Raw genomic sequence first — 57,671 nt, forward strand, 5'->3', positions numbered from 1 at the left:
TGCCGTGTAGCGCGACTTCATCTAAACCGCTGCCGTGCACTACCATAGCGCGTTTTGTGCCAAGCGCCTTTAATACTTTCGCTATCGGTAAGACTAACTCAGGGCTATACACGCCAAGTAACATAAACTCAGGTCGTGCGGGGTTAATTAGCGGCCCTAACACATTGAATAAAGTGCGCGTTTTCAATGCTTGTCTTACGGGCACCGCATGTTTTACCCCGCCATGGTAGTGGGGCGCAAACAAAAAGCACAGATTCAATGCGTTAAGGCAACGACTGGCGGTCTCTGGCGACATAGTTAGGTCTATGCCAAATTGCGCCAAAAGATCCGATGAACCCGATTTACTCGACACGCTACGATTGCCGTGTTTGGCGACCTTAGCGCCTGCCGCTGCGGCCACAAAGGCTGCGGTGGTGGAAATATTAATTGTATTAAAGCCATCGCCACCCGTGCCAACAATATCAACTATGCCATTATGAAGCGGATTGTTGTTTCGCTCAGGGCAAGGAAAAGGTTTGGCGGCGGCGCGCATGGCATCGGCGGCGCCGCTGATCTCATCTATGGTCTCGCCGCGCATTTTCAGCGCAACTAACATTCCTGCCATTGCGGCTTCACTCATTTCTCCGCGAATTAATGCGCCAAAGAGTTCGGCGGTTTGTTCGCGGCTTAAACTCTTACCTTGGTATAAAACGTCGAGTAAAGGCTGAATAGGGTTGGTACTCATGCGGTTACTCCTGTTGTTATGTCTTGGGTAAGAAAGGCTAAGGTTTGAATGAGCAGTGTGCTGCCTAAGGTGGTGAGAATCGATTCAGGGTGGAACTGAAAGCCAACGGCTCTGTGCTCAGGGTGCAGAATTGCCATCGGCATAGCGTCAGTCGTTGCAATCACCTGCAAGCACTCAGGTACGTGAGTGGCAACGAGACTGTGATAACGGGCAACGGGCAGGGGAGAGGGCAAACCGGCAAATACGCCAGTGCCATCATGGAAAGTCGGGCTTGCCTTGCCGTGCACCACAAAAGGCGCGCGCGCCACTGTGCCGCCGTAATATTCCACCATAGCTTGATGCCCAAGGCAGATACCCAGCATAGGCACTTTACCGGCGACTTTGGCGATAAGCGCCATCATAGAGCCTGCATCATGGGGCGCACCAGGACCAGGTGATAACACTAGGGCTGCTGGTTCTTGTTCGTTAAGCAGTTTTTCGGCGATAAAATCGGCGGCAACATCGTTGCGGTAAATCACCACTTCACAGCCTAGGCTGCGAAATTGATCCACTAAGTTGTAGGTAAAGGAGTCAAAGTTATCGAGTAGATAGAGTTTCATGTTTGGCTCCTATTTAGATGGTACTGAAGTGGATTGTACAAAAGCCGATTGAGCTGACGCGTCATTCGCTGGCGATTCATTGACTCGCAGTCCAGCGCCCATTTTGATGGCCGAAATCACGGCTTGAGCTTTTTGACGGGTTTCATCTGCCTCGCTTTGGGGATCTGAATCAAACACGACGCCCGCGCCCGCTTGAATAAAGGCGGTGCCATTTTTAACAAAGGCGGAGCGGATCACGATGCAAGTGTCCATATCCCCAAGGGCATTAAGGTAACCGACAGCGCCGCCGTAGCTGCCGCGGCGGGCTTTTTCTGCTTGGCGAACCAGTTGTGATGCGCTTACTTTGGGGGCGCCAACTAAAGTACCCATATTCATACAAGCCTGATAAGCATGCAGCGCATCTAAATCTTGGCGCAGTTGACCCGTTACGCGACTGACGAGGTGCATCACGTGAGAATAACGGTCCACTTTCAATAATTCAGCGACTTTACGGCTGCCGCTTTGGCTGATGCGCGCGATATCGTTGCGAGCTAAATCGACCAACATTAAGTGTTCTGACAGTTCTTTTTTATCTAAACGCAGTTCAAGTTCAATGCGGCTGTCTAAGTCAAAATCAATCTCGCCCGTGGCGGTTTTGCCGCGTTTACGGGTGCCGGCAATCGGGTAGACTTCGACTTGATTACTGCTGGCTTCGTACTTAAGCGCACTTTCTGGTGAGGCACCGAAAAGGGTGAAATCTGGGCCCCTGAAATAAAACATGTAAGGGCTTGGGTTCGTTAGACGCAGGGCACGATAAGCTCCTAAGGTATTCGGGCAAGGCAAACTAAAGCTACGCGATGGCACCACTTGGAAAATATCGCCCGCAATAATGTGTTCTTTCAAATCGATAACGGTTTGTTTAAACACCTCATCGGAAATATTGACTTGCTCAGTTGCGTCGATGGCGACCAGTGTCGGCACATCGGCAGGTGAATTACCGAGGGTTTTACATTGTGTGCTTAACTGCTGAACTCGCTCGCTCAGCGTTGCGGTGATGGCGGCATACTGGGCTGAATCACGACTGAAATTATGGGTAATGATGTCGGCTTGTTTTAGTTTATGGTCAATAAGGATTAAGGTTTCAGCGAGGTAAAATAAGTAGTCTGGGCAATCATTATCGTGGTTCGGCACGGCTGGCAGCGGTTCGACGGTATCAATCAAGTCGTAGGCCAGCACGCCACCTAAAAATAGATCCTCAAAGGCGGGTTTACTTTGGCTGTCAGTATGAGTGCCACAATCAATCTGCTGGATAAACATCCGTAGGCCATCGAGTGGCGAGGTAGATTTTAGGCGTGCATCTTCATCCTGCAGCTGAGTGTCTTTTTGCAGCGTCACCACTAAGGTCAAGTTATCACGGACTAGATTGGCACTCATATCAGCACGATCGCCGCTCGCGCTGAAGAAGGTTTCGATTGGGGCAAGTAAGCTCGCGCCATTGTCGGTCAGTGCGGTAAAGGTCAGTTGATAACCGTCGCAGCGGATCATCATGGCGGCATGGGTCATCACCATGCTTTTTAAGTGATCTTTACTGTCGATTTCGGCCGATTCCAACAACATAGTATGGGGCGCATCTTGGGTAATGTGCTGATACAAGCGCAGTGGATCACTGTGGTAGGTTAATGCCGCCTTGAGTGTGCTTGAGCGTGCGAATGTCTGTTTGGGCATGTTCATACTCCAGCTACCTTATAAAATGTCTTTAACATCATGAGTTATCTCGCTTTCTTAATCTTGTTACCCGAGTCTGCCGACATTTTTCGCACCTAACAAAAAAGCCCGCATTTCTGCGGGCTTCTTGTTGATTCTGGTCACTTTCAAATGAGCACAGAGCTTCACACCACCCGCTAAGTTGGGAAGTGCCACCACCAAATGATGTTTAATGAAGCGTTAATATGTGTCATTCAAAAGGGTCTCGCTAATTCAGTAATTGGTGTATAGAAAACCTTAGCTGGGGTCGAATGTCAATTGAATATTTTTCATTTTCTGCGATTTATTCACTTTAATGACGCAGAAAATTTAAGTCACACAGCCACAAAATGCGAGATAGCAGCGCATTTATTAACAAATTCACGTACAATAGCCCCATGAATACTCAAAGCATATTGGCTGATCTGCACAGCCACACGACCGCATCCGACGGTCAGTTAACTCCGTCTGAATTGGTGGCTAGAGCCCTTGAAAAGGGCGTGCAGTTATTTGCGATTACTGACCACGACACGGTAGCAGGTTTACCCGAAGCCCGTGCCTTTAATCTATCGCAAGCAGAACCATTGAAATTGATCTCTGGCGTAGAAATCTCTACTCGCTGGAACAGTTATGATATCCACATAGTTGCGCTTAACTTCGATGCGGATAATCCTGCGTTATTAGCATTTTTAGAAAACCAGCGTGAGTTACGTGAATTACGCGCCCAAGAAATTGGCCATAGATTAGCCAAGGCCGGTATTGAAGGCGCTTACGAAGGTGCCAAGGCGTTGGCGGGTGAAGCGGCATTGAGCCGTGGACATTACGCCCGTTGGATGGCTGAAAATGGTCATGCTGTGGATATGCCGAGCGTATTTAAACGCTACCTTGCCCGCGGTAAAACCGGTTATGTCCCCAATAATTGGGGTGATATGGCCAGCGCCATCGATATCATTCATAACGCGGGTGGATTAGCTGTGTTGGCGCATCCCAGTGGTTATAAGTTATCGGCAAAATGGCTTAAGCGCTTAGTGCGCGAATATAAAGAAGCGGGTGGAGATGCCATGGAAGTGGTACTTGGCCAGCAAACATTAGACGACAGGGCCAACCTTGTGGCCTTGAGCTTACAAAATCAATTGCTTGCATCGATAGGGAGTGATTTTCACTTTCCAAGTAATTGGATCGAATTAGGAAAAAATCTGTATCAGCCCCAAGGTATTGATTGGGTCTGGCAATCGGAATCTTGGGTGAAACGACCATGAGTCAGTTTTTTTATGTACATGAAGTAAATCCGCAAACACGCCTTATCAGTCAAGCTGTTGCCGCCTTAAAAGCGGGCGGTGTGATTGTTTATCCTACCGATTCGGGTTATGCATTAGGCTGCTTGATTGGTGAGAAAGATGCGATGACGCGGATGGCGAGAATTCGTCAAATCGAGAACGATCATAACTTTTCATTGATGTGCCGCGATTTATCTGAGCTTGCGACCTACGCCAAAGTGGATAATCAGGCGTATCGCATCCTAAAAAGTTGCACGCCTGGGCCTTATACGTTCATTTTTAAAGCGACCAAAGAAGTGCCGCGTCGTCTGCAAAATGATAAGAAAAAGACCATAGGTATTCGTGTGCCCGACAATGTGATCGCACTGGCGTTGCTTGAAGCCTTAGATGCGCCGCTGATGTCGACCAGTTTGGTGATGCCAAATGCAGAATTTGCCGAGTCTGATCCTGAACAAATTCGCGACTTGCTCGAGCATCAAGTGGATGTGATTATCCACGGTGGTTATTTAGGCGAAAAGCCGACGACAGTGATTGATATGTCTGAAGATGGCGCCGAAATTTTGCGTGAAGGCGCGGGTGATATCACGCCGTTCCTCTAAATCTGCCGTATTAGATTTATCACTAATGGATACGAGTGAGCGATGCGGCGAGCGGCAGTGAACATTTGGCAGTTTTATCGCCGCAGATTTACAGGTATAATCGCGCGTTTGGCGTTAGCCTAAGTTGGGTAGCGCAGCGTTAACGGAGCAAGATAGCGGATGCAGGGCACGCAACAGAGTTTACCCTTAGCCGTTATTCGTGGTCAGGCAATGACCGAAATGCCGCTGGATTTGTTTATTCCGCCGGAGGCATTAGAAGTATTCCTTGAGTCCTTTGAAGGCCCATTGGATTTACTTTTATATTTGATCCGTAAGCAAAAATTAGACGTTGTCGATTTACCCATTCAGCAAATCACCGCGCAGTATTTAGAATATATTACGTTGCTGACTCAGGCTCGAATTGAACTTGCCGCCGATTACTTAGTGATGGCGGCAACGCTTGCCGAGATTAAATCCCGTTTGCTGCTGCCGCGTATGGTGGCTGAAGATGAGGTTGAGGAAGATCCTCGGGCGCAATTGATCCGTCAGTTGAAAGCCTATGAAGTGATTAAAGAAGCGTCGCAAAAACTCGATGATTTGCCGCGGCTCGAGCGGGATGTGTTTCAAGCCAAAGCAGTGGCAGCACCTGACATTAAGCCGTTAATGATCCCGCCAGAAGTCTCGTTGTTTGAAATTGCCCGCGCCTTTGGCGATGTGCTCAAACGTATCGATGCCAATGAAGATCATCACGTTAAGCGTGAACAGTTATCGACGCGTGAGCGCATGAGCCAGATTTTAGCCATGCTGAACTCGGAAGATTTTACGGCATTTGAACGTTTATTTACCGTAGCTGAAGGCCGTGCAGGCGTGGTCGTGACCTTCTTAGCACTGATGGAATTAGTCAAAGAATTATTGGTTGAATTGTACCAAACAGAACCGTTTTCAACTATTTACGTTAAGGCCTATTAATTGATGCAGATAAATCCGACTCAATTAAAACAGCTTATTGAAGCGAGTTTGTTTGTATTGGGGAAACCCTTGTCGGCGAAAATGTTGAAAGACACGGTATTGGTGGATTTCACGGTTTCCAGAGACAAAATAAAAGCTGCATTGGATGAGCTGCAGCAGGATTATCAAGACAGAGGTGTGCAACTTGTGAAAGTCGCTGGGGGTTATCGCTTCCAGACCTTAGAAGTCTTGAGTCCTTTTTTGCAGCCCCTGTGGCAAGAAAAGGCGCCTAAATATTCGCGTGCGACATTAGAAACCTTGGCGGTGATTGCTTATCGTCAACCTGTGACTCGCGGCGATATTGAACAGGTGCGCGGTGTGGCCATTAGTAGTCACATCATAAAAAGTTTGTCAGATAGACATTGGATTAAAGTAGTTGGCCATAAAGAAGTACCGGGGCGACCCGCGTTGTATGCCACTACCTTAGAATTTTTAGCATATTTTGGCTTAGACACCTTAGCGGATTTACCGCCGCTGTCGGATACTGAGTCATTGCAGGCGGTTTTTTCAAGTGTGAAATTAACGCCGGAACAGTCAGAAGAGCAAAATACTAATGAGTGAAAAATTGCAGAAAGTCTTGGCCCGTGCAGGCCATGGCTCCCGTCGTGAGATGGAGGCATGGATTGCTGCAGGCCGAGTTAGTATTGATGGTGAAATTGCTAGCCTTGGGGATCGGATTGAAGCCGATGCCAAAGTGCGTATCGATGGCAGAGCGATTTCGTTAAAGTCTGCCGAAGACGTGATCTGTCGAGTATTGGCATACCATAAACCCGAAGGCGAAATTTGTAGTCGTAAAGATCCTGAAGGCCGTCCAACGGTATTCGATCGCTTACCTAAAGTGCGTGATTCACGCTGGGTTGCGGTAGGTCGTTTAGACATCAACACCTCAGGTTTATTGTTGTTTACTTCAGATGGTGAATTAGCGAACCGCTTAATGCATCCATCGAACGAAGTCGACCGCGAATACGCAGTGCGTACCTTCGGTGAAATCCCTGAAGCGACCGTGCAACGTTTGCGTACCGGCGTAATGTTAGAGGACGGCCCTGCGCAGTTTGATAGCATCAAGCCAGCCGGCGGCGAAGGCATGAACCAGTGGTGGCATGTGTGTTTACGCGAAGGTCGTAACCGCGAAGTGCGTCGTCTGTGGGAATCCCAAGAAGTGCAAGTGAGCCGTTTGATCCGTATCCGTTACGGTATGGTTGAATTGCCAAAATCACTGCCACGGGGTGGCTGGGTTGAATTGCCAATGGAGCAAGTTAACTACTTGCGTAAACTAGCAGGTTTAGAACCTGAAACCCGCACTATGCTTGCTGCCGATAAACACAGCGTAGCCCGTGCACAGGTGAAGAGTGCCAAAATTCGCCGCGCCGTACGTAAGCATAAAGTGACAGGTTCGGGAAAACCTAAGCCATCGCGTCAGCGCAGCTAAGTTGTTTTATCCCTATGAAAAAGGCCGCTTAGCGGCCTTTTTGCTTTCTGTTATTTGCAGCTATGTTATAACAAGAGTCAGCTGGATTGAGGAGTGAATGGATGAAGCTAATTTCAGTGCGACGGATTTGGGAGCAAGCTGCCCATAATGCGTTTACCGATTTAATCGCGTTTCAGGAAGCACTTTTTTGTGTTTTCCGTGAAGGGACGGCCCATGTGTCACCCGATGGCGCTTTGCGTATTCTACGTTCAGTTGATGGCGGCGAAACGTGGCAGAGCGTGACACTTATTCGTTCGGATGAGGCTGATTTACGCGATGGCAAACTGATTGAATATCAAGGGGAATTGCTTTTACTCGGTGGCGGGACCTTACATGATAAGTCGGGTCTTCAATCACATCTTTGGCGCTCAGCCGATGGGCGATCGTGGTCGGATGCGCTAAAGGTAGCAGATAAGGGCTATTGGTTATGGCGCTTAACCGAACATCAAAATACGCTCTATGGTGTGGGCTATCGCCCAGGACCTGATGGTGACACTCGGTTGTATAAGAGTGATGATGGCGTGCAGTTCAAGACTTGGCTAAAGCTGTTTAATAATCAAGGTTATGTCAACGAAACTGCCATTATTTTTGATCAAGACAGCGGCTTTTGTCTCTTGAGGCGCGATCCCGTTTGGGGCCCTGAATTTGTTGGTTTACTCGGTCACAGTCGCGCGCCATTCACCGATTGGCAATGGCAAGAACTCGATAAGCGCATTGGTGGGCCAGTGATGTTGATGTATCAATCCCGCCTGTTGGCAGTGGTGCGCTTATACGATGAACAAGTTCGAACGGCTTTAGTTGAAATTCATCCAGATACTGGCGTGATTCAAGAACTATTGACACTGCCATCGAAGGGCGATACCAGTTATGCGGGCGTTGTTATTGACGGAAATGAGTTGTGGGTAAGTTATTACTCAAGCCATGAGTTAGCTGACTCACAGCTGGATACGCAAAATTCGCTTGATGAATCAAGCAGAGCCGCTAAAGCTAAAACAATGATTTATTTTGCAAAAATTCTGTTGAGTTAACATTAGCTGTGCGGCGTATTTATGCTGCTTATTGCCATGGATTAATACAGAGTTCCATCTTGCTAATATCTAAAATAATAAAGGGCCATCAATAGGCCCTTTATTATTGCTGAATCATACTGCCAAAACCCGACAAGCGATGCGATTACTGAGCGTTGAACTGCTGACCATTCACTGCGCTAGCATCTTGACCCATCAAATATAAATAGGTCGGCATGATCTCTTCTGCGGTTTTGAGATCCAATGGATTCTCAGCAGGGTAGGCTTTAGCACGCATCTCAGTGCGGGTAGCACCTGGATTGATACTGTTGACGCGAACCGAGGTGCCATCGCACTCATGGGCGAGGACTTGCATCATGCCTTCGGTGGCAAACTTAGAGAAGGCATAAGGTCCCCAGTAGGCGCGGCCTTGACGACCCACACTGCTCGACGTGAAGATAATCGATGCACTGGGCGCTTGGCGCATCACAGGTAGTAATGCTTTAGTTAGCATAACTTGGGCCGTGACGTTCACTTTGAGTACGTCTTCGAGTGATGGAATATCTATGTGTTCAAACGGGCCTAGGGCACCGAGCAGGCTCGCGTTATGTAATAAGCCGTCTAAATGATCGAATTGCTCGGCTATGGTATCGGCCATATCGCGATAATTTTGCTCCGTCGCGCCCTTAAGATCTAATGGCACTATGGCAGGTTTTGGATAACCGGCTTGTTCGATGACATCGTAAACCGCTTCTAGTTTTTTCACTGTTTTACCGAGTAAAATCACAGTGGCGCCGTGCTTTGCAAACTCAATGGCAGCGGTGCGACCTATGCCTGCGCCAGCGCCTGTCACTAAAATTGTTTTGCCTTTGAGTAAATCTTTTGCTGCTTGATATTCCAACATGAGTCTCTTTTTCCTCTTGGCGAGAATGCCCGCCACTTCTAGAGTCGCCGAAGTGATAAACGCATGTTTCAAACAAATGAATGAAACTTTGTTATAAATAGCTAAAATGTTTGTGACAAACTTGTGGCTAACTCAATATTTTTACGTTAACTTGAAATGAGTTAGGGGCTAACATAAGCCCTATTGGTCACAGATTTAAAAGCTATTGTGACTAATTTCTTGGGGAAAACAAAACTATTACAACAAGATTTGGGGAAAAAAGATGAAAAGACTCATTTTGGGTGTTGCGATTGCATCTGCACTGGGCCTCACAGGATGTGGTGAGGACAGTTTTAACGAACTCAAGGATAAGACTGACCCGCTCGTCCCTGAATCGCACATGGTGTTCGACCCTGCGAATTCAAAAGTACCATTACCGAATGATTTGCTATTCAGTGGTACCAAGGATGGCACATTATCGATTCCGGGTGAAAGCTCAGGCAATTATGTTGATCCACAAATCGCGCTTGGGGCGTTAGATGGCTGGTCGACAACATCACCGATTTCCATTGATATTGATTTAGCGAAAAAACACGACGGCACACCGCTGACCTTAATGGCGGCATCGGTTGCACAACCTGGCGCAGTAAGAATGTTTGAGGCCACAGTCGGTGGTCCATTGTCTTCTGATGCTGAGTGTACTGCTAAACCGTCAGTTTCAGCGTGTAAAGTCGGAGCAGAACTTCAGTTTGGCGTTGACTTTGTATCCACCGCATCAGGCAATAAAGTGGTGATCGTGCCGCTTAAGCCACTCAAAGCTGGGCAGTCGTATATTTATGCGACAACCAATCTTATTCAAGATTCTGAAGGTCGTGGTATTGCGCCTTCAACTACCTATGGTTTGTTGAAGCTAGACATCACGACATTACCTTTAGAAACACCCGATCAATTGATGCTGCAAACCTTAGTGAACAGCTATGAAAAAGGCATTGCTGCGGCCCATAATGTCGATCCTTCGACCATAAGCTACTCTGGGCTGTTTACGACTCAGTCTGTCGCTAACGTGTATGAAACGACTAAACTGCTGATGGCGAAGGGCGCGCCTTATGCCCCCAGCTTTGCTCAGATGCCAACGCCTGCCGGTTATACCGTTGCACAAGCTGCGGGCTTAACACCGGCTGCTGGAGCTGCCTACGTGGTATCAAGTTTAGCCGATGTGTATACCGCCAAAATTAAACTGCCGATTTACGGTGACTGCTCTTCGGTCAGTTGTTTATCAGCTGAAGGTAAACCATTAATTAATGGTCATTGGAAAGCACAAGGCGATAGCCCAGTCTCCGTATTGTTAGCTTTGCAAGCGGGCACACTCAGCCAAAATAATTTTGGTATGCAAGCCGTGGCCAATGGTATTGCGAACCCTGCCGATGCGTTAGCCAATCCGTCGCTAATGGCGGGTAAAACTTGGTTGTTAGACGATGGTACAGCGGTAGATAAAACTAAGCATCTGACTAAGTTCAATCCAATTCCAGCGATTAAAGGATATGAAACCGTACCTGTACTGATTTCTATGCCTAATGCGGCAAGATTAGCGGACTTTTATCAGCAACAAGGTATTCCCTTTACTCCGCCGACAGCGGGTTGGCCAACCACAATCGCACTGCACGGTTTAGGTGGCGGCAAAGAAATGTCACTGGCCTATGCGGGTTCGTATGCGGCCATGGGCGTTGCAACTATTGCTATCGATATGCCACTGCATGGGGCGCGTTCGTTCGATGCTAACGGCGATGGGGTTTATGAAGTCTCTGCGACCGATCCTTCTTTTGGGGCTGTAGTCGGTACACCAGATGCCTTTAAAAATGGTAATCCATTGGTATTCGTGAATATCTCTAGCACTCTGTCGGTGCGTGATAATTTCCGTCAAGCGACAATGGACCATTTAGGGGTTCGTCTTGCTCTAACAGGATTAGCACAGGGCTTAGCACAAGCAGGTCAGCCACAAGTATTTGACGTGTCTAAAATCAGTGCTCAAGGTCTGAGTTTAGGCGCCATTGTCGGCACCGATTTTGCGACCTATGCCAGCACCGGCATGAAGAATCCTGCAACGGGTGATGCCTTGCCAAATGCGTATGGCATCAATGCCGTATCCTTAGCCGCGCCAGCGGGGGGATTAGCGGGAACATTTGCGGGTTCAGCAACATTCGGTCCAGTGCTGTTTAGTAATATCAAGGCATCTGCGACTTTCCAAGCGCTGGTCGATAAGGCTAATACTGCAGGGTATGAGGTGGGGAGTCCTGAATATGCGGCACTGGTGCAGGCGGTATATGCCCAGTTTATTCCAACGTTTGCCTTTGCGGTTCAAACGGCTGTGGATTCTGCGGATCCAATTAACCATGCCGCTACGTTAAAAGCGACGGGTCTACCTGTTCATTTAATTGAAATAGCAGGAGATGGCAACGGTAACTTACCTGATCAAGTGTTACCGAACCGTGTAGATAACTTCCCGTTATCGGGCACTGAGCCGCTGATCTCTGCTATTGGCCTACCTTGTGTCGATAGTACGAGTAAAGGTCATGGCGTTGTGCGTTTCTCTAAAGGTCACCATAGTTCGATTGTGAGCCCAAGTGAAACGGACGCTACAGATGGTATGGCTGCCGCTGCTACCGTTGAAATGCAGACTCAAGTAGCAACCTATGCTGCGACTGCAGGTAAAGGTGATGCGACGATTTTAGTGACAAACAGCGATGTCATTGCGACTTGTCCTAACTAATCTGCGCTTAATCGGAAAAACCCAGCGAATGCTGGGTTTTTTTATGGGCCTTTAGGCTGTTAGAATAGCGCGCAATTGACTGATTAATGTAACGCCCTAACGGAGAGCACTTTGGAATTTTTATACGAGTATGGAATGTTTTTGGCGAAAGCCGTCACGATAGTGGTCGCAATCGTTGCGGTTATTATTGTGGTGTTGGCTTCCACTGTTAAACATAAGTCAGATAAGGGCGAGCTGAGGATCACTAACCTGTCTGAAGAGTTAGAAGAACTGAAGCATGGCTTAAAAGAAGAACTCCTTTCAAAGAAGCAATTCAAAGCCTATGAGAAGCAATTAAAGGCCGAAGAAAAGGCGAAAGACAAAGCTGCTGATGATGCCAGCACGGGCAAAGTGTTCGTGATCGATTTCAAGGGCAGTATCGATGCCGCTGAGGTTGCGTCACTGCGCGAAGAAATCAGTGCCATTTTAGCTATCGCGGAAAAAGGCGATGAAGTGGTTGTTAATGTCGAGAGTGGTGGCGGTATGGTGCATGGCTATGGTTTAGCCTCCAGCCAGCTTGACCGTTTACGCCAAGCCAATATTCCGCTAACAGTCTGCGTTGATAAAGTGGCTGCCAGTGGCGGTTATATGATGGCCTGTGTTGCGAATAAAATTTATGCGGCGCCTTTTGCAATTGTTGGTTCAATTGGTGTTGTTGCTCAACTGCCGAACTTCAATCGTTTGCTGAAAAAGCATGAAATCGATTATGAGCAACATACGGCCGGTAATTTTAAACGTACCTTGACAGTGTTTGGTGAAAACTCCGATGAGGGAAGACAGAAGTTTCAAGAAGAACTCGAAGAAACCCACGTCTTATTCAAAGCGTTTGTCGGTAAATATCGCCCTGAGTTGGATTTAGTGAAAGTGGCTACTGGCGAGCATTGGTACGGCCAGCAAGCCATTGAATTAGGGTTAGTTGATGCGATTTCGACCAGTGATGATGTGATTATGTCACTTGCCGCAGAGCGCACTGTGTATAAGATGCGTTATCAGGTGAGAAAGAAACTTGCCGATAAAATTGCCCATGGCGCCTCTTTATCTGTGAATGCCATTTTTAATCGTCTTATCGAGAAAAACCGTCCAATGTAACGGAATCTAGTGTGGATACTTTTTGAGTATTCACACTTTTTTGTTTCGCTTAACGCCCAAAGCTGCGTATCTATTGCAAATTTTTTTAGCTTTTATATTATTTCCCCCTCAATTTAAAATCATTAACTCCCTATTGCTATCAGCTTGTTAAGCACATTAATAAAACGTCATGCAGTAAATGCGTAAATCCATTGCGAATGAAAAATCCCTATGTTAAAAATCCCGTCGATAAAGTGGTGTTACAAATTAAACTAAAGTTAATTAATTTTTAATGCTGTTTCAATGTTGACGTTAAATAACCTTAGCTGAATCAGTCTTAGGTGCTGGAGATTAACATGGGGAGACGAGTGCGGGTGTTTATTAGCCTTATAATATTCACTGTCTCATTACTCTTGCTTTATAATTTAGAGCAAGAATATCAATTAAGTGACATTATTAAAGAGGTTAAAGGATTTTCATTTGTTGAGTTGTTATGTGCAGCACTACTCACAGTGGGAAGTTACTCTTTATTAACCTTGTACGATTTTATTGCCGTTCGGAATATCGGTAAGGAGATACCTTATCGTAAAATAATCCCTATTTCTTTTCTGGGTTTTACGTTCTCCAATACCATAGGTTTCTCGCTGTTAACGGGGACGTCGATAAGATATAAGTTTTATTCCGAACTTGGCTTAAGTGGTAATAAAATCACTCAAATAGTCATTTCATGTTCAGTGACATTCTTCCTCGGACTCTTTTTTATTTGTGGTATTGCACTGGTATGCTTTCCCTCTGAACAATTATCAGCTTTACCTTTGCCAACATGGCTATTTTCATTAACGACAGTGCTCGGTATTGGCATGCTGCTCAGTGTATTAGGCTATTTACTGATGAGTGTGCTGCGGAAAAAGCCATTTAACTTTCGTGGCTTTGAAATTACGCCACCTCTGTTATCTGTATCTTTAAGACAGTTGTTGGTGTCTTCACTTGATTGGATTGTCGTAGGAACCTTGTTTTATAGCTTACTGCCCGCGGTAGAAAATTTGGGCTATATACAGGTCTTAAGTATTTTCTTTGTTGCGAATGCGCTTGGGGTGCTTGCCCATGTGCCGGGTGGTATTGGGGTGTTCGAGTCCGTCGTGACTGTGGCCTTATCGCAATATTTACCGGTTGAGCAAATCCTCGGCGCCATTATTGTCTATCGGATCATTTATTACATTATTCCATTTTTAATTTCTTTGGCATACTTTGTTATTACGATCGCACTGTCAAATAAAGATAAAATTGTAAAATTAAATACTCGAATTGCATTTATCCGCCAACTGTTACCACCGCTACTGAGTATCAGTGTATTTAGCTCAGGTTTATTATTACTCTTGTCAGTGGTTAACCCTTCAATTATTCATAAGTATCACTGGTTAGGTGAGTTAGTACCGCTGCCTATCATCGAAATATCGAGCATCATTTTGAGTGTGAGTGGTGTCTTGCTATTGTTGTTATCCCATGGATTATTTAAACGCTACCATAATGCCTTTGAATTAACGAAAAAACTGCTGCTGGTGGGCATGTTATTTATTATACTTAAGGGCGCGGAATGGGAAATATCACTCGCGATCGGATTGGTTTGCGCATTGATGTTGCCATGTGAGAATTTGTTTTATCGAAAGGGTTCAGTCGTCGGGATTAAATACTCTTTGGGTTGGCTGTTATCACTTTCTGCTGCCTTGTTCTTGATGATTTGGGTATTATTTTTCTCCTATCAAGATGTTGATTATGATCATTCACTCTGGTTTACCTTCTCCCCCGATAGCCATGTATCACGAGCATTGCGAGGAGGAGCGATTGCTATCTTTATCGTGCTTACCTTTGCCGTGCGCTATTTTTCGTCTCGCACTCAGCTTAAATCACCACAACTGGACACGCCTTCATTAAAGCAGGCGATGGAGATTGTCGCGCAGTCGCCGAGCAGTCATGGCTATTTAGCCTTAGTGCAAGATAAATCAATCCTATTTAACGAGGATAAAGACGCCTTTCTTATGTATGCAAGGGCTGGACATTGCTGGGTGGTAATGGGCGATCCAATTGGTAATCAACATAAATTTGATGATTTATTGTGGCAGTTTAGAGAGTTATGCGATGCCTACGATGGTTGGCCGGTGTTTTATCAAGTGACGCAAAAATACCTGCCGAGCTTTTTAGAGCAAGGATTAGGTTTATATAAATTAGGCGAGGAGGCGATTGTTCAGCTCGACCAATTTGACTTACCGTCGAGTCGCTATCGGAGTTTGCGCCAGAGTCATGCCAAGGCGCAGCGTGAAGGCTTGAGTTTTGCTGTGATTGAGGCGAGCCAAGTGAGGGCCATACTGCCGCAATTAGAAGCCATATCATCGACTTGGCTGAAGGCGAAGCAAGGGCGTGAAAAGGGGTTTTCGGTCGGCTATTTCTCTGCCGCCTATCTGTGCTCGACACCTATGGCATTAGTGTATGCAAACGGTGAACTCGTGGCGTTTTCAAATATTTGGGCGAGTGGCGCTCAGGTTGAATTTTCAGTCGATCTGATGCGTTACGAGCCTAAATTATCGAGCAGTAATATCATGGATTTTCTGTTTACTGAGCTATTGCTATGGGGAAAACAGCTAGGCTATCAGAGGTTTAATCTCGGGATGGCGCCTATGTCAGGCTTGACTGACAGAGCGTTGGTGCCATTTTGGACTAAGTTGGCGAAGGTTGTGTATAAGAAGGGCAATAAGTTTTATAACTTTCAGGGGCTTAGAAGATACAAGGATAAGTTTAATCCAACGTGGGAGGCCAAGTATTTGATTTGTTATGGCGGATTATCTCTGCCAATTGTAGTGGGCAGTTTAGTGACATTAACGAGTCGTGGTGCAACTGGTGTATTTAAAAAGTAGGTGAGCGATGAATAAATCCTTTGTGAAAATACTAAGCCTTATGATGATGTTTTGCAGTAGCTTTAGTGTCTTAGCCGATGACTTTGCTGACTCACTCGGCCTGACACTTCTGCCGGTCGCTAATAGCGCAAATGACAAAGCGAGTGCGAAAAAGCCGCCCTTAGTCATCTTTATGAGTGGCGATGGTGGCTGGGCTAATTTAGATCAAGGTGTGAGCCAGTTATTGCAACAGCAGGGCTGGCCAGTGGTGGGGTGGAGTTCGCTAAAATACTACTGGAAACAAAAAGATCCCAAGGATGTGACTCAAGATACTATGGCCATTATCGATAAGTACGAGGCCGAATTTGGCACACAAAAGGTGGTATTGGTTGGCTATTCTTTTGGCGCTGAAATCATTCCTTTTGTACTTAATGATCTGCCACTCAAGTATCGACATAAGATCCTCGGCGGGGTGTTATTGTCACCTTCGCAGACGTCGGATTTTGAAGTGCATGTGAGTGAAATCGTCACGTCTAGCAATGAGTCCGCGAGTTATCTTACGTTGCCCGAGGTGAATAAGCAGACGACAGTGCCTATGCTGTGCTTATATGGCAAAGACGATGATGCCCCTAAGCATTTGTGCCCAGTAGTAAAACAGCCGAATGTGACTGTGATGGAGTTAGACGGTGGCCATAGCTTTGATGATGATTACGATAAAGCGGTGACTATCATAAAGCATTGGTTGAAAAGCTAAGTTATACCCATCACCGATATCAGCTTGAATACATTCAGAAAGGAAAGGGCGCTTAATGCGCCCTTTGGTTTTTCGCGAATTGAATGTCGCGTTAATCAGATTTGATAGCTGATATGTTGATGGAAGCGTACGACGAGATCTTCACGCTCTGGGTCTACACCGATATCTGCGGCGAAGGCCTTCAGGGCTGTTTCGACATTGTTCATAAAGCGTCCGAAGCCTGAATCATCACAGTCTTTGGTGCCCGCGACTATGGTGAAGTGCGCGGCTTCGACTAAGTTATCGGCATTCCAGCGACGGATCACTTGTTGCTCAGTCGCATTAGGATCGAACCCTATCATTTGTACTTCGGTTTTGCTGTCGAGTTTTTCAAACTTACTGTTACGCACCAGCGGGGTTAAGCCGTTTGCTATCATGGCAAGACGCGTCAATTGTCTGTTGGCTGCCGCTTTGAGGAAGCAATCTTCAAGGTGTTGATATAAAGGCGTAAAGTCGGTTGCTGAGTCAGGTAATAAACCCTGTTTGAGTTTGCGGCTAAGTGGCAAGCTTACTGTTACATAAGTGAGAGAGCTGACGTTCTCTGGTAATTCGCACTTTCTGGCTTTATATCTTGGGCCGATGGCACGCAGTTTATAGCCATAAGTTTCTTTATAGCCCTTGGCTTTTGCGAACAGATCATAGGATAAATGCTGATGGTCGCGGACCTTAACTTTAAGATCGCTTATCGGCATTAAAGGCATCAATTCTGTCAGTAATTCGCGCACTCTAATGTGGAAACTGGCGGAATTACTGCGGATATCTTCACCCGTGGCAAGGAAGACAATGCGCAGTTTACGGGCGCGATAGTTTTCTTGCGAGAATAAATTTTGGGCTTCGTGGTAGGCTGGATTATAAAAAAATAGAATTTGTTCAGTGGTTTGGAAGCAATAGGCTTCGGTGTGGTAACGGACAACAGGCAGTTTATCGTTAGTGATCACGTGGACATTACGCAGATCGTGTTGTTCTGCCAAATTAAATATCAAACGGCTTAAGGTTTGATAACAGCTTTGATAATCAGGATATTGACTCAGTAGTTCATCCGTCACCTTGATTTCGGCTGTGATGTATTGATTGGTACGGGCTTCCTTGGGTATGTACACTTTTTGCTGATGGCTAAGGGACATATTGACTCCTTGTTTGAGTTAACCATTTGCTAACACGAATTTTACTGTTTATCTATAGGGTTAATCTTGCGTTAGAACACGTTTTTATCCGTTGAGCATGAGTTTAGCTAAGTAAGCGGTTCGATAGCTTAAAATAGCAGCTATTTTATTGGGTTAACGCATCTTCTATCCATGGTTGCATCCAAGTTGCTATCTGCGCCTGCGCCTTTTCGTTGGGGTGAATGCCATCTCGTTGCATTAATTCTGGATGGGGCGCGATATCCTGCATAAAGAAGGGGATCAACACGATATCCTGTGCTTTGGATATGTCTTGATACACTTGGGTGAACTTTTGGGTGTAGCGAGGGCCATAGTTAGGCGGTACCATGATCTCGGTCAGCAGCACTTTTGCGCCGCTATCTTTGGCTAGGGTAATGATTTGGATTAGATTATTTTCAAGTTGCGTTGGGGGGAATCCACGTAAACCATCATTGCCACCCAGTTCAACGACCACAAGGTCGGGGGCGACGGAATCGAGTAAGGCGGGTAATCGGCGTAAGCCGCCCGCTGTGGTTTCGCCGCTCACTGAGCCATTAGTAAATTGATATTCGGGCAGATTTTTTTGCAGCAGCGCCACCCAGCCTGACTGCTCTGCCATGCCATAGCTAGCGCCTAAGCTGTCGCCGAGGATCAACACCTTTGCCGCGTGCGCTGGCGTGGCCATGAATACACTCAATAGGATGAATGCCCCCAGGGTCTTCGCCATTGATTTTAATCTTAGCGATTGATACCAGAACGATTTATATAAGAAGGATCCTATGTCTAACGTCATCTTAAAAAACAGTGCCATCAATGTTGTTAACCTCGAAAAATCAGTGACTACTCAGGAAGGAACGCTCACTATCCTCAAGGGCATTAACTTAGATGTCAAGCAAGGTGAGAGTGTGGCTATTCTTGGCCCGTCGGGTTCGGGTAAGTCTACCCTGCTCGGGCTGCTTGCGGCACTTGATACGCCTACCTCTGGTGAAATTTGGCTCGATGGTGTGGCGTTATCCCCACTGAATGAAGAGCAAAAAGCCGCGCTGCGTAAACAGAAGGTCAGCTTTATTTTTCAATCCTTTATGTTAGTAGATACCTTAACCGCGCTGGAGAACGTTATGTTACCCGCCGAGCTTGCGGGCGTGAGCAATGCCAAGGAAAAAGCCCAAGCCATGCTGGTGCGGGTCGGTTTATCCCATCGTTTGACCCATTTACCCAAACAATTATCGGGCGGAGAACAGCAAAGGGTGGCGATTGCCCGTGCTTTTATTTGTGAGCCCACAGTGCTGTTTGCCGATGAACCCACGGGTAACTTGGACAGCGTTAACGGCCATAAAATTGCCGATATGTTGTTTGAGCTGAATCAAGAAAGCCACACCACTCTTATCCTCGTCACCCACGATTTACTATTAGCCAAGCGTTGTGAGCGGCAGCTGGTGATGGATAATGGCCATTTACAGGAAGATACGGCGCATACAGCACCGCTCGCCGATGCTAAGGAGGCTTAACAATGGAGTTAAGTCTGGCATGGCGCCTATTTAAGCGCGAGTTACAGCAAGGGCAATTGTTATTGATTATCCTCGCTATTACGCTCGCGGTACTGTCTGTGAGTGGGTTGGCGCGGGTGAGTGAGCGCCTGCAAGTGGCGATCACTGGGCAAGCTTCGCAGTTTATTGCCGCCGATCGGATTATCGATTCGCCGGTTAAAATTGATGCGGCGATTTTAACCAAAGCCGAGGATCTTGGGCTTAAGCATGTGACGAACATGCAATTTAATTCCATGGTCTATTCGGGTGATAAGTTTCAGTTAGTCACAGTTCGCGCCGCTGAAACGGGTTATCCACTCAAGGGCGACATTGAACTCACCAGCGGTAAAACCAAGGCTTTACCTCAAGCGGGTGAAATCTGGTTTGAGACTCGCTTAGGTGGACTCCTCGGTTATCCCAAATCCATCGAACTAGGTAACAGCGAATTTGTGCTCAGCAATGAAATAAGCCGCTTACCCGACGCGGGCTTTAATCCTTTTGCTTCATCGCCCGTGGTATTGATGCGCATGGAAGATGTCGCCAAAACGGGAGTGATTCAACCGGGCAGCCGCGTGACCTATCTGTATCAATTTGCTGGCGATGAAGCCTCGCTTACGGCCTTTGAGCAAAGTGTTAAACCGCTTCTCAATAGCACCCAGCGCTGGGTCGATGTGCAATCCGGTGACTCGCCGATTGCGGGAGCGGTTAAGCGAGCTGAGCGCTTCTTATTGCTGGCAAGTTTGATGGGCATTGCACTGGCCTGCGCCGCGATAGGCATTGCCGCCCAGCGTTATTGTCAGCGCCATTACGATGTGGTGGCCATGCTGAAAACCTTTGGCGCCTCGGCAAAGCAAATTCGATTGTTGTTTGGTACTCACTTATTGTTAGTGACGTTAATGGGTATTGTGCTTGGCCTTGTCGGTGGTGTGTTACTCGATTTGGGGATCAGTTACCTATTGCCGCCCGAAATTGCCGCCTATTCGCCGCCACTCACTCGGCCATTACTGCTCGGCGTCAGCACAGGACTTATCAGCGCCTTTATGTTTTCGGCTTACCCCTTGATGCGCTTACTGGCTATTCCGCCACTACGAGTGCTTCAGCGACAGTTAGAAGGCCTGCAACTGGGGATGTGGCTGCATCTGCTATTGAGCTTAGGCGCGATGGCGTTACTGGGCTATTTGTATTCCCAAAGTTGGGCTTTGACCCTGACTGTGGTCGCGGCCGTGTTGTTGCTCGGAGTGCTGTTAAGTGTGCTTGGCTTTGTGATGATACGTTTAGGCCACAGTGTCGGCATGAAAACGACCAACCCCTTACAGTTGGCACTGGCGGGGCTTAGGCGTCGTGCGCGGCAAAATGCGGTGCAATTGGTGGGATTTAGCGCCGCACTGGTATTGCTATTGACGATTCTGGCGTTAAGACAAGACTTGCTCAACGAGTGGCAAAAACAGTTGCCCGAAAATGCACCTAATTACTTTCTCGTTAATATTGCTCCAGACGATGCTAAGCCCTTAAATGATTTTATGACGGCTAAAGGCATAGTTGCGACGGATATTTATCCTGTGATCCGCGGCCGTTTAACTCAAATTAACGGTGAAGCGTTGATTTCGAATGAACAGTCTGAAGCGGGTGAAAAGGGCAGAGTGGGTATTTCCCGCGAGTTAAACCTAACGTGGCGTAATACGCTACCAGCCAATAACGAACTGTTAAAGGGGCATTTTAATCAAGCGGCCGATGAAGTGTCGGTGGAATCTGGCGTGGCGGACCGTTTGGGTATTGGTCTTGGCGATAAGCTGACTTATGTGATTGATAATAAAGAGCTCACAGTCAAGGTTGCCAGTATTCGTGCCGTGCACTGGGAAACGCTGCAGCCGAACTTCTTTATGATTTTCACCGAGGAAGCCTTAGCGCCCTTTGCTTATACCTCGATGGCGAGTTTTTATCTGAATGATCAAACTATTAATAGCCAAGCTACAAATGATCAGTTAACAAATGACCCAGCAACAAGCGGGCAAGCACTGAGTGTCTATGGTACGCCTAAGGATGCGGTGATCCTTGCGCTTATTCAGCAATTCCCGACGATATCTATCATCGATGTGGGCGCTATGGTGGGACAGTTACGGCAGATCATAGAGCAAGTGTCGCTGTCGCTGACCTTAGTGCTGGCCTTAGTGTTACTGGCCAGTGCGTTAGTCTTGATTGCACAGACTGAAGCGGGCATGGCAACTCGGCAGCGCGAACTGGCGGTGCTGCGTACCTTTGGCGCTTCGGGATGGTTATTGCGCAGTGCAACGGGTTTAGAGTTCGCCTTGCTTGGCGGTATTGCGGGCGTGCTCGCCGTTATAGTGGCCGAATTTGCGTTATACCTACTTAAGACGCAAGTGTTTGAGCTTAATGTGTATATGCACTGGCCTTGGTGGGGAATCGCCCCTGTTTCTGGCGCCTTAATCGTGGCCTTACTTGGGGTGTGGCGTTGCCGACAATTGCTCAGCCAATCTTGCTCTGAGCTATTAAAGGCGGGCAGCTAGTGGTTGCTTGCATGGGTTAACACTTGAGTTTATGACTTAAGTAGGCAGCGTTAACAATAAAAAGCACTGATGCTGCCTAAGCTCAGTGCTTTTTTATTTTCTGGCTGAATCTGCTGAGTTTGAACATGACTCGAATATGAATTTGAGCATGAACATGCGTTTTTACATTGGCTTACAAATTGACCAGTACTTAAGTTGCTGGCAACAGAACTTAGTGCAACGCAATGGGTCTATTTAACTGAGAAATGCGACTCGCTTATACATGCCATAGAGAGGGAATATATGTTCAAAGGAATAACCAAACTGCTTAAGGATAACCGCTCCTTTTTTCTGTTTATCAGTTTAATGTTAGTGTTCAGGAGCGCTGTGGCTGATTGGAATACCGTGCCATCGGGTTCTATGCTGCCGACTATCGTCGAAGGTGATCGCATTCTGGTGAACAAGATGGCCTACGATCTTAGGGTGCCATTTACCCATATCGCCTTAGTCAAACTGGCGGATCCCGCCCGCGGTGATATCGTGGTGTTCGATTCGAAAAAGGCCGATAAAAAACTCATTAAGCGGGTGATTGCTGTGCCAGGCGATACTGTGATGATGCGGGATAATCGTTTGTATTTGAATGGCGAACCTCTTAGTTACGCATCCCAAGCATTGAGTCCTTATGCTCCCGCTGATGTCACAGAAATGCAGGAGAACTTACTCGGTATGGCCCACAGTATTCGCCTTAATCCTGTCCCTTCAAAGCTCGCCAACTTTGGACCAGTCACTGTGCCAGACGCGCATTATCTAGCGCTGGGTGATAATCGAGATAATAGCGCTGATTCTCGGGTCATTGGCTTTGTGCCACGCAATGAAATTGTTGGCCGTTCTAGCTCAGTGGTTTTCTCACTCGATTATGATGATCATTATTTGCCTCGACCTGAGCGTCTTATGCGCGAGTTTTAGCATTTACGATTTTGCACCATCAAAAAGGGCGCCGAATGAGGCGCCCTTTTGTTAGCTGGTTGATTTAACGATAATTGATTTTAAAATGAATACTTCAAAGCAACTATTTCATAAAGCTTAGATAGCCCTGCAAGACAATCAAATTAACGATGTCGATAAAGAAAGCGCCGACGATAGGCACCACCATAAAGGCTTGGGGTGACGGCCCTGTGCGCGAGACAAGCGCGCCCATGTTCATTACCGCCGTTGGCGTTGCGCCCATACCAAAGCCGCAGTGGCCGCCGGTGATCACCGCCGCATCGTAATTACTGCCCATCACTTTGAACGTCACAAAATAGGCGAACATCGCTAGGACTGCGGTTTGCACCAGTAAGATCACCAGCAGTGGGATGGCTAAATCAAAAATCTCCCATAGCTTTAAGGTCATCAAAGCCATAGAAAGGAAGAGTGACAAAGCGACTGTGCCTATGACATCGATACTTTCAGTATGGGGCTTATAGCCGCGGGTGAGTTCAGTGATATTGGCGATGATAACGCCAAGGAAGAGAGCATAAACAAAGTCGGGCATTTTGAGCCAAGCTATGCCCGATTGGCTGATCCACAGCGTGAGCCATTTTGAGCCGGCAACACACAGTAGCAGTACAAACAGGGTTTCTAATATGGTTTTGGCTGTAACTTGATCTTCTTCTAACTGATCGTAAGTCACTAAATGCGGATGTTCACTGTGATGCTTGCGACCAATCCCATAGCGAGAGACAAGATTATGTTTACCGATTAATCGCTGCGCAACGGGGCCACCTATGATCCCGCCCATGATTAAACCAAAAGTCGCCGCGGCCATGGCAAACTCTAAAGTATTGATACCGTAGTTTTCCGCAAAGGTTTGTGACCAAGCGACGCCCGTTCCATGGCCACCCGACAGGGTGATAGACCCTGCAATAAGGCCCATAATCGGGTCGAGCCCTAACAGATTGGCTAAACTGACGCCGACGGCGTTTTGGATAACAATATAAATAGAGGCAACACCCAGAAAAATAAAGACTTTTTTACCACCGCTGAGTAAAAGCTTGTAGTTTGCCGAGAGGCCAATCGTGCTGAAAAACATCAGCATTAAGGTATTTTGCAGCGATAAGCTGAAGTCGAGACTGATATTTTGAAAGTGAAGAAATGCGACACCCGCGGCGACAACGAGGCCACCCACTATGGGTTCGGGGATATTATATTGCCTAAAGACACGTACATGGCGATTGATGGAGTGGCCGATAAACAGCACGAAAATGGCAATTAAAAATGATTCTAGCTCGCCAATCGTATAGGTCGTGTGCATGAAAATTCCTTACAAACTGTCTTAGTGTGGGCATTTCAGTGAGCACAATGCCCATTGAGGAGTCACCCATCTTGTTATTAAGTACCTGCTAATGCTGGATGTTAAGCGCTTGATGTCGAGGACAGATCAGTGTCAATCCGATAAAAATTTAAAGGATGAGTGAGCGCGAGTGTGTATCGTTTTATGGTTTACAGGTCAAGAACAGCAGATTAAATAGCCTATTCTTGAGCATAAATAACTGTCTATTTATGAGGTGTTGCTGAGTCTATCTGTGGTCAAGGTTGAGGCGATTAATGCGTGCCTCCTATGACCGAATGGAGGCGAGTTTAGCAGAAAAGTGCCGCGCTGTCGCTAAATCACATTACAAATCATGATGTTACGATGTTGTTTTTCTAGTGTTACTAAAGTGGCGCTTGTGCTTAAGTCAACATCTAGCCAGCCTTAGCACCGAAATTCGTGCGCATTAGCGCCCGAATATATCGATGTTTTATGCAAGATTCCGCAAGATTGTTAGCATCAGCGTGCTAGCCTATTTGGCTAACACGTCGGTTAAGGCATTGTCGAGGTCACTGAATTGAAACTGAAAACCGGCTTCGAGGGCGCGTTTAGGATAAACAAACTGTCCTTCGGTCAGCAGCTCAGACATTTCACCCATAGCCAAGCGTAATGCAAGCGGTGGGGTCGTGATAAGGGCGGGGCGATTGAGTGCTTTTCCAAGCGCTTTGGTAAACACAGCGTTACTGACTGGGTTGGGGGCAGTGGCGTTGAATACGCCTTTGCAATGTTCTTGGCTGAGTAAAAAGTCGATAAGGGAGATGAGATCTTGCACATGGATCCAGCTCATGCCTTGACGTCCATGACCAATTGGGCCACCGAGTCCGAGCTTAAAGGGCGGTAGCATTTTCTCTAATGCGCCGCCTTTTCCTAACACAATCCCGATACGGATAATGCAGACGCGGGTGTGCTCAGTATTTGCATTAAGCGCTTCTTGCTCCCATTTTCGGCAGATGTCATGGCTAAACTCAACATGGGCACCACTGGATTCATCGAGCAATTTATCATCATGTCGACCGTAATAACCCACTGCCGAACCACTCACCATGATCTTAGGCGGATTACTACTCTGCTGTATTAGCTGAGTTAATCTTGCCGTGATATCCCAACGGCTATCACAAATCCGCTGCTTCTGGTTTTTGCTCCAGCGCTTAGCGACGATCGGCTCGCCCGCAAGATTCACTACGGCGTCGATATGATTCAGGTCGCTCAGCGCATCGAGGCTCTCAAGGTAATGGTGCTGATTACCGAGTATTCTTTGCGTTTGTTGCACTGAGCGCGTTAATAACGTCAGTTGATGATGGGGCGCCAATCGTTCGACTAATTGGCGGCCAATAAAGCCGCTTGCGCCAGTGATCAGTATATTCATGGAACCTCTCTTATCGGTTGAGCTATGAGGATATATACCGAAATACGGTGTGCAACGATCACTGAATCTGACTATTTCTAGCGAGATTATTTCTGATAACACAACTCCATTGAGACTGAATCGGCAAAGCGCAGGGCATGGGGTTTGTCGATTTCGACACTGGCAAATTCAACCCAAGGATGCTCACTGGCGATGGCTAGCGTTTGGCTGGTAAGATTTTCGAGTAATGAGAAACGGTTATTCTCAATCAGCTCAATGATCTTTTTGGTGATAGTGCGGTAATTGAGCGCATCCTCAACATTATCACTGTTACGGGCACGCTCGGCACAATAATGGATCACGACATTGATGATCACGTCTTGGCGATTTTGAATTTCATCTTCTTTAATGCCGATAAAAGTACGAAGTCTTAAGTTTTTAATGCGTATAATCGCGGTTTCTGGTTTCATAATGGCAAATGGCTATCTTAAGCTAAGGTTTCTGAGGTTAAGTGTGTTCTCGGGTTAGCCTAACAATTTTATCTAAGATCAAGAAGGATTTTTAATAAATGACGCGACCTAATGCGCCCTCCGCTGCTTACCGTGGCTTTGCGGTTATGGCCTTTGTAGTGATTATTTTGGCAGGGATTAAGGCGGCGAGCCCGATTGTGGTGCCGTTTGTGCTGTCCAGTTTTCTGGCGGTGATTTGTAATCCCGCGATTGGTTTAATGACAAAATTCCGTGTGCCTAAATGGCTTGCGGTGATCCTCTTGATGGGCTTTATTGTGTTGATGGGCCTCTGGTTAGCCTCGGTTGTCGGCAGTTCAGTCAATGAGTTCTCCAAACAATTGCCCCAATATCGGGTGCAGTTAGTCGAGCAATTTGCTTGGATATTAAATAAGTTACATTCCTTCAATATTCAGATTTCGAAGGATCAAGTGTTAGCGTATTTTGACCCTGGCATGGCCTTGTCTATGACCACTAATATGCTGTCGGGTGTTGGCAATGTGATGGCGAATTTATTTCTGATCATCTTAACCATCGTCTTCATGCTGTTTGAAGCCCAATCGTTACCAAAGAAATTACATTTGGCGCTGGACGATCCCGATATGCGCCTCAAGCAGATTGACCGCTTTTTACAATCGGTTAATCAATACATGGTGATCAAGACGCTAGTAAGCTTAGCGACCGGGGTTATCGTCGGTGTCGGTTTAACCATTATTGGCGTGGATTACGCCATGCTGTGGGCGGTGATCGCCTTCCTATTTAATTACATTCCTAATATCGGTTCTATCATTGCCGCCATTCCTGCGGTGTTATTAGCCTTCATTCAGCTTGGCCCTGCGGCAGCGGGCGGTACTGCGCTTTTGTATGTTGGTGCCAACATGGTGATGGGCAATATGATTGAACCTAGATTTATGGGCCGCGGCTTAGGCTTATCGACCTTAGTGGTGTTTTTATCGTTAATTTTTTGGGGCTGGTTGCTAGGTTCTGTCGGCATGTTGCTGTCGGTGCCGCTGACTATGGTGGTTAAAATTGCCCTCGAATCGAGTAAAAGTGGTAACTGGTTAGCCATATTATTATCGGACGATGTTGAAGATAAGTTCGTGGCCAACAACACAGAAAACTCAAGTTCCGATGCCGATGAAGCCGATACAAGTACAACAGAGAGTAAGTAATAGAAGATGCAAAGTTTTATACAAGCGCTAGCGACAATTGAATTGGGTGATGATGCAGTGCGGTTATTTCACGGCCGCGGTGGACACTACGTGGGTTGTGAACACCTATGTTTAGATTGGTTTGCGCCAGTGCTATTGCTGACCAGTTTCACTCCCTTAGCCGATGACGATTTAGCCACATGCCAGCAGGCCATTGCGGCGCGTTGGCAGGCCATTCGTCCTGATAGCCAACTGAATTTAGTCTACCAATACCGCAGTGCGGGCGAGACCTTTACTCAAGTGCTGCAAGGCGAAGTGCCTGAGCCGCATATTGTTAGTGAAAATGGCGCACGCTTTCAGGTGCATTTAATGCGCGGACAAAACCACGGTTTATTCCTCGATATGGCCAACGGCCGTGAGTGGGTGAGAGCAAATGTGCACTATAAAAAAGTGCTTAATTTGTTTGCCTATACCTGTGGTTTCTCGGTAGCGGCATTGCAAGGCGGCGCCGATGAAGTGGTCAATATGGACATGAGCAAAGGCGCATTAGGCATAGGTAAACAGAATCATTTGCTGAATGGCTTTAGTGCGGGAGCACGTTTTTTAGGCCATGATATTTTTAAATCTTGGGGCAAACTGAAAAAGCTCGGTCCCTACGACATTATTGTGGCCGATCCACCGAGCAATCAAAAGGGCAGTTTTGTCGCGACTAAGGATTATGTACGTTTAATCAGGCGCTTACCTGAGTTACTTGCCGATAATGGTGAAGTGTTACTCTGCCTCAATGCACCCGAGCTCGATACCACTTTCCTACGCCAGCAGGTCGCAGATGCGGCGCCAGCACTCGAATACATAGAGCGCTTAGCCAATCCGCCAGCGTTTATGGATGTGTCTGAAGAGAAGTCACTTAAGGTGCTGCGTTATCGTTTATCGACTCAAACCTAGTCTTGATTTAGCTTAACAGGCCAGTATTAACTGGCCTTTTTTGTCGGTTTTTAATGAAGCTAAATGGAAAATTTAATTGCTGATTCTAAAAGTGCAACAAATATGGATGTGCAAACTCAAGCCAAGCTTGCAGTCAGACTAGCTTGAGTGTTGAGCTTTTTACGCAGTCACTTGTTGATGAGTAAATGGTTACTCAATAGCTTAAACGTTTCGTCAGTAGCTTAATCGTTCAGAGAGCTGCGATTCTCCAAAGGTTTCAATCACTTTGCTCACTTGATGATGGTTTAAGTGTTTGAGGGCGGAAATTTCATCATAAAGCCTGTCCTGAACATCTAATGGCATATTCATGTGTTCCATAAACATGCGGATCCCTAATACATCGCCGTGGCTAAATAATGTCGTTAGTGTAGTGGCTTCAAGCTCAATAAGTGCGTTCATATCTTACCTCCTACTCGCGTCATTACTTAATTGATAGCAGCTAGCGTCACACTTCCCTAGATTCATTGTTTGTAAGCGATTTCTGTTAATAGCGTTTGTGCATATAGGGCTGCATTAAATGGCGTCATGGGCGGCGAATCATCATTGCCATAAATGAAAGGCTTTCAGTTTTTAGGACAGATTTTGAGCCTTAAAAGTGATAATACGCCTTAGGTGGCACCGGCGCTCGAACAAAACTGAAAGTTTTCTGTAATTATGATTTTGGCTTTGTTATACTCCTGCCCACGGAATATATCCCTTTCCTCATAGGCAAAATGTCAGCATAGAATGACATGCCTCTGCGACCTTACCCAATCAAGCAGGAGTTGTTATGGAAGTTCATGAATACGAAAATGCTTATTATCAAGTGAAAGACGATGTACTGACGTCTTTACCTGCTGAAAGCGAAGAAGAAGTGATCCAAGCTTAATCGATAGCGATTAACTGACGGTACTTATGAGTCCGACGTAACAAAACAAGCACATTGAAATAGCAACCTTAGGGTTGCTATTTTTTTGGTTGAAATCGGTACTTGGATTGAGCGCATGACAAGGCATGCGCAATAAAAGAGGCGAGCGAGAAGGGAAATTAACCGTTTACTTTGCGCTTTTCTGGCATCAGCTCGACGATAGTCCATTTACTGCCAATCTTGTGGAGGCGTATGGTCCTGTCATCAATCCACGGCTGGCCGCCTTTAAGCCCTTTCATTTTGACCACAACAATGACGTCTTTGGTAAATTTACGGAAAAAGTCGATATCGATATCATCAATTTCCATTTCAACATTGGTCATCGACAGGCCGAGCATATTACGCTGTACGGCTGCGGCAATATGGTAATGGGTGAGCACTTGTTTAATGGGATCGTCGACAAATTGCTTGGCTTGTTCAACATTACGATCAACATAAATCGCTTTAAAAAAGCCTAAGCTCACTTCTTCGGGTGATAACTGGCGTTGATCTTCCGTCGAGGGATCGCCACAACCAAAGAGGAACAGCAGGGAGATAAAAAATAGAGTTCGCATAAGTTTTAGTTATTGGAATTTGTTCTGAGTATCGCGATTTTAGCCTTAATGCACAAGTTTTGTCGTTATTTGCAATCTATTGGGAAATGCGTTGACTCAAGCCTATTGAGTGTGGCATATAGTTAGGAGGCATATAAAAAGGTTATCCACAGAAACTGTGGAAAACTATGTTGAAGACTTCAGTGATACTTTGTAAGTCACTGATATTGTCTTGCTTTATCTGCTGGTTAAAAAGTGACGCTTTTCAGTTTTCCGCCATGTTCCACTTTCAGTTGTGGATATTTTTCGCCGTTTACTCACCTTATTCACACCGCTTAATTCGTTTTTCCCTCGTATTTAGTCTGCTTATTTTGCCATATTGGCTTTGCTATTGAGCCATTGTCGCAGTGCGATAGCCTTGCTTAAGCTAAATTTGAGCATAAAAAAAGCACCGGTAAGTACCAGTGCTTTTTTGTGCGTAACACTATGCAGATTTGATGCTGTTAGCCTTTAGCTGCGTCGTTTTGTGCTGCTTGAATTGCCGTTAGGGCGATAGTGTAGACGATATCATCGACTAACGCGCCGCGAGATAAGTCGTTCACAGGTTTGCGCATACCTTGCAGCATAGGACCAATACTGATCAGGTCCGCGCTTCGCTGTACAGCCTTGTAAGTTGTGTTGCCTGTATTGAGGTCTGGGAACACGAAAACGGTGGCTTGGCCAGCGACAGGACTATCAGGTGCCTTAGAGCGAGCAACATTTGGCATAACCGCCGCATCGTATTGCAATGGACCATCAATAATCAGATCTGGGCGTTTTTCTTTGGCGATACGGGTCGCTTCACGCACTTTATCCACATCTGAACCTGTGCCTGAGTTACCGGTTGAGTAGCTGATCATTGCCACTCTTGGCTCAATACCGAAGGCTTTTGCTGATTCCGCTGATTGGATGGCGATATCGGCTAATTGCTCTGCATTGGGATCTGGGTTAATTGCGCAGTCACCGTAAACAAGCACTTGATCTGGCATCAACATAAAGAAGATGGACGACACTAAGCTTGAGCCCGGTGCCGTTTTGATCAATTGCAGTGGTGGACGAATGGTATTGGCCGTGGTGTTAACCGCGCCAGATACGATACCGTCAACTTCATTTTGCGCCAGCATCATAGTGCCAAGCACCATGTTGTCTTCTAACTGTTCACGGGCAACGACTTCGGTTAAGCCTTTACTGCGACGCAGTTCCAACATAGGTTCTACGTAACGATCGCGCACCTCTTCTGGATCGATAATGATCACGCCTTCGCCAAGCACCACATCTTGCTGTGCGGCGATACGCAGGATTTCATCTTTTTTACCTAAAAGAACACAGCGAGCGATACCGCGTTCGGCACAAATGGCCGCCGCTTTAATGGTACGTGGCTCATCACCTTCTGGCAGCACCACAGTCTTGTGGGCGGCGCGCGCCAATTCCGTGAGTTTGTAACGGAAAGCAGGTGGTGACAGGCGATGCTCACGGGGCGAGTTTTTAGTGACGCTTTCAATCCAAGTTTGGTCGATGTGGCTGGCCACATAATCCTGCACCAGATCAATACGAACCGCGTCATCGACGGGTACTTCATGGTCGAAACGTTGAATGTTGAGCGAGGTTTGCCAAGTGTTGCTGTCGATTAAGAACACAGGTAAACCGGTTTCAAAGGCCTGTTCACACAGCTTAAGAATTTCTGGCTCTGGCTCGTAGCTACCCGTCAACAGTAGGGCACCAATTTTCACGCCGTTCATGGCCGCAAGACAGGCTGATACGATGACATCTGAGCGATCGCCTGAGGTCACAAGTAGTGAGTCAGTCTTAATATGGGTCACCATATTAGGGATACTGCGGGCACAGAACGTCACTTTACGCAGACGACGAGTATGCATTTCGCCGGCATTAAGAATGCGTGCGCTTAAATGCTTCGCCAGATCCGAGGCGCGTGGTGCAACAAGATCAAGGTTGTATGGCACGCTGCCTAAAATACGCAGTGGGCTTTTACCTGGCATTTGGAACATGCTGGCCGCATCTGAGCGTTGAACACCTTGGTGATCAAAGACTTCAGAGAGATCTGGGCGCGCGCGACCTTCGTCGTCAACGGGGGCACCAATCTTGTTGATCACAGCGCCGATCAGGCGTTTGTTCTTTTTTCCGCCCCAAGAGTTGTAGGCGATTTCAAGGCGGTTCATCAACCCAGTTGAAGTATCGCTACCCGGCGTGGCAATAAAAATCACGTCTGCATCCATGGCTTTAGCGATGGCATAGTTCACATCGTCGGCAAAGGGATGGTTACGGGTTGGCACTAAACCTTCAACAATTAAGGTCTCAGTGTTGCTGGCGCAATCGGACGCACGGGCAATGATTTGCTCCATTAATACGTCGGTTTGATCGGCACGAATTAAGGCTTCGGCATGGGCCATGTCGAAGGGCTCTAACGGATTCACCGTCGGCGATTTACTCAGAATAGTGGTTGAGCGTTCTGGGCCGTTATCATTAGGTCTAAGTTGGGAAATCGGCTTAAAGAACTGAACTTTAACTCCGTGGCGCTCCAGTGCGCGAACCATCCCAAGGCTTAAGGAGGTCAGGCCGACTCCTGTACCTATGGGGATTAACATAATATTACGAGACATAAAAACCTCTAGTTTCGATGGTTTTTGGCAGAAGAGTTTCTGCAAATTTGCTTGTGAGTATGGCTATGTAAAGCGTAAAGCCGTTTGGGTGAGCAAACGGCTTAGGTCATTTTTATTTGTTGATCAGTTTAATGGAATCTTCGGCGATAACCCATTCTTCGTTCGTTGGGATCACCATGGCAATCGTGCCTTTATCTTGAGTGATGATGCCTTTCTTACCGAAACGCGCCGCTTTGTTGCGTTCGCTATCGACATGGAAATTGAAGATTTCCAGCATGTTGAGTACTTTTTCACGGATTAAGTCTGAGTTTTCACCAATGCCGCCGGTGAACACAACTGCATCTAAACGGCCCAGTGGCACAGTGTAAGAGGCGATGTATTTGGCTAAACGGTAGCAGAAGATTTCTAAGGCTAAGGTCGCGCCTTTATGACCGTCGGCGTAACCTTCTTCGATACCGCGACAATCGTTAGTCAGCTCGGAAATACCCAGCAGACCACTTTGCTTGTTCATCAGGTTATTCACTTCTTCTAAGGTGTAACCCAGTTGATGAACTAAGTGATAGATGATTGAAGGGTCAATATCGCCACAACGTGTACCCATGACCAAACCTTCTAATGGGGTTAAGCCCATAGACGTGTCGACACTTTTGCCGCCTTTGATTGCCGTGACTGACGCGCCGTTGCCCAGGTGAGCACAGATAACGTTAGTTTCTTCAATGGGCTTGTTGAGCATCTTTGCTGCTTCACGGCTAACGAATAAATGACTCGTGCCATGCATGCCATAACGGCGGATACCGTGTTCACGGTATAACTTGTAAGGCAGGGCGTAGACATAAGCTCTGTCTGGCATACTTTGGTGGAATGCGGTATCAAATACAGCAACCTGTGGCAATTTAGGGAAAGAGGCAATGGCTGCGCGGATGCCGATAAGGTGAGCAGGATTGTGCAGGGGGGCTAGTGAAGCACAATCTTCGATACCTTTGATCACGCTTTCGTCGATGATCACAGAGCGAGTGAACTTTTCTCCGCCGTGAACAATACGGTGGCCAACGGCTTGAATTTTTGCTGCTAATTCAGGCTGTTCCGCAAGAATTTTATTAACTATGTATTCAACTGCTTCACGGTGAGCCGTAAATGCGCCTAAGGCCGCTTCATGTTTTTCGCCGTTGATTTTCCATTTAATGCGCGAGTCTTCTAAACCAAAACATTCGGCTAAGCCAGAAATTTGATCGTCACCTGTTTGCGCGTCAATGACGGCAAATTTGAGAGAAGAGCTACCGCAATTGAGAACTAAAACCAGATTATTTGACATGTGTAAACCCTTTGCCATTGTGTTTAATATAACGATTCAAAAAAATGAGGATCTGCGGTGTTTTTACCATAACAGTCTTGGGGCGATTCGCCAGATTGTGCTATGGTAAAAGCAGTATTCCATTGTAGTTGGTGTCTAAAATTGAGCATTAAGATCCTCAAAACCTTAGGTGATGGTCATCAATATATGAAGACTTGGCCTATGGTTAGACAACTGGGTTTTTATTTCCCTGAGTATCGGGTCGTCCGAGCTACTCAGCTCGCCATACTGGTGATGCCAGTGTTGGCGTTTTTTGTGAGTATGAGCCAGCTGTATATTCACGGTTGGGCATTTCTGCCCCAAGCTGTCACTCTCGGTTTATTTTTCATCAGCTTACCGTTGCAGGGGCTGCTGTGGTTAGGTTGGCGAGCGCGCCATCCATTACCGTTAACGCTGTTCGACTGGAGTAACCAGTTGAGTGCGAAGTTGTCGTCCATGGGTATCAATTGCCAAACTTTAGGCGCTAAAGCCTGTTATCTCGATATGGCACTGATTTTAAAAATAGCCTTTGAGCGTTTAGATGCCAGTTATTGGGAAGAACTTTAGGCCGTTGCCGCTGTTATCCGTATTGGCTTTTCTATTACTGTGGATTAATAAATCGCGTTAATCCCTTGCCCAACAAATACGGCTTTGATCTTTTCCATGGTTTCTCGGCTCGGTGGTGATATGCCATCGAGTTGATAGCTTTCGCCCATGGCTTCCCACTTGTGTTTACCTAATTCGTGATAGGGTAGTAATTCTACCTTTTCAATGTTTTTCATGGGCTTGATAAACTCGGCCAGTTGTAATGCCGATGCTTCATCGTCGGTAAATCCGCCCACTACGACATAACGTATCCACGTCGCTTGATTACGCTCTGCCAAATACTGCGCAAACTGTAATGTTCTATGGTTGCTGACTTTAGTTAACTCAATATGTTTTTCATCGTCCATGTGCTTGATGTCGAGCAGGACCAAGTCAGTGTGGTCGAGTAACTCATCAATCACTGGCGTGTACTTACGTACAAAACCATTGGTATCTAAACAGGTATGAATACCTTCTTGCTGACAAGCCGTGAATAATTCGGCGACAAATTCGGCCTGTAAAATGGCTTCACCACCACTGGCCGTAACACCACCATTGCTGGCATCGAGAAAAGGCCGATAGCTGATGATTTGACTCATTAACTCATCGACCAGAACTTCTTTTCCACCATCAAGATCCCAAGTGTCACGGTTGTGGCAATATTGGCAGCGCATTAAACAGCCCTGCATAAAGGTGATAAACCGTATGCCGGGACCATCTACTGTGCCAAAGGATTCCACCGAGTGGATCCGACCGATAACTGCCATTGTGACTCCTGTTAAAATAAGTGAGGCTGTAGCACAGTGTACTACAGCCTTGACTAATTTAGCTTACAGACCTTTGGTGAATGTACGCGTGATCACATCTTGTTGCTGCTCTGGCGTCAGTGAATTGAAGCGCACTGCGTAGCCAGAAACACGGATGGTCAGCTGTGGATACTTGTCTGGATGCTTAACGGCATCTTCGAGCATCTCGCGGTTCATCACGTTGACGTTCAAGTGTTGGCCACCTTCTTTTTTGTCATTGTGGTCGAAGTATCCGTCCATCAATGCCGCTAAGTTGGTACGGCGAGCATCATCATCTTTACCCAGCGCATTTGGCACGATTGAGAAGGTATAAGAGATACCGTCTTGAGCGTGGGCAAATGGGAGTTTTGCCACTGAGGTTAAAGAAGCGATTGCGCCTTTTTCATCACGGCCATGCATAGGGTTTGCACCCGGTGCAAATGGCGCACCTGAACGACGACCATCTGGTGTGTTACCGGTTTTCTTACCATAAACCACGTTTGAGGTGATGGTCAGAATTGACTGAGTTGGGATCGCATTGCGATACATTTTACGGTCGCGAATTTTCGCCATAAAACGTTCAACTAAGTCACAGGCGATATCATCAACACGTGGGTCGTTGTTACCAAATTTTGGATAGTCGCCGCTGATTTCGAAATCAACTGCAATGCCATTTTCATCACGAACAGGTTTTACTGTGGCGAATTTAATGGCAGACAGTGAGTCGGCTGCGATAGACAGACCCGCAATACCACAAGCCATAGTGCGACGTACGTCTCTGTCGTGCAATGCCATTAGCGCCGCTTCATAAGAGTACTTGTCGTGCATAAAGTGGATTGAGTTCAGTGCTGTGACATATTGAGTCGCTAACCAATCCATTAAACCGTCTAAGCGATTCATCACGTCGTCGTAGTTTAATACGGCGTCAGTGATAGGGTCGGCTTTAGGGGCAACTTGGATTTTCAGTTTTTCGTCAACGCCGCCGTTAATCGCATACAACATAGTTTTCGCTAAGTTGGCGCGGGCACCGAAGAACTGCATATGTTTACCCACAACCATTGGGCTTACACAACAGGCGATAGCATAGTCGTCTGATTGGAAATCTGGACGCATTAGGTCATCGTTTTCATATTGGATTGAGCTAGTGTCGATAGACACTTTGGCGCAATATTTTTTGAAGCCGATGGGCAGTTTATCTGACCACAATACTGTGATGTTTGGCTCTGGACTTGGACCCATAGTGTAAAGGGTGTTCAAGAAACGGAAGCTTGATTTAGTCACTAACGTACGGCCATCTAAGCCCATACCGCCGATTGACTCAGTCGCCCAAATTGGGTCACCAGAGAACAATTCATCGTATTCTGGGGTACGTAGGAAACGTACCATACGCAGTTTCATCACGAAATGGTCAATCATTTCCTGAGCTTGTTGCTCAGTTAAGGTGCCATTTTTCAGATCGCGTTCGATATAGATATCGAGGAATGAAGAGGTACGGCCTAATGACATCGCCGCGCCATTTTGGCTCTTCACTGCGGCTAAGTAACCGAAGTAAGTCCATTGAATTGCTTCTTGTGCAGTGGTCGCTGGGCGAGAAATATCGCAGCCATATTTGGCAGCCATTTTCTTCATTTGACCTAGTGCACGGTGTTGCTCAGCGATTTCTTCACGTAATTGGATAACATTTGATAATTCTTCACCCGCTTCGAACTGCGCTTGCAGTGAAGTGAATTGGGCAAACTTATCTTTCATCAGGTAATCGATACCGTAAAGTGCCACACGGCGATAGTCACCAATGATACGGCCACGGCCATAAGCATCAGGTAAACCGGTTAAAATACCTGATTTACGGCAAGCCATAATTTCTGGGGTGTAAACATCGAACACACCTTGGTTATGGGTTTTACGCAGTTCTGAATAGATGTATTTAACGTCTTCATCTAGCACGCGGTCGTAGGCAGCGCATGAGCTTTCCACCATACGAATACCACCATTAGGCAACATAGCGCGTTTTAGCGGCGCATCTGTTTGTAAGCCAACGATAGTTTCTAATTCTTTGTTGATGTAGCCAGCGTCGTGGGAAGTGATGGTAGAGACCATCTTAGTATCGAAATCAACAGGCGCGTGGGTACGGTTTTCCTGTTTGATGCCTTCCATGACTTTATCCCACAGGATTGTGGTCGCTTCGGTGGCACCGGCAAGGAATGATTCGTCGCCTTCAAAAGGCGCGTAGTTTTGTTGGATAAAGTCACGTACATTGACTTCAGATTTCCAATCGCCAGGGGTAAAGCCTTCCCATGCGTTGGCAAACAGTTCAGTTTTTTCGGTCATCGTACTAATACCTTCTGGTTGAGATAAAGGTTATTGGCGATCAGCGTGAAGCGATGCTGAGTATAAGCCAATAGCTAATTCCTGAAATAAAGCTCCCTTCATGATGACGCCCTATGATGGGAACTGGATTTTGAAGTGCTGTCACTCCAAAAGTCTGTCTATTGATACCCGATAAGATGACAAATATTCGCTTACTTTGATTATCGGCTACCGATCAATCTCTTTTGTAATTGGTAAGACCAATTGCCCACAAGCATATTAACATAGGTCTGCCGCTATCGCATCTTAAACGGATTGGTTTGTGCTCGCTTAATCCCAAATTTGCTAGCTAGGTAGCATTTTTTTACTACTATTAGGAATACAGCACGCTTTTCTACTTGGTGTGACATTCAAACTTGTCACTCCTTAAATCACTAAGCCTTTGGTTGTTGCCATTTACTGTCCCCCTTTATTTGGGAGAAATCTATCCTCGTATCGATTGATTTTTGCTGGGATGGCGTGATGGCCGGATAAATAGGGTATGACAGTGGTTGTTGTGTTCGTGACTTAGAAACAAGCTCCTTGTTAGCTATTTGTATTAATTGTAGTTTATTCGCTAATCTCGTTGATGCTTAGGGAATGGCATAGGGTTTCTCCCTCTGGGCAAACGGTAATACCTGAATTCCGCTAGAAATCATAAAAGAGTGGCTGAGCAAGGCTTTTGCTACTCATCAGGCATGCTGTCGCTTGCTGCTGGGCTAAACTGTCAATACTGATGTGTGGGGCGCTGGCGGAGTCAATACCGTGGATATTGAAGCGTGCGAGTCAATCTATTGCCCCATCTTTGTTTCACTGCCAAATCAATGCTTCACGACTGAGTAGATCTGAGTTTACTGAAGCTGATTTTGTGAACCGTTTGATAGCGAGTTTGATAACGAGTGTACTTGAGAGTTGAATTAGCTGGATACGAGCCATTTTGGTGTTATGGACAACCTAAATAGCATGTCATTCTGATGGCTAGAATTGACCTGTATTGGTAAGACCAATTAACCTTTTGTGTTTTTGGCTTCAAAGTTTTCACATTTTTGGTGTGAATAACATCACGCTTTAGCAATATCTACTTCACAGCATTAGCGCGTTGTATGGTACAAAGCGAGACTTTAGTGAATCATCATTTTCAGCAAATCAACATCTCGGTTTTGATTCGTGCTATCTGCGCAACGGCGCTGCAGGAGAGATATATGCTACGCATTCAAGTCTGTTTATCTGAAGTTGGAGTCATGCAATGAAAAGCCCAAATCCATCATCAACCCCAACGGTGACAAACACTGCCCACGAAGCACCACAGGTTTCAGCGCACTTTAGTTGTTATAATCAGGCGGAAATTTACGGTACCAGCAAAGTGGTTAAAGCGCCTTGGCAATCCTTTGGCCTGGCTGTGTTTGCTGGCGCCTTCATCGCCTTAGCCTTTGTATTTTATCTGACAGTGACCACAGGTGCTGGCGATGCGTCTTGGGGTTTAGTTCGTTTCGTTGGGGGGATAGCCTTTAGTTTAGGCCTGATTTTAGTGGTAGTTTGCGGCGGCGAGCTGTTTACCAGTTCAGTACTCAGTACCGTCGCCTGGGCACAAAAACAAGTCTCTGGCGCTGAATTACTCAAATGTTGGTGCCGGGTTTATGCGGGCAATTTTGTCGGCGCTATACTGATGGTTTGTTTGATCACCGCCGCGGGCATGTATGAACTCGATGGTGGTAACTGGGGATTAAATGCCCTTAAAGTGGCGCAACACAAACTGCATCACACTTGGATCCAAGCTTTTAGCTTAGGCATTTTGTGTAACATGTTGGTGTGTTTAGGCGTGTGGATGACCTTCGCCAGCCGTGATGTGTTGACTAAATCCCTACTGTTGATCTTACCCGTGGCCATGTTCGTCAGCAGCGGTTTTGAACACAGTATCGCTAACCTGTTTATGGTGCCTATGGGCATGATGATCCAATCTATCGCCAGCCCAGAATTCTTTGCATCTTTAGGTGTGACTCAAGAGCAGTTTGCCGATTTAACCGTGACTAACTTTATATTCAACAACTTAATCCCCGTCACCCTAGGCAATATTGTCGGCGGTGGTGTGATTGTGGGTTTAGGTTATTGGTGGATAGAGCAGGGGAAAACGACGTCAAGTGATCCACACAAAGCTCACCATGAGCACTTTTCAACGCCCCATTCACATACCGAAAAACCTCAACATGCGAGTGAAATTAAGCTGACGAAGCATTCTTAGAACGCCTTTAATTATCAGTCTGAAGTGAAAGTGCCCAGCAAATCGCTGGGCATTTTTTATGCTTATTTACTGGGCTGCGTAAAAGAAGCAAATAAAAACGGCATCCTAAGACGCCGTTTTTTGATTAGGTTCTAATTGAGAAATGAGATATTAGAATTTCTGTGTATATGTTGCCGTAAATGTACGGCCATATAAGTTGTATAGAGAAGCATCATATTTAAGATTAGAATCTAAAACCGGGTCTTCATTAGTTAAGTTTCGAATACCTAAACTAATTTTTCCTTCCCACGGTGTAGCATAGCCATAGCTAATATCGAATGTCGTTTGCGAAGACAAGCTTCCAACTTGGGCGTATGTATTTGGATCTGTTTTTTCTGATTGACCGTCAATATATTGTGTCAATATAGATGCTGAGTGATCACCATAGCTCCAGTCGATAACCCAAGTGAATCTGAATTCAGGCATACCATTACGGCCAATTTTATCATTTACTGGCCCCTCAAAATATTCTTCCTCATTATATGAAAGAATATAGCTTAGATCGTACGAACTGCTAAAGTCACCAATAGCGGTTTCAAATCCACTATATGTTAGATTGAAGTCTATACCAGAAGTATCGAAACCGTTGCCATTTGCTTTAGGTGTTGTTGCTGACAACAACTTTCCATTAGGATTATCGCCTACACGTTTAATTTCACCGCGGCTTAAGTTACCGTAACCAACTTTTTGTTCTTCTTTTAGTAGTGAGTCCAAAGAGACAAAAGTAATAACATCTTTGATATCTAAGCTATAATACTCAAATTTACTACTTAGTTTATCAGTGATGTCCCATACAAGTCCTAAGTTGTAGAAGTTTGATGTTTCTGGTTGCAACTCTTTATTTGCAGTGCGTGTCACATCATATTGCTTAGCTTTACAGTCAGCAACATTAGTGCCTAGAACATCGCAGTAATGGTAATCCGTTGCCGTATCTGCACTAAACGAATCTGAAGCAATTAGATCTGACAATGATGGTGCGCGGAAACCTTGACCCCATGATGCTCTGAATACAACGTCATCTAAGAGTTGATATCTTAGGGCGACTTTTGGTGTTGTAGCAGAACCAAAGTCAGAGTAGTTATCGTAGCGATAAGCTAAGTTTAATTCTAAATCTTCGGTTACAGGGATAATGGATTCAGCGAACAGTGCATAGACATCACGATCACCTGAAGCACCATTACCAGATGAACCAATAACGGCACCAGCAGCGGTTTGCGCATCAACGTTAGCTTCATATTTATATTGGAGAGCTTCAGTTCCTATGTACCAACCAATGTTACCTGCGGGTAATTCAATGGCTTCAAAGTTTACACCAGCATTGACACTTTGAAACTCCATTATGTCTTGCTTAAGGGTTTCGTGAGCCATGTCGGCTATAACAGATGCACTATTACCTTCAGGACCAAAGTTGAAAATGCCATCTTTAACATATCTTTCAACTGTAGGTCTGTGTACATATCCAGTACCATAGTTACTATTTTCAGCTAAATTATAATGATATGTAAAATCCCAACCGAAGCTGTCATGCGTACCAACTAAACCCAATTGAATGTCAGTGCTGTAATCGACAGTTTTCGCATCACGAGTACCAACATCTGTGAAGCGATAATAAGCTCGCCCAGCATTTTCGTTCAAACTGTTACCAGTGTATTTGCCATTTGCATCGTAATTTTTTACTTCAACTTGACCTGGGGCGACATTAAACCAGCCTGCTGCTGGAGCATAGCGGCCAAAAGTCTCATTGCGAGAGAATAGACCTAAGCCTTGAAAAACGATTTCATCAGAAAGTTCATATTCTGCATTTACATAGCCAGCAGTGTAAGAACGTGCAGCATGATCAGCTGCTTCTGCAGTAAAATCGTAACCACAAACATAGTCACCATCGCCAGCATCATAGATATGCCCACCACCCACCATCTTAGGATTATCACAAGCCGACATGGGCTTAAATTGGCCTGTTTTTCCATCAAGGAAATTACGAGCGTAAGTTGAAACGCCAGTGGTATCGTCAAATTTTGGCGCTAGGACATTGGAAGAACTTGAAAACCAGCGATCACGTTGATAAATGATTTCGCGGTTTAAGTGTTCAAAAGAGAAAGTGACACTGCCTTTTTCACCAACAGCGCCACCCACAATTTGTGTCTTCCATTCTTCACCACCATCTTGCACTGGTTGTGAGCTGGTCGCTGAAACTTCAAGGCCTTCAAAGCCTTTTTTAAGAATAATATTGACTACGCCAGCAACAGCATCTGAGCCATATACTGCGGAAGCACCATCTGTTAATACCTCAATTCTTTCAATTGCAGCAGTTGGGATAGTATTAAGATTGACAGCGGTTCCACCTAATGTTGGCGAGCCTGGCATACGCTTGCCATTTAATAGCACTAAAGTACGATCTGAACCCGCACCACGGAGGTTAATTGTCGCTTGTGACTGAGCACTACTACCTGAACGTTCTGAAGTAGACCCGAAGCTGTTTAAGTTACTTCTACGCAGTACGTCAGCAACAGACATTTCTCCTGTTTTCTCTATATCGGAGGCACTGATAGTTGTAACGGGTGATGATCCTTCCATATCGGTACGTTTAATACGTGAGCCCGTTACTTCAATACGTTCAACTTTTGCACCGTCGTCAGCAGCAAATACAGCTGACGTTGATAAAGCCGCTGTAGTAGCTCCGCCTATTAACGCAAAGCGAACTGCTTTGGCTAATGTAGAATTTGCGCGCATTTTATTCTCCCTTAACACATGTTGTATGTTTATTTTTATTTTTCTTAAATGGTTACTTATGTAAAGAATAAGCACTCATTTAATTAAGCTCAGGATATAACCACAAGAAAATAACAAGTGCAACACTGAGCTTTAATGGCTCTTGTTGTTAGTTTGTTAATTAAAGTGATTTAAAGGTTGTAGGTAGATTTGTCTTGAGCCAATAAACATGGGAGCGGGGTCTATTTACTGATGAATTTGTTTGTGATACCTCCTTGTTGTTTCTACTTGTTGATGCTTTGGTGGTAAATGTGTTTATGTTATGTTTTTAGTTTGTTTCGCGCATTGGGTTGTAAAAATAATATTTTGTGATTATTTTCATGTAAAAAATATAAAAGCTGATTAATATAGGGTTTGCCATTCTATATATTTGGAATTAAAAGCTTTAAGGTTTAGGTGATATAAGGTTTTTTGTGCGGTTTAATTTAATGTAATTTTGTTATCCACGATTTGTAGTGATGGACTCAATAATTACAGTGCGTAATCCTGTAAAGGTTGATAAGTAATCTTTTGTTGAAGTGAATGTCAAATTTTAATCGCTTAAATATTAAATGAAGGTGAATATGTATTCACCTTCATTTTGGTTTATTTTCTAGTTTGAAAATAATCTCTCATGTAACACTAATACATTTTACAAACTGCAATTCTGTTTATTTACTCTCAAGCATGGTTTTTTGTTCTATCGCTTTAAATTGCACTGGAAAGAAGTGTGCTAAATAGCGTAGAGCGACATAGACAACCACTAAGGTGGCGATCACAAGCTCGAATTCTGCTAGGTATTTTATCCATACCGCTAACTCACCCATGTTATTGAACTGGGTTAACCAAGCGGCGGTTTTAAAGAGCGCGGTAGCACCGATAACCATAGGGAAGGTAAAGGCTGCATAGCCTGGGCTAAAGGGTAGCTTTAACAGGTGAAAGAAGGCCAAGTAGATGATGCTCGTCATCAAAATGGCGATGCTCAGCAGTAAGGCGACTAAGGGAATTGACGCCTGCTCGCAAACGGTCAGATAGCCAGCGAGTGATAAACTGGCGGGCGCCGCGAGAATGGCTATGGTTGGTTTAGCTGCGTCGGGTATCGCCTGACAGAAAATGAGGCGATAGAGCATTAAAGGCAGCATGACTAAGTAAGCTAACATCCCAAAAACCAAAATGGCGTTTGCTAGCCATTCGTAGTCAGATACAGGGAAAGACACCGCCGCGACTATGATGCCAATCGGTGGCACGAACCAGCTTGGTACCATATGCTCGAGTTTAAAATCGATGGCGCGGTAGTAGATAAACGCGCTTAAGAAGAGCACATGAATACCTATGGCCACTAGCCACAGGGTTAAGCCAGCTTGGGGGAAATAATCGCCAAGTGTTTTAGACACGACCATCAGCCCCATGGCGAAGGTGGGGATCACGCTACCAATCACTGGGTGGCTGAGTTCGTCCTTTAGAATAATCGGATGCAGCATAAACTTACCCATGAGCAGTAACAGCAACACAGAGGCGATGATGGCGCCTGTGAGTTGTCCTGCGCCATTAAGTGAAGGTGTCATGTTCTCCCAAGTCCAACCTAAGCTGGCAATGGCAAGTGCCAGCCCTGCTATAGGGCTGGGAAGTTTAGCTGCGTGGGATGTCCAGCGTTTGCGTTTTGAAGTCATGTTGAATACCTCTCAATACTGACAATGCTTAACATCGCTTTTTGGGGCGCTGTTTTGATGTCCTCAGTTTACTGCGGGTATCAATGATAAATAAATTTGATTAATTTTATTCATTAAGTAAGTTTTCCTTACTTAAAGGTTGCCATTAAACTTAAGGTTTGAGTTTACAGCGCAGTAGCGTGTGCCCTAGGCCAAGATTGTCTGTATCTTCATCCACATACAGTCCCGCTTGGTGAAGCAGGGCCAATAAATCCTTAGAGTGATACATGCGGCTATTGCCATTGGCCATGACGCTGAAATAGAGGCTCGTGGCATTTACGCAGTAGGCAGAGGCGGCCGATGGCTGTCTATCCCAAAAGGTTTCGACGATAAAGAGTTGGCTGTTTGGCGTCATTGCCTTTGCCGTGCGTTGTAAAATGCTCAGGATCTGGCTTGTTGAAAAGCAATCTAGAAACTGGCTCATCCAGTAAGTATCCGCGCCATCGACAAAAGGCAGGGTGTCGTCCAGCAGATCGGTGGCAAAGGTATGGACTCGCGCGGCAACGCCCCGTGCGATGGCATTTTGCGTCGCCACTTCAAGTTGTCCAGGGTAATCCATGATCGTGACTTCAATGTTGGCGTCATAGTCACAGCAGCTCAGCGCCCATTTGCCTGTGTTGCCACCTATATCCACTAAATGGCTTGGCTTATGGGCAAACACTAACGGCAGAAGCTGTGGAAAGGCATGATCCGAATAGTAATGATCGAAGGCAAACCAGCTCTGTTTCGCTTTGGGTGGTAAATCCTTCAAGGCAGGGTAGATAGTATCCCAGTCACCGAAAACCTTGAGTCCTGCGGCCTTGCCTTCGAGTAGTGCGGTATCAAGGCTAAAAAGGCCTTGATAACAAACGTCCTGCACAAAGTTAAGGTTGATGGCGGCCATGTCGTCATGGAGTAAAAAGTGCCCCGTTTTGTCGAGTACATAGCCAGACTCATGCTGCCAAACGAGCCCCATGCTGAGCCCCATATCCAGCAAGACTCCAAGGGCGTACTCGCTCAGTGGTGTCGATTGGCTTAACTCGGCCGCAGTGATCCCACGTTCAGCCGCGTTATCTATTTGCGCTAACACATCGAATTTGAGCAGACAGTGGGCGACTTGAAAACTAATGGGGCCAAAGGCGATTTTTTGCGCTTCAAATTTAGCATTAAAGGCGCTGATATGACTTGGAGTGCGGTAAAAAGGCATAAAAAGGAATCGATTGACGAGAATATCTGTGCTTTATAACTCACTGAGCCGCTAATGCTACTGGTGATACTGAGAACTATGAGCTGCATCCAAACTTGAGCTAGAACTTGTTTACGCTCTGCAGTCGGGATCTAATTAATGCAATGTCACAAATAAAAAATACCCAGCAGAGGCTGGGTATTTAAAGGGCTGGGTATTTTAAAGGGTAATCCAACATCGATTATTGAATGTTTTCTTCGTCGCCGAATTGGCCTTGGAACAAGACTGAAGATAAGTAACGTTCGGCAGCCGATGGCAAAATCACCACAATGGTTTTGCCCGCAAATTCTGGCAATTCAGCGATGCGGTTTGCGGCAACAACGGCGGCACCTGATGAAATACCCACTAAAATGCCTTCTTCTTGCATTAAGCGACGGGCCATGTCGATGGCTTCATCATTGGTGACAGCTTCTACGCGGTCAATCAACTCTAAATCTAAGTTACCAGGGATAAAGCCTGCACCAATACCTTGGATTTTATGTGGACCAGGTTGTACCGGTAAACCCGCTAAGGTTTGCGCAATCACAGGAGAATCTGCTGGCTCAACCGCCACTGAGGTAATGGTTTTGCCTGCTACTTTTTTCAAGTAACGGCTGACACCTGTAATCGTACCGCCCGTACCTACACCGGCAACAAACACATCCACTTCGCCATCGGTATCATTCCAGATTTCTGGACCTGTGGTTTTTTCATGGATTTCTGGGTTAGCAGGGTTATTAAACTGCTGTAATAAAATGTATTTTTCAGGAGCCGATTGACGGATTTCTTCCGCTTTATCAATTGCACCTTTCATGCCTTTCGCGCCTTCTGTCAGCACGAGATTTGCGCCAAGGGCTTTGAGCAGTTTACGACGCTCTAAACTCATGGTATTTGGCATAGTCAGGGTAAGCTTATAACCACGGGCCGCGGCAACATACGCCAGCGCAATACCTGTGTTACCAGACGTCGGCTCAATCAGCTCGTGATCTTTAGTCAGTAGCCCCTTTTTCTCGGCATCCCAAATCATATTGGCACCGATACGGCATTTAACACTGAAACTTGGGTTACGCGCTTCGACTTTGGCCAGCACTTTACCTTGGCTAACACGGTTTAAACGTACTAGCGGGGTATTACCAATAGTATATGAATTGTCTTCGAAAATTTTGCTCATGGATTGCTTGCTCCTATGTTGGCACTATTGAATCATAATCTGCTGTGGCGCTTTTAGAAGTGATTGTTTGTTCTTCTTTATTCGATTTGGTTATTAAAGGATGTGCTGTTATTCGCAAACCCTGATTGGCAGCCCGTTTAACTGTGTTAACCTCTTGCTAACATAAAAAAGATTGTTGCATTCGCAAGGATAACTTCTTGATGTGTCAATCGTAAAACAAGCCTATCACTCGTATCGGACAAGACGCAAACATGAAACAACAACAAACGGATTTGGGCAAAGACCCAAAAACTATGGTGACTCCCCATGCTTTTACCATCGCAGACACTGTGCTTTATACGCCATTGGCGGCGCCGCTAAAACGCGCTTTAGCCATGCTGATTGATGGCTTGCTGATCACAGTGTTAGCGGAGCAGATGGATTGGATGTTTGTATTGCTGGTGGTCGGTATCATTTATATTGAGAAACGCAGTCATAAATTGGGTCGTTTACTCAAATGGGGACTTTATGCCGCGATGTTGGCTTTTATGCTGCTCACGACCGCCGATAACCTGCTTAATGTTAATGGCTCAAACAATACCGATAATGAGCAGGCAGTAGAGGGGGCAGCATTGGGTAAACAAATTCTTACCTCGCTTCCGGCCATCATTTCGTTGAGCCTTTGCGACAATTACGATTGTGGTAAAACTCAAGTTCAATCCCTACGCGAGATGATAGAAAATGCTTCAGCATCAAAGGGCATGACAGAGATTGAGCGACGGGAGATAGTCCTTAGCGCCATCGCCAACAGTAGTTTGTCTGCCGCAGACAGCGAAAAGCTCCAGACGGAAGTGCTTGATGGCACCTTGTGGCCGGTTATCGCGCCCCAAGCTGAGTTGCCAATGCCTGATACCCAGTCTGAGCCGCTTAAGTCGATTCAAACCATTGAAACCAGTGAACCAACCGATGCCGCGCAAGGTCTTGTGGCTAACACTGTAAAAGTACCCGAAGCGACAAATGTAACCAAAACTGTACTTCAGCTAGGCACAAAAGGGAAAAGCGCCGATGATGAAAAGGAATCCACCACTCACAGTGTTATCGCTTGGGTTAAAGGTTTTATGAGTGACATGGGATTGGGCTTTGGTTGGGCGGCGTTTTACTTTACCGTCTTTACCGCGCGGTTTGATGGTCAAACCTTAGGTAAGAAGATGCTTGGTATACGGGTGATCCAGCTTGATGGCGCTAAAATCAGTTTATGGGCCGCCTTTGGCCGTTACGGTGGTTATGCCGCAGGCTTCACCACTGGCTTACTTGGCTTTATGCAAATATTTTGGGATGCCAATCGGCAGGGGATCCAAGATAAAATATCTTCAACAGTCGTGATAGACTTAGCACAAATGCATAAAAAGCAACGATTAGAGCAGCAAGTACAGGGGCAAAGTGAGTTAGCGTCTGCGCTTACAAATGATAATGCCGCCTCTGCTCACCTTACAACAAGCACCCGTTCGGAGCACCTATGAAACAGGTCGTGATTTCGGGGAGTGGCTTATTTACGCCGCCCCACAGTATTTCTAATGAAGCCTTAGTTGAGAGCTTCAATGCCTATGTGGATATTTACAATCTTGAAAATGCAGGCTTAATCGAGCAAGGCCATGTCGAGGCTTTGTCCTATTCCTCGAGCGAATTTATTGAAAAGGCCTCGGGCATCAAGCACAGATATGTGATGGTGAAAGAGGGCATTCTCGATCCCGAAGTCATGATGCCGTTAATTCCAGAGCGCAGCAGCGACGAGTTATCTATGCAGGCTGAAATTGGGGTTGAAGCCGCATTGATGGCACTTAACAATGCCAATCTCAAGGCTGAGCAAATTGACTTAGTGATTGTTGCCTGCGCTTATACTCAGCGTGCGTATCCTGCTATGGCGATTGAAATTCAACGTGCACTCGGTACGCGCGGTTATGGTTACGACATGCAGGTAGCGTGTTCATCGGCGACGTTTGCAATTGTCGCCGCGGCTAATGCCATTGCTACGGGTTCTGCCTCAAGAGTGTTAGTGATCAACCCTGAGATTTGCTCGGCACAGGTGAATTATCGCGATCGTGACAGCCATTTTATTTTTGGTGATGTCGCGACCGCACTGGTACTGGAAGAGCAAAGTCTAGCTCAATCTGACAATCTGTTTAAAATCCTCTCAAGCCGCTGTTTTACTGATTATTCGAATAATATTCGCAGTAATTTTGGTTTCTTGAATCGCTGCGATCCGAGTGCTGCCCATCAGGCCGATAAACTGTTCCACCAACAAGGACGCAAAGTGTTTAAAGAGCTGCTGCCGATGATTTACCAACATTTGGATGAACATCTGGCCGAACAAGCATTAACGCCGCAGTCTTTTAAGCGTTTATGGTTGCATCAAGCGAACATCAACATGAACCAGTTTGTGGTGAGAAAACTGTTAGGGGATGATGTATCAGCGGAACAAGCGCCTGTCGTGTTAGACGAGTACGCCAATACCGCATCTGCTGGCTCTGTGATTGCATTTCATAAGTATTCCAGCGACTTTAAAGCGGGTGATTTAGGCTTATTAAGCTCCTTTGGTGCGGGATATTCCATCGGCAGTGTGATTTTGCAGAAGTGCTAAGCTGAACCTAGTAGCGCAGATTGTTCTGCGATCTTTATCAATAAAAACAGCCTCAATTGAGGCTGTTTTTATGTTGCAGGAATCGATATCAAACCCACATCATTTTAGACAAGTATTGTTATCTTTAATTATTCTGGTGCGATTGCATGATTGCGGTAGGCTTCACGATACTTGTCGACCCACATCGCCGTTGCGCCACAAATCGCCACAGGCATCACGATAAAGTTGACGATGGGGATCATCGAAAACAGTGTCACAGTAGCGCCAAAGCTAAAACTCGTGCCACGGGTTTGATTCAAGGCAAAGCGCATATCCTTAAAACTGACCTTATGGTTATCGAAGGGGTAATCGCAGTACTGAATTGCCATCATCCAAGCGCTGAACAGGAACCATAAGATTGGCGCCAGCGTTTGGCCCACCATAGGCACTAAAAACAGCAACAAAAATATCAGTGCGCGGGGCAGATAGTACTTGAGTTTGATCCACTCACGCCCGAGGATACGCGGTAAGTCTTTGATTAAATCGATGCCAGTACCGGTATTCAGCGGCTTGCCAGTTAATAGTTGCTCGACTTTTTCAGCCAACAGACCATTAAAGGGGGCGGCGAGCCAGTTCATCACCGAGCTAAACACAAAGGCGAGCATCACCAGCATAGTGGTCACTGCGAGTGGCCAAAGCAAAAAGTTTAACCAGCTTAAGTAGTCAGGCAACTGGGCATTCATCCAAGTGAATAGCGTATCTAACTGGCCTATTGCTACATAAATGACGCCCGCAAACAGCAGCAGGTTGATCATCAAGGGAATAAACACGAAAGTGCGCAGGCCTTTACGTGTAATTAAACCAAAGCCATCGAGAAAATAATTAACGCCGCTTTTGGCTGGGAAGGGCAAGGTTTTCTTCTGTGTCATATCGTCTTTCCAAAAAGTTGGGCTACATCTTGAGAGACTGCCTGATATAAAGATAACTGCGATTGTGATCAACTCATGGGCAGATGACAAGCTAAAAGCCGCATGAATTCAATAAAAAGCGTTACAAAATGCTGCCTGCTTTGTTAAAGTTGGCCGATAAATGTATTTGCACCACTGGGCTCATTTTCGGGCCAGACTTCAGAGACGCGCTAACTGGCACCATGAGATTAAAACAGATAAAACTTGCCGGCTTTAAGTCGTTTGTCGATCCCACTAAAATTCCTTTTTTACAGGCATTAACCGCCATTATTGGCCCAAATGGCTGCGGTAAATCGAATGTGATCGATGCCGTGCGTTGGGTATTGGGTGAAAGTTCGGCGAAACACCTGCGCGGTGATTCGATGGCCGACGTGATCTTTAACGGCTCAAGCGCACGAAAACCTGTGTCTGTGGCGGGTGTTGAACTTATTTTTGAAAATAAAGATGGTCGCCTCGCGGGTCAGTATGCCAGTTACGAAGAAATCGCCGTTAAGCGTCAGGTGAGCCGAGACGGTGAGTCTTGGTATTTTCTCAATGGCCAAAAGTGTCGCCGTAAAGACATTACCGACTTGTTTATGGGCACAGGTCTTGGTCCGCGCAGCTACGCCATTATTGAGCAGGGCACGATTTCTCGCCTTATCGAATCTAAACCTCAAGACTTGCGCACTTTTATTGAAGAAGCCGCAGGGATTTCTCGCTATAAAGAACGCCGCCGCGAAACCGAAAATCGTATCCGCCATACCCGCGAAAACCTCGAGCGTTTAGGCGATATTCGCAGTGAACTCGGCAAACAGTTAGATAAACTGGCGCAGCAGGCCAAGGCCGCGAAGCAATATCGTGAGCTAAAACAGGCCGAGCGCAAGACCCATGCTGAACTCCTCGTGATGCGCTATCAAGAGTTGCAAGATCAGATGGCGAGTCTGTCTGAGCAAATCCGCGCCATAGAAGTGCAACAAGCGGCGGCGCAGTCGCTCGCGCAAACCGATGAATTGCAAACGACTGAATTGCAAGTGCAACTCGCCCAATTAGCGGAGCAAGAACAACGCGCAGTTGAAGCCTATTATCTGACGGGCACCGACATCGCTAAGTTAGAACAACAGTTACAGAATCAAAAGCAGCGTGATGCCCAGCTCGAAACCCAGTTGGCGCAAGTGAAAGAGCAGATCCTGCAAAACACCGATAAGCTCAACGGCTATAAAGCGAGCCTTAGCGCGTTAGAACTTGAGCTTGCTAAGCTTGGGCCGCAGCATGCTGAACAGCAAGAAATCATGGATGAGCTGCAATCCCAATGGGAGATGAGCATAGAGCGCAGCCAGCAGCAGGCTGAAGTTGCGCGTCAACAGGCCGTTGATGTTTCTCAGCACAAGTTACAGCTTGAACTGCGCCGCAGTCAGTTAGCGCATCAGCAGCAATTATTACAGCATAAACAGCAGCAAAGCAGTGAGCAGCAAGCGCAGCTCGTCGCTTTAGTGGACAGCGATTTCGCCTCAAACATCACGCCACTGCAACAAGAAATTGAGTCTCTTGCTGACGCCACTAGGCTACAAACCGAGATTAATCATCAGCAAGAACAAATTGTTAGCGCAAGCACGCAAGCTTTGGATGACGCCCGCCATAGCGCCGAGCAAATTCAGCAGCAATTAACCGCGACTAAAGCGCGTCATGAGCTGGTTGAACAGTGGTTGACTAAGCAGGAACAGCAAAGTGATAAACCGCAGTTATGGCAGAGTCTAACCGTTGACAATGGTTGGGAAACCGCGGCCGAACTCGCCCTCAATGGCTTGTTGACCTTGCCCGTTGGCGTCACTGAAACCGAAATGGGGTTTCAAGCGATAACGTCGCAATACACCCAGAGTGAGTACTTACAGGCTGAGGTGAATCTTGCCCCTTGGTTAGCGGGGCTTAAGTGGGCAAAAGATATTCACGCAGCAAAACAGCTACTGCCGCAGTTAAAGACCGATGAGCGGATTGTCACCGCCGACGGGTATCTCCTCGGGCAAGGTTTTTTAATCACTAAGACAGAGGGCGCTCAGTCACTGGTACAGCTCAGTAAAGAGCAAGCCCAGTTAGCGCAAAACATCCTCGATTTACAGCAATCCTTGCACCTACTGCAAGATAAGATGACGGCACTTGCGGCTACCTTGCAGCAGCAAAGACAACAATTGACTGCTGGCGCGCAAAAATTGCATCAATTACAGTTGGATAAAGCGACGAAGTCGATGCAGCTCAGTGGCTTAACTGAGCAAGTAAAGGCGCGCGCTGAGCAGCAGAGCAAACTTGAAGCGGCATTAAGCGCGAGCTTGCTTGGCATTGAACGCTTGAGCGAGCAACTCGAGTTATTGGGTGAGCAAGAAACAGAGCTTGATGATGCGTTGCAGGCGAGTATTGATATTCAGCGACAACTCACCCAAGACACGCAGGCCGATAGCGTGCGCCATCAAGCATTGAAAGCGCGTATAACTGAGGTTGAACGTCAGTTATCGACCACAGCTTCTGCCTTACAAGCTGTAACGATGCGCATGGCCGTCAGTACCGAACAAATTGAATTACAGCAAGTGCGTGTCAATGAACTTATCCACACTCGTGAGTCAGTGTTAGCTGAACTTGCCAAAGTCGCCCAATTGAGTGGCGTACAAAATAGTGTGCAGCTGACTGAGCAGTTAACGCAGTTATTGCAGCAACAACATGAGCAACAACAGGGCTTAAAAAACGTCCGTCAGCAGCAAAGTGGGCTCACTGAGACATTAAACAGTATCGGAATAAAGCAAAAACAAGAGCTTGGTAAGCTTGAGGGCTTGACTCAAAGCCTGAGCACGTTAAAGTTACGTCGTGAAGGAATAAAAGGCCAAGCCAATAGTCAGCTGGAAGCCTTACAGGAACAGCAAATTGTTCTGTCTGAAATCCTTGGAAACTTGCCCGCGGAGGGCATGCCTGACAAGTGGCAGAGTGATTTAGATCAAATACGGCAGAAAATTGTTCGCTTAGGCGCGATTAACCTTGCGGCTATCGAAGAATTTGAACAGCAAAGTGAGCGAAAATCCTATCTTGATCATCAAGATGACGATTTAAATAAGGGACTGGCGACCTTAGAGGAAGCGATCCGTAAGATAGACAAAGAAACCCGCAGCCGCTTTAAGACGACATTTGACTCAGTCAATGAAGATCTCGGACGCTTATTTCCAAAGGTGTTTGGTGGCGGTCGAGCTTACTTAGCATTAACGGACGATGATTTGCTGGAAACCGGCGTCACTATCATGGCGCAGCCGCCAGGTAAGAAGAACAGCACAATCCATCTTCTTTCGGGTGGTGAAAAAGCCTTAACCGCTTTATCATTGGTATTCGCAATTTTTAGGCTGAATCCTGCTCCCTTCTGTATGCTAGACGAAGTGGATGCGCCATTAGACGATGCCAACGTAGAACGTTTCTGTCGATTACTGAAAGAAATGTCGCAGAGCGTACAGTTTATTTATATCAGCCATAACAAAATAACCATGGAAATGGCTGATCAACTTATAGGCGTGACTATGCACGAGCCCGGTGTGTCTCGTATAGTCGCGGTAGACATAGAGCAAGCGGTGGCGATGGCTGACGCTGGATAACTAGAACAAAGACAGGGTAACCAATGGAAGATTTGCAACTAGTATTGTTTGTTTTAGGCGCCATAGCCATAGTTGCTGTGCTGGTGCATGGATTTTGGTCTATCAGAAGACAACAACCTAAGTCATTGAAAGATAGTCCAATGGGCAATTTTTATAAGAAACAGGCCGAGAAAGGTGAGTCGAGCCCTAAGCGAATTGATGCCGAAGGATTTGATGCCGACGGTATTGGTGCTGTGCGAGTGCGTAAAGCTGGCGAACTTGCGCCTAACAACGAGACTCCCGCGGCCAATCCTTATTTGAAACAAGAAGTAAAGCTAGAGACTAAGCCGCAAGAATTGACATCGCCAGAATTTAAAGCAGAACTTAAATCAGGGTTTAAGGTAGAAACGAAACACGAACCTATTCCAGCTCAGCCTGATTTTAGCTTGCAGCCACCAGTTGCAAAAGAGCAACACCGCGGTCCTAAAGTCTCGCGCCAAGAGCCCGTCTTGGGCACGCAAGTGCCGCAAATGGGTCAATCCCATGCTGCTATTGTGGCGCAAAAAGCCGCTGAGCAAGAACAGGCGCTACGTGCCGCGCCGCAGCAAACTGCTTTGTTTGAAGAAAATGAATATGAAACAGATCATCAACAAGTAGCGCATGTTGAACAAGCCGCTGAAGATGAATTAGGTGAGCCACGCGACGTGCTGGTTTTACATGTGGTCGCAAAAGATGGCCAACAGCTGAACGGCGCTGAACTACTGCCTTGTTTCTTAACTTTGAACTTTAAATATGGCGACATGAATATTTTCCATCGCCATGTGGATAATGCGGGCAATGGTAAAGTCTTGTTCTCTATTGCTAACATGCTAAAACCTGGCGTGTTTGATCCGGACAACATGGAGCAGTTCAGTACTCAAGGTGTGGTATTTTTCATGACGTTACCTTGCTACGGCGATGCTTTAATGAACTTCTCGATTATGCTTAATTCTGCGCGCCAACTCGCTGAGGAGATCGATGCCGTGGTGCTCGACGGTCAACGTCTGCCTTGGGGCGAGTTTACTAAGCAAGATTATTTACACCGCATTCGCGCTAACGCTTAGCCGACGCCGCAATTTGGCGGTTTATATATTGATGAGGCCGCTAATTGCGGCCTCATTTTTTATGATCTACTTTTGTTATCTAAAGCATTCTGGATAAAGAATATGCAAGACATTCAACTCGATACACTTCTGTCAGAAGACGTTAACCCTGAAAACGCATCGCAGGTGATGCAGGTGCTCAGCCAATCACTGAACGAGCACAACATTCGTTACTATGTGGATGATGCGCCGAGCATTACTGATTCTGAGTACGACAGGTTGATGCAGTGTTTACTCAAGCTTGAGGCGTTATATCCCCATTTGATTGTGGCTGATTCACCGACTCAAAGGGTGGGCGGATTGGCGCTCGCCAAATTTGATCAAATCACTCACCTTAAACCTATGTTGAGCTTAGATAACGCCTTCGATGAAGCGGATTTCAGTGCTTTCCACAAACGTGTCACCGATAAAGTGGGTGAGGTGAGTTTTTGCTGCGAGCCTAAACTCGATGGCCTTGCCGTGAGTATCTTGTATAGAAATGGCGTACTTGAGCGCGCCGCGACCCGCGGCGATGGTTCTGTCGGTGAAGACATCACTGAAAACGTTAAAACCATTAAATCGATCCCGCTTAAACTGCGCGGCAATGATTTCCCTGAACTCGTTGAAGTGCGCGGTGAAGCCTTTATGCCAAAAGCGGCCTTTGAGGCTTTGAATGACAGGGCGCGCGCCAAGGATGAAAAACTCTTTGTTAATCCCCGTAACGCCGCCGCTGGCAGCTTACGACAACTCGACAGTAAAATTACCGCTGCCCGTTCATTGGCTTTTTATGCCTATGCGTTAGGGGTTGTTGAGCCGGATTCTCATCCGTTAGCTAAAACCCATTTCGAGCAGTTACAGCAGCTTAAGTCGTGGGGTTTACCCGTTAGTAGCGAAATCAAAGTCTGCGCTGAATTAAGCCAAGTCTATGACTACTATAAAGACATTCTCACTCGTCGCGGTGATTTAGCCTTTGAAATCGATGGCGTCGTGATGAAAGTTAACGATATTGCCCAGCAGCAACGTTTAGGTTTTGTGGCTAAATCTCCCCGCTGGGCAATTGCCTATAAATTCCCCGCACAGGAAGAAATGACTCTACTTGAAGGCGTCGATTTCCAAGTGGGCCGCACAGGTGCGGTGACGCCAGTGGCGCGCTTAAAGCCAGTATTTGTTGGCGGCGTGACGGTATCGAATGCGACGCTGCACAATGCCGATGAAATTGCCCGTTTAGGCATTAAAGTCGGTGACACTGTGATCATCCGCCGCGCTGGTGATGTGATCCCACAAATTGTTGCCATAGTGCCCGAAAGACGCCCTGAAACAGCGACTGATATTGTATTCCCACACAATTGTCCTGTGTGCGGCAGTTTAGTCGAGCGTCTCGAAGGTGAGGCAGTGGCGCGTTGTAGCGGTGGTTTATTCTGTGAAGCGCAGCGTAAAGAAGCGATTAAGCATTTTGCTTCTCGCAAGGCTTTGGATATCGATGGCATGGGCGACAAAGTTGTCGAGCAATTGATTGATAAAGAACTCGTCCAAAGTCCTGCAGATCTGTTTAAGCTCACCGCCTCTATGATGACTATGCTCGACCGCATGGGGATGAAGTCGGCAACCAATTTAGCGGCGGCGATTGAAGCTGCCAAAACTACAACACTTGCGCGTTTTTTATATGCCTTGGGTATTCGCGAAGTGGGCGAGGCGACGGCGGCAAACCTTGCGGCGCACTTTGCCAGTTTAGATGCGCTGCGGGTGGCAAGTGTGGAGCAGTTAACTGAAGTGGAAGATGTTGGCGCCGTGGTGGCCCAGCATGTGGCCCACTTTTTTGCTCAGCCGCATAACCTTGAGGTTATCGATGCCTTAATCGCTGCTGGTGTGCATTGGCCCGCCATTGAAGCGCCAAGTGCAGAGGCGCAGCCGCTTAAAGGCCAAACTTGGGTATTGACCGGTACCTTAAATCAGCTCAATCGTAATGATGCTAAAGCGCAGTTGCAGGCGCTGGGGGCAAAAGTCGCTGGCAGTGTGTCGAAAAATACCGATTGCTTAGTGGCAGGTGAGGCGGCAGGTTCAAAACTTGCGAAAGCGCAGGAGCTTGGCGTTAAAGTGATGGATGAGGATGAGTTATTGGCACTGCTCGCTGCGAACGCTTGATTGCTGTGGGCTGAAATAGGCCGCTGGCTCTGGTCTGATGTTTTGAATCTACAGTTTAAAAACCACTGAATCGTAAGTATTAAATAGCGCCTTACCTATGGCGCTATTTTTATTTGCACGCGTAAAAAGAAATGGGGGAAAGATAGTCTGCTTTGGCTATTGAATTAGCCGCGATTGGCACCATCTCCTTAATATGCTGTTTTAGTTTTTGCTAATTGGAAACCTATTTGAATTTCAGTCACATCACTTGGCTCGATGATAAAGGCCATATTAAACCGCCGATCTTTTTATACGCACTCTTGGCTTATCTTGCGCGCGGTTGGTGCATTTTTATCGCCTCGCTGACCCAGATGGGTGACCGTTCTGAGTTAGTGCGGATTTTTTACCCTGAAAAGTCAGATTTTTTGCTAGCACTCGGGGCGGGACTGGGCGCGGTTTTGATTTATCTTGTGGTGATTGCCGAACGTCGCCGTTCGCCTCAATGGTTAAGACCTATTTTTGTGCATTTGAAATGGGGTCTGTGGTTGCTGCTGATGATTGATGGTGTCTTGCTGGGGCAGCGGCTGAACCATGGCCAATTCCTATTCCATTGGAGCCTCGCTTTAGACGCGTTAGTCTTGTTCTGGTCGGGCATTTATCTCATTAAATCGAAGCGACTCAGTTATTATCTCCGTGACTGGCCCA

Annotated in this window: 43 protein-coding genes and 1 other annotated feature (2 of these 44 running past the window's edge); of the genes, 23 read left to right on the forward strand and 20 right to left on the reverse strand. The window is 46.4% G+C overall.

The window, feature by feature from the left end; translation table 11 throughout:
• The 3 genes in view from trpD to Q4Q50_RS02500 are tightly spaced (at most 9 nt apart) and all read right to left on the reverse strand, a layout consistent with a single transcriptional unit that may run on beyond the window.
• Nucleotides 1–724 carry the 5' portion of an anthranilate phosphoribosyltransferase gene (gene trpD, locus Q4Q50_RS02490; RefSeq protein WP_311898231.1) on the reverse strand. 350 nt of this gene lie to the left of the window's left edge, so the window shows 724 of its 1,074 coding nt (coding positions 1–724); it begins with the start codon at nucleotides 722–724; the stop codon falls past the left edge of the window.
• Complete coding sequence (locus tag Q4Q50_RS02495) at nucleotides 721–1,323, reverse strand: aminodeoxychorismate/anthranilate synthase component II (RefSeq protein WP_311898234.1); 603 nt, start codon at nucleotides 1,321–1,323, stop codon at nucleotides 721–723. Before Q4Q50_RS02495 ends, trpD begins: the two co-directional genes overlap by 4 nt.
• Nucleotides 1,324–1,332: 9 nt before the next feature.
• Entirely contained in the window at nucleotides 1,333–3,027 is a 1,695-nt protein-coding gene (locus Q4Q50_RS02500) for an anthranilate synthase component 1 (RefSeq protein ID WP_311898237.1), read from the reverse strand.
• Nucleotides 3,028–3,125: 98 nt separating this feature from the next.
• Nucleotides 3,126–3,233, reverse strand: a sequence feature (Trp leader region).
• Between the two features lie 210 nt (nucleotides 3,234–3,443).
• Here Q4Q50_RS02500 and rnm point away from each other — a divergent pair.
• From rnm to Q4Q50_RS02530, 6 genes are all read left to right on the forward strand, one after another.
• On the forward strand, nucleotides 3,444–4,304 hold the full coding sequence (gene rnm, locus Q4Q50_RS02505) for an RNase RNM (RefSeq protein WP_311898238.1): 861 nt from the start codon (nucleotides 3,444–3,446) through the stop codon (nucleotides 4,302–4,304).
• Entirely contained in the window at nucleotides 4,301–4,921 is a 621-nt protein-coding gene (locus Q4Q50_RS02510; protein WP_006082184.1) for an L-threonylcarbamoyladenylate synthase, read from the forward strand. The genes rnm and Q4Q50_RS02510 overlap by 4 nt, the downstream gene beginning before the upstream one ends.
• Before the next feature lie 159 nt (nucleotides 4,922–5,080).
• Nucleotides 5,081–5,869: a segregation and condensation protein A gene (locus tag Q4Q50_RS02515; protein ID WP_011847143.1), complete on the forward strand. Its 789-nt coding sequence runs from the start codon at nucleotides 5,081–5,083 to the stop codon at nucleotides 5,867–5,869.
• Nucleotides 5,870–5,872: 3 nt separating this feature from the next.
• Complete coding sequence (scpB, locus tag Q4Q50_RS02520; protein WP_012089553.1) at nucleotides 5,873–6,469, forward strand: SMC-Scp complex subunit ScpB; 597 nt, start codon at nucleotides 5,873–5,875, stop codon at nucleotides 6,467–6,469.
• A complete protein-coding gene (gene rluB, locus Q4Q50_RS02525; RefSeq protein ID WP_011847141.1) occupies nucleotides 6,462–7,337 on the forward strand; it encodes a 23S rRNA pseudouridine(2605) synthase RluB in 876 nt (291 codons plus the stop codon). Before scpB ends, rluB begins: the two co-directional genes overlap by 8 nt.
• Before the next feature lie 101 nt (nucleotides 7,338–7,438).
• Nucleotides 7,439–8,404 carry an exo-alpha-sialidase gene (locus Q4Q50_RS02530; protein ID WP_311898239.1) on the forward strand — a complete coding sequence of 322 codons (966 nt, stop codon included), beginning with the start codon at nucleotides 7,439–7,441 and terminating at the stop codon, nucleotides 8,402–8,404.
• Nucleotides 8,405–8,549: 145 nt separating this feature from the next.
• Here the strand turns inward: Q4Q50_RS02530 and Q4Q50_RS02535 are convergent, their stop codons facing one another.
• Entirely contained in the window at nucleotides 8,550–9,287 is a 738-nt protein-coding gene (locus Q4Q50_RS02535) for a YciK family oxidoreductase (RefSeq protein ID WP_006082179.1), read from the reverse strand.
• Nucleotides 9,288–9,549: 262 nt separating this feature from the next.
• Between Q4Q50_RS02535 and Q4Q50_RS02540 the strand changes: the two genes are divergently transcribed.
• The 4 genes from Q4Q50_RS02540 to Q4Q50_RS02555 all read left to right on the forward strand — a co-directional run bounded on the left by Q4Q50_RS02540 (nucleotide 9,550) and on the right by Q4Q50_RS02555 (nucleotide 16,782).
• Entirely contained in the window at nucleotides 9,550–12,033 is a 2,484-nt protein-coding gene (locus Q4Q50_RS02540; protein ID WP_311898240.1) for a VolA/Pla-1 family phospholipase, read from the forward strand.
• Between the two features lie 111 nt (nucleotides 12,034–12,144).
• Nucleotides 12,145–13,161 carry a protease SohB gene (sohB, locus tag Q4Q50_RS02545; RefSeq protein ID WP_259505287.1) on the forward strand — a complete coding sequence of 339 codons (1,017 nt, stop codon included), beginning with the start codon at nucleotides 12,145–12,147 and terminating at the stop codon, nucleotides 13,159–13,161.
• A 335-nt stretch (nucleotides 13,162–13,496) separates the two neighbouring features.
• Nucleotides 13,497–16,049, forward strand: coding sequence for a bifunctional lysylphosphatidylglycerol flippase/synthetase MprF (gene mprF / locus Q4Q50_RS02550; protein ID WP_311898242.1), 2,553 nt, complete (start codon nucleotides 13,497–13,499; stop codon nucleotides 16,047–16,049).
• Nucleotides 16,050–16,056: 7 nt separating this feature from the next.
• A complete protein-coding gene (locus Q4Q50_RS02555; protein ID WP_311898243.1) occupies nucleotides 16,057–16,782 on the forward strand; it encodes an AcvB/VirJ family lysyl-phosphatidylglycerol hydrolase in 726 nt (241 codons plus the stop codon).
• A gap of 95 nt (nucleotides 16,783–16,877) precedes the next feature.
• Here the strand turns inward: Q4Q50_RS02555 and Q4Q50_RS02560 are convergent, their stop codons facing one another.
• Together Q4Q50_RS02560 and Q4Q50_RS02565 are read right to left on the reverse strand one after the other, a co-directional pair.
• Nucleotides 16,878–17,945, reverse strand: a complete 1,068-nt coding sequence (locus Q4Q50_RS02560) for a DUF3083 family protein (protein ID WP_311898244.1) — start codon at nucleotides 17,943–17,945, stop codon at nucleotides 16,878–16,880.
• 145 nt (nucleotides 17,946–18,090) lie between these two features.
• The gene (locus Q4Q50_RS02565; protein WP_311898245.1) at nucleotides 18,091–18,690 is read right to left on the reverse strand and encodes an arylesterase; all 600 of its coding nucleotides are present in this window, start codon (nucleotides 18,688–18,690) and stop codon (nucleotides 18,091–18,093) included.
• Between the two features lie 52 nt (nucleotides 18,691–18,742).
• Between Q4Q50_RS02565 and Q4Q50_RS02570 the strand changes: the two genes are divergently transcribed.
• The 3 genes from Q4Q50_RS02570 to lepB all read left to right on the forward strand — a co-directional run bounded on the left by Q4Q50_RS02570 (nucleotide 18,743) and on the right by lepB (nucleotide 22,959).
• Nucleotides 18,743–19,471 carry an ABC transporter ATP-binding protein gene (locus Q4Q50_RS02570; protein WP_006082172.1) on the forward strand — a complete coding sequence of 243 codons (729 nt, stop codon included), beginning with the start codon at nucleotides 18,743–18,745 and terminating at the stop codon, nucleotides 19,469–19,471.
• A gap of 2 nt (nucleotides 19,472–19,473) precedes the next feature.
• Complete coding sequence (locus Q4Q50_RS02575; protein ID WP_311898247.1) at nucleotides 19,474–22,014, forward strand: ABC transporter permease; 2,541 nt, start codon at nucleotides 19,474–19,476, stop codon at nucleotides 22,012–22,014.
• A gap of 282 nt (nucleotides 22,015–22,296) precedes the next feature.
• Nucleotides 22,297–22,959, forward strand: coding sequence for a signal peptidase I (lepB, locus tag Q4Q50_RS02580; RefSeq protein WP_311898249.1), 663 nt, complete (start codon nucleotides 22,297–22,299; stop codon nucleotides 22,957–22,959).
• 103 nt (nucleotides 22,960–23,062) lie between these two features.
• Here the strand turns inward: lepB and gltS are convergent, their stop codons facing one another.
• The 3 genes from gltS to folX form a co-directional block, all read right to left on the reverse strand.
• Nucleotides 23,063–24,286, reverse strand: coding sequence for a sodium/glutamate symporter (gltS, locus tag Q4Q50_RS02585; protein ID WP_311898250.1), 1,224 nt, complete (start codon nucleotides 24,284–24,286; stop codon nucleotides 23,063–23,065).
• A gap of 529 nt (nucleotides 24,287–24,815) precedes the next feature.
• Nucleotides 24,816–25,709 (reverse strand): TIGR01777 family oxidoreductase, encoded by an 894-nt coding sequence (locus Q4Q50_RS02590; RefSeq protein ID WP_311898251.1) that lies wholly within the window; start codon nucleotides 25,707–25,709, stop codon nucleotides 24,816–24,818.
• 86 nt (nucleotides 25,710–25,795) lie between these two features.
• Nucleotides 25,796–26,158 (reverse strand): dihydroneopterin triphosphate 2'-epimerase, encoded by a 363-nt coding sequence (gene folX / locus Q4Q50_RS02595; RefSeq protein WP_006082167.1) that lies wholly within the window; start codon nucleotides 26,156–26,158, stop codon nucleotides 25,796–25,798.
• 98 nt (nucleotides 26,159–26,256) lie between these two features.
• Here folX and Q4Q50_RS02600 point away from each other — a divergent pair, with 98 nt between their 5' ends.
• Complete coding sequence (locus tag Q4Q50_RS02600; RefSeq protein WP_311898252.1) at nucleotides 26,257–27,366, forward strand: AI-2E family transporter; 1,110 nt, start codon at nucleotides 26,257–26,259, stop codon at nucleotides 27,364–27,366.
• 6 nt (nucleotides 27,367–27,372) lie between these two features.
• Nucleotides 27,373–28,290 carry a class I SAM-dependent methyltransferase gene (locus tag Q4Q50_RS02605; RefSeq protein WP_311898253.1) on the forward strand — a complete coding sequence of 306 codons (918 nt, stop codon included), beginning with the start codon at nucleotides 27,373–27,375 and terminating at the stop codon, nucleotides 28,288–28,290.
• 213 nt (nucleotides 28,291–28,503) lie between these two features.
• On the opposite strand, the gene Q4Q50_RS02610 is transcribed toward Q4Q50_RS02605, so the two are convergent.
• The 4 genes from Q4Q50_RS02610 to ackA form a co-directional block, all read right to left on the reverse strand.
• The gene (locus tag Q4Q50_RS02610; RefSeq protein WP_311898254.1) at nucleotides 28,504–28,728 is read right to left on the reverse strand and encodes a hypothetical protein; all 225 of its coding nucleotides are present in this window, start codon (nucleotides 28,726–28,728) and stop codon (nucleotides 28,504–28,506) included.
• A 627-nt stretch (nucleotides 28,729–29,355) separates the two neighbouring features.
• Complete coding sequence (locus tag Q4Q50_RS02615; protein ID WP_106650890.1) at nucleotides 29,356–29,790, reverse strand: nuclear transport factor 2 family protein; 435 nt, start codon at nucleotides 29,788–29,790, stop codon at nucleotides 29,356–29,358.
• A 482-nt stretch (nucleotides 29,791–30,272) separates the two neighbouring features.
• Complete coding sequence (gene pta / locus Q4Q50_RS02620) at nucleotides 30,273–32,426, reverse strand: phosphate acetyltransferase (protein ID WP_006082162.1); 2,154 nt, start codon at nucleotides 32,424–32,426, stop codon at nucleotides 30,273–30,275.
• 112 nt (nucleotides 32,427–32,538) lie between these two features.
• On the reverse strand, nucleotides 32,539–33,738 hold the full coding sequence (gene ackA / locus Q4Q50_RS02625; protein ID WP_006082161.1) for an acetate kinase: 1,200 nt from the start codon (nucleotides 33,736–33,738) through the stop codon (nucleotides 32,539–32,541).
• Between the two features lie 141 nt (nucleotides 33,739–33,879).
• Between ackA and yfbV the strand changes: the two genes are divergently transcribed.
• Nucleotides 33,880–34,323: a terminus macrodomain insulation protein YfbV gene (gene yfbV / locus Q4Q50_RS02630; RefSeq protein ID WP_086010619.1), complete on the forward strand. Its 444-nt coding sequence runs from the start codon at nucleotides 33,880–33,882 to the stop codon at nucleotides 34,321–34,323.
• 44 nt (nucleotides 34,324–34,367) lie between these two features.
• Here the strand turns inward: yfbV and pflA are convergent, their stop codons facing one another.
• Both pflA and pflB read right to left on the reverse strand, forming a co-directional pair.
• Nucleotides 34,368–35,108 (reverse strand): pyruvate formate lyase 1-activating protein, encoded by a 741-nt coding sequence (gene pflA, locus Q4Q50_RS02635; RefSeq protein WP_063884797.1) that lies wholly within the window; start codon nucleotides 35,106–35,108, stop codon nucleotides 34,368–34,370.
• A 63-nt stretch (nucleotides 35,109–35,171) separates the two neighbouring features.
• Nucleotides 35,172–37,454: a formate C-acetyltransferase gene (gene pflB, locus Q4Q50_RS02640; protein WP_107404297.1), complete on the reverse strand. Its 2,283-nt coding sequence runs from the start codon at nucleotides 37,452–37,454 to the stop codon at nucleotides 35,172–35,174.
• Between the two features lie 1,264 nt (nucleotides 37,455–38,718).
• Between pflB and focA the strand changes: the two genes are divergently transcribed.
• The gene (gene focA / locus Q4Q50_RS02645; RefSeq protein WP_259541584.1) at nucleotides 38,719–39,711 is read left to right on the forward strand and encodes a formate transporter FocA; all 993 of its coding nucleotides are present in this window, start codon (nucleotides 38,719–38,721) and stop codon (nucleotides 39,709–39,711) included.
• 150 nt (nucleotides 39,712–39,861) lie between these two features.
• Here the strand turns inward: focA and Q4Q50_RS02650 are convergent, their stop codons facing one another.
• The 4 genes from Q4Q50_RS02650 to cysK form a co-directional block, all read right to left on the reverse strand.
• Entirely contained in the window at nucleotides 39,862–42,480 is a 2,619-nt protein-coding gene (locus Q4Q50_RS02650; protein ID WP_311898256.1) for a TonB-dependent receptor plug domain-containing protein, read from the reverse strand.
• Nucleotides 42,481–43,169: 689 nt separating this feature from the next.
• A complete protein-coding gene (locus tag Q4Q50_RS02655) occupies nucleotides 43,170–44,168 on the reverse strand; it encodes a TDT family transporter (RefSeq protein ID WP_311898258.1) in 999 nt (332 codons plus the stop codon).
• 151 nt (nucleotides 44,169–44,319) lie between these two features.
• Nucleotides 44,320–45,393: a methyltransferase gene (locus tag Q4Q50_RS02660; protein WP_311898259.1), complete on the reverse strand. Its 1,074-nt coding sequence runs from the start codon at nucleotides 45,391–45,393 to the stop codon at nucleotides 44,320–44,322.
• 220 nt (nucleotides 45,394–45,613) lie between these two features.
• The gene (cysK, locus tag Q4Q50_RS02665) at nucleotides 45,614–46,582 is read right to left on the reverse strand and encodes a cysteine synthase A (RefSeq protein WP_006085400.1); all 969 of its coding nucleotides are present in this window, start codon (nucleotides 46,580–46,582) and stop codon (nucleotides 45,614–45,616) included.
• Nucleotides 46,583–46,833: 251 nt separating this feature from the next.
• Here cysK and Q4Q50_RS02670 point away from each other — a divergent pair, with 251 nt between their 5' ends.
• Together Q4Q50_RS02670 and Q4Q50_RS02675 are read left to right on the forward strand one after the other, a co-directional pair.
• The gene (locus Q4Q50_RS02670) at nucleotides 46,834–48,081 is read left to right on the forward strand and encodes an RDD family protein (RefSeq protein ID WP_311898260.1); all 1,248 of its coding nucleotides are present in this window, start codon (nucleotides 46,834–46,836) and stop codon (nucleotides 48,079–48,081) included.
• Nucleotides 48,078–49,199, forward strand: a complete 1,122-nt coding sequence (locus Q4Q50_RS02675) for a beta-ketoacyl-ACP synthase III (RefSeq protein ID WP_311898261.1) — start codon at nucleotides 48,078–48,080, stop codon at nucleotides 49,197–49,199. The genes Q4Q50_RS02670 and Q4Q50_RS02675 overlap by 4 nt, the downstream gene beginning before the upstream one ends.
• Before the next feature lie 128 nt (nucleotides 49,200–49,327).
• On the opposite strand, the gene cysZ is transcribed toward Q4Q50_RS02675, so the two are convergent.
• Nucleotides 49,328–50,107, reverse strand: coding sequence for a sulfate transporter CysZ (gene cysZ, locus Q4Q50_RS02680; RefSeq protein ID WP_311891742.1), 780 nt, complete (start codon nucleotides 50,105–50,107; stop codon nucleotides 49,328–49,330).
• A gap of 221 nt (nucleotides 50,108–50,328) precedes the next feature.
• Between cysZ and Q4Q50_RS02685 the strand changes: the two genes are divergently transcribed.
• From Q4Q50_RS02685 to Q4Q50_RS02700, 4 genes are all read left to right on the forward strand, one after another.
• Entirely contained in the window at nucleotides 50,329–53,745 is a 3,417-nt protein-coding gene (locus Q4Q50_RS02685; protein ID WP_311898263.1) for a chromosome segregation protein SMC, read from the forward strand.
• Nucleotides 53,746–53,768: 23 nt separating this feature from the next.
• Complete coding sequence (gene zipA / locus Q4Q50_RS02690; RefSeq protein WP_311891740.1) at nucleotides 53,769–54,827, forward strand: cell division protein ZipA; 1,059 nt, start codon at nucleotides 53,769–53,771, stop codon at nucleotides 54,825–54,827.
• A gap of 102 nt (nucleotides 54,828–54,929) precedes the next feature.
• Nucleotides 54,930–56,987 carry an NAD-dependent DNA ligase LigA gene (gene ligA, locus Q4Q50_RS02695; RefSeq protein WP_311898265.1) on the forward strand — a complete coding sequence of 686 codons (2,058 nt, stop codon included), beginning with the start codon at nucleotides 54,930–54,932 and terminating at the stop codon, nucleotides 56,985–56,987.
• A 227-nt stretch (nucleotides 56,988–57,214) separates the two neighbouring features.
• Nucleotides 57,215–57,671 carry the 5' portion of a DUF2919 domain-containing protein gene (locus tag Q4Q50_RS02700; RefSeq protein ID WP_063884806.1) on the forward strand. The gene runs 41 nt beyond the window's last position, so 457 of the gene's 498 nt are visible here — the first part of the coding sequence; its start codon is at nucleotides 57,215–57,217; the stop codon falls past the right edge of the window.

The organism is Shewanella scandinavica, from assembly GCF_031932065.1.
Lineage (GTDB): Bacteria > Pseudomonadota > Gammaproteobacteria > Enterobacterales > Shewanellaceae > Shewanella > Shewanella baltica.

Bases quoted from the DNA above. Each gene is read 5' to 3' on its own strand.
- Q4Q50_RS02660 (WP_311898259.1), bottom strand. From the start codon at position 45,393: ATGCCTTTTTACCGCACTCCAAGTCATATCAGCGCCTTTAATGCTAAA.
- pta (WP_006082162.1), bottom strand. From the start codon at position 32,426: ATGTCTCGTAATATTATGTTAATCCCCATAGGTACAGGAGTCGGCCTG.
- Q4Q50_RS02530 (WP_311898239.1), top strand. From the start codon at position 7,439: ATGAAGCTAATTTCAGTGCGACGGATTTGGGAGCAAGCTGCCCATAAT.
- Q4Q50_RS02655 (WP_311898258.1), bottom strand. From the start codon at position 44,168: ATGACTTCAAAACGCAAACGCTGGACATCCCACGCAGCTAAACTTCCC.
- rluB (WP_011847141.1), top strand. From the start codon at position 6,462: ATGAGTGAAAAATTGCAGAAAGTCTTGGCCCGTGCAGGCCATGGCTCC.
- zipA (WP_311891740.1), top strand. From the start codon at position 53,769: ATGGAAGATTTGCAACTAGTATTGTTTGTTTTAGGCGCCATAGCCATA.
- focA (WP_259541584.1), top strand. From the start codon at position 38,719: ATGAAAAGCCCAAATCCATCATCAACCCCAACGGTGACAAACACTGCC.
- Q4Q50_RS02685 (WP_311898263.1), top strand. From the start codon at position 50,329: ATGAGATTAAAACAGATAAAACTTGCCGGCTTTAAGTCGTTTGTCGAT.
- scpB (WP_012089553.1), top strand. From the start codon at position 5,873: ATGCAGATAAATCCGACTCAATTAAAACAGCTTATTGAAGCGAGTTTG.
- pflA (WP_063884797.1), bottom strand. From the start codon at position 35,108: ATGGCAGTTATCGGTCGGATCCACTCGGTGGAATCCTTTGGCACAGTA.
- Q4Q50_RS02605 (WP_311898253.1), top strand. From the start codon at position 27,373: ATGCAAAGTTTTATACAAGCGCTAGCGACAATTGAATTGGGTGATGAT.
- gltS (WP_311898250.1), bottom strand. From the start codon at position 24,286: ATGCACACGACCTATACGATTGGCGAGCTAGAATCATTTTTAATTGCC.
- Q4Q50_RS02610 (WP_311898254.1), bottom strand. From the start codon at position 28,728: ATGAACGCACTTATTGAGCTTGAAGCCACTACACTAACGACATTATTT.
- Q4Q50_RS02560 (WP_311898244.1), bottom strand. From the start codon at position 17,945: ATGTCCCTTAGCCATCAGCAAAAAGTGTACATACCCAAGGAAGCCCGT.
- rnm (WP_311898238.1), top strand. From the start codon at position 3,444: ATGAATACTCAAAGCATATTGGCTGATCTGCACAGCCACACGACCGCA.
- ackA (WP_006082161.1), bottom strand. From the start codon at position 33,738: ATGTCAAATAATCTGGTTTTAGTTCTCAATTGCGGTAGCTCTTCTCTC.
- lepB (WP_311898249.1), top strand. From the start codon at position 22,297: ATGTTCAAAGGAATAACCAAACTGCTTAAGGATAACCGCTCCTTTTTT.
- Q4Q50_RS02675 (WP_311898261.1), top strand. From the start codon at position 48,078: ATGAAACAGGTCGTGATTTCGGGGAGTGGCTTATTTACGCCGCCCCAC.
- pflB (WP_107404297.1), bottom strand. From the start codon at position 37,454: ATGACCGAAAAAACTGAACTGTTTGCCAACGCATGGGAAGGCTTTACC.
- Q4Q50_RS02515 (WP_011847143.1), top strand. From the start codon at position 5,081: ATGCAGGGCACGCAACAGAGTTTACCCTTAGCCGTTATTCGTGGTCAG.
- Q4Q50_RS02670 (WP_311898260.1), top strand. From the start codon at position 46,834: ATGAAACAACAACAAACGGATTTGGGCAAAGACCCAAAAACTATGGTG.
- Q4Q50_RS02575 (WP_311898247.1), top strand. From the start codon at position 19,474: ATGGAGTTAAGTCTGGCATGGCGCCTATTTAAGCGCGAGTTACAGCAA.
- Q4Q50_RS02650 (WP_311898256.1), bottom strand. From the start codon at position 42,480: ATGCGCGCAAATTCTACATTAGCCAAAGCAGTTCGCTTTGCGTTAATA.
- mprF (WP_311898242.1), top strand. From the start codon at position 13,497: ATGGGGAGACGAGTGCGGGTGTTTATTAGCCTTATAATATTCACTGTC.
- Q4Q50_RS02510 (WP_006082184.1), top strand. From the start codon at position 4,301: ATGAGTCAGTTTTTTTATGTACATGAAGTAAATCCGCAAACACGCCTT.
- Q4Q50_RS02555 (WP_311898243.1), top strand. From the start codon at position 16,057: ATGAATAAATCCTTTGTGAAAATACTAAGCCTTATGATGATGTTTTGC.
- cysK (WP_006085400.1), bottom strand. From the start codon at position 46,582: ATGAGCAAAATTTTCGAAGACAATTCATATACTATTGGTAATACCCCG.
- Q4Q50_RS02615 (WP_106650890.1), bottom strand. From the start codon at position 29,790: ATGCGAACTCTATTTTTTATCTCCCTGCTGTTCCTCTTTGGTTGTGGC.
- Q4Q50_RS02500 (WP_311898237.1), bottom strand. From the start codon at position 3,027: ATGCCCAAACAGACATTCGCACGCTCAAGCACACTCAAGGCGGCATTA.
- Q4Q50_RS02565 (WP_311898245.1), bottom strand. From the start codon at position 18,690: ATGGCGAAGACCCTGGGGGCATTCATCCTATTGAGTGTATTCATGGCC.
- Q4Q50_RS02590 (WP_311898251.1), bottom strand. From the start codon at position 25,709: ATGAATATACTGATCACTGGCGCAAGCGGCTTTATTGGCCGCCAATTA.
- Q4Q50_RS02570 (WP_006082172.1), top strand. From the start codon at position 18,743: ATGTCTAACGTCATCTTAAAAAACAGTGCCATCAATGTTGTTAACCTC.
- Q4Q50_RS02495 (WP_311898234.1), bottom strand. From the start codon at position 1,323: ATGAAACTCTATCTACTCGATAACTTTGACTCCTTTACCTACAACTTA.
- Q4Q50_RS02600 (WP_311898252.1), top strand. From the start codon at position 26,257: ATGACGCGACCTAATGCGCCCTCCGCTGCTTACCGTGGCTTTGCGGTT.
- cysZ (WP_311891742.1), bottom strand. From the start codon at position 50,107: ATGACACAGAAGAAAACCTTGCCCTTCCCAGCCAAAAGCGGCGTTAAT.
- folX (WP_006082167.1), bottom strand. From the start codon at position 26,158: ATGAAACCAGAAACCGCGATTATACGCATTAAAAACTTAAGACTTCGT.
- Q4Q50_RS02540 (WP_311898240.1), top strand. From the start codon at position 9,550: ATGAAAAGACTCATTTTGGGTGTTGCGATTGCATCTGCACTGGGCCTC.
- ligA (WP_311898265.1), top strand. From the start codon at position 54,930: ATGCAAGACATTCAACTCGATACACTTCTGTCAGAAGACGTTAACCCT.
- Q4Q50_RS02535 (WP_006082179.1), bottom strand. From the start codon at position 9,287: ATGTTGGAATATCAAGCAGCAAAAGATTTACTCAAAGGCAAAACAATT.